Source organism: Tsuneonella sediminis (assembly GCF_051912845.1).
Taxonomy (GTDB): Bacteria; Pseudomonadota; Alphaproteobacteria; order Sphingomonadales; family Sphingomonadaceae; genus Tsuneonella; species Tsuneonella sediminis.
Map to the genome: position 1 here is coordinate 164,327 of NZ_JBNCBU010000003.1, position 52,556 is coordinate 216,882.

The 52,556-nt window shown below is 66.0% G+C and carries 48 protein-coding genes and 1 riboswitch (1 of these 49 cut by a window edge); of the genes, 30 read left to right on the plus strand and 18 right to left on the minus strand.

Features of this window, described 5'->3' with window-relative positions; translation table 11 throughout:
* From ACPV3N_RS12700 to ACPV3N_RS12720, 5 genes are all read right to left on the minus strand, one after another.
* A protein-coding gene (locus ACPV3N_RS12700; RefSeq protein ID WP_440118327.1) for a DUF2231 domain-containing protein crosses the window boundary here: on the minus strand, nt 1-188 show its beginning. 250 nt of this gene lie to the left of the window's left edge; only the first 188 of its 438 coding nucleotides appear in the window; its start codon is at nt 186-188; its stop codon lies beyond the left edge, outside the window.
* Nucleotides 189-258: 70 nt separating this feature from the next.
* Nucleotides 259-501, minus strand: coding sequence for a hypothetical protein (locus ACPV3N_RS12705; RefSeq protein WP_440118329.1), 243 nt, complete (start codon nt 499-501; stop codon nt 259-261).
* Nucleotides 502-538: 37 nt separating this feature from the next.
* The gene (locus tag ACPV3N_RS12710; protein ID WP_440118331.1) at nt 539-3,076 is read right to left on the minus strand and encodes a cbb3-type cytochrome c oxidase subunit I; all 2,538 of its coding nucleotides are present in this window, start codon (nt 3,074-3,076) and stop codon (nt 539-541) included.
* Complete coding sequence (locus ACPV3N_RS12715; protein WP_440118333.1) at nt 3,073-4,098, minus strand: cytochrome c oxidase subunit II; 1,026 nt, start codon at nt 4,096-4,098, stop codon at nt 3,073-3,075. Before ACPV3N_RS12715 ends, ACPV3N_RS12710 begins: the two co-directional genes overlap by 4 nt.
* On the minus strand, nt 4,091-4,525 hold the full coding sequence (locus ACPV3N_RS12720; protein ID WP_440118335.1) for a cytochrome c family protein: 435 nt from the start codon (nt 4,523-4,525) through the stop codon (nt 4,091-4,093). Before ACPV3N_RS12720 ends, ACPV3N_RS12715 begins: the two co-directional genes overlap by 8 nt.
* A gap of 16 nt (nt 4,526-4,541) precedes the next feature.
* Between ACPV3N_RS12720 and ACPV3N_RS12725 the strand changes: the two genes are divergently transcribed.
* The gene (locus ACPV3N_RS12725; RefSeq protein WP_440118427.1) at nt 4,542-5,243 is read left to right on the plus strand and encodes a c-type cytochrome; all 702 of its coding nucleotides are present in this window, start codon (nt 4,542-4,544) and stop codon (nt 5,241-5,243) included.
* Here ACPV3N_RS12725 and ACPV3N_RS12730 read toward each other — a convergent pair.
* The 3 genes from ACPV3N_RS12730 to ACPV3N_RS12740 all read right to left on the minus strand — a co-directional run bounded on the left by ACPV3N_RS12730 (nt 5,167) and on the right by ACPV3N_RS12740 (nt 7,795).
* A complete protein-coding gene (locus tag ACPV3N_RS12730; RefSeq protein WP_440118337.1) occupies nt 5,167-5,817 on the minus strand; it encodes a cytochrome b in 651 nt (216 codons plus the stop codon). The two genes, ACPV3N_RS12725 and ACPV3N_RS12730, sit on opposite strands and share 77 nt — an antisense overlap.
* Nucleotides 5,814-6,533, minus strand: coding sequence for a cytochrome c oxidase assembly protein (locus ACPV3N_RS12735; RefSeq protein WP_440118339.1), 720 nt, complete (start codon nt 6,531-6,533; stop codon nt 5,814-5,816). Before ACPV3N_RS12735 ends, ACPV3N_RS12730 begins: the two co-directional genes overlap by 4 nt.
* Before the next feature lie 137 nt (nt 6,534-6,670).
* The gene (locus tag ACPV3N_RS12740) at nt 6,671-7,795 is read right to left on the minus strand and encodes a YeiH family protein (RefSeq protein ID WP_440118341.1); all 1,125 of its coding nucleotides are present in this window, start codon (nt 7,793-7,795) and stop codon (nt 6,671-6,673) included.
* 80 nt (nt 7,796-7,875) lie between these two features.
* On the opposite strand from ACPV3N_RS12740, the gene ACPV3N_RS12745 reads away from it, so the two are divergent.
* Together ACPV3N_RS12745 and ACPV3N_RS12750 are read left to right on the plus strand one after the other, a co-directional pair.
* Nucleotides 7,876-9,162: an MFS transporter gene (locus tag ACPV3N_RS12745; protein WP_440118343.1), complete on the plus strand. Its 1,287-nt coding sequence runs from the start codon at nt 7,876-7,878 to the stop codon at nt 9,160-9,162.
* Between the two features lie 41 nt (nt 9,163-9,203).
* Nucleotides 9,204-9,575 carry a tRNA-binding protein gene (locus tag ACPV3N_RS12750; protein ID WP_440118345.1) on the plus strand — a complete coding sequence of 124 codons (372 nt, stop codon included), beginning with the start codon at nt 9,204-9,206 and terminating at the stop codon, nt 9,573-9,575.
* A 67-nt stretch (nt 9,576-9,642) separates the two neighbouring features.
* Here ACPV3N_RS12750 and ACPV3N_RS12755 read toward each other — a convergent pair whose 3' ends face one another.
* Nucleotides 9,643-11,979, minus strand: a complete 2,337-nt coding sequence (locus tag ACPV3N_RS12755) for a TonB-dependent receptor (RefSeq protein ID WP_440118347.1) — start codon at nt 11,977-11,979, stop codon at nt 9,643-9,645.
* A 147-nt stretch (nt 11,980-12,126) separates the two neighbouring features.
* Between ACPV3N_RS12755 and ACPV3N_RS12760 the strand changes: the two genes are divergently transcribed.
* From ACPV3N_RS12760 to metH, 12 genes are all read left to right on the plus strand, one after another.
* A complete protein-coding gene (locus ACPV3N_RS12760; RefSeq protein ID WP_503473853.1) occupies nt 12,127-14,115 on the plus strand; it encodes an alpha-glucosidase in 1,989 nt (662 codons plus the stop codon).
* Nucleotides 14,112-15,125, plus strand: coding sequence for a LacI family DNA-binding transcriptional regulator (locus tag ACPV3N_RS12765; protein WP_440118351.1), 1,014 nt, complete (start codon nt 14,112-14,114; stop codon nt 15,123-15,125). Before ACPV3N_RS12760 ends, ACPV3N_RS12765 begins: the two co-directional genes overlap by 4 nt.
* Entirely contained in the window at nt 15,122-16,036 is a 915-nt protein-coding gene (locus tag ACPV3N_RS12770) for an aldo/keto reductase (RefSeq protein WP_440118353.1), read from the plus strand. The genes ACPV3N_RS12765 and ACPV3N_RS12770 overlap by 4 nt, the downstream gene beginning before the upstream one ends.
* The gene (locus ACPV3N_RS12775; RefSeq protein WP_440118355.1) at nt 16,033-17,121 is read left to right on the plus strand and encodes an LLM class flavin-dependent oxidoreductase; all 1,089 of its coding nucleotides are present in this window, start codon (nt 16,033-16,035) and stop codon (nt 17,119-17,121) included. Before ACPV3N_RS12770 ends, ACPV3N_RS12775 begins: the two co-directional genes overlap by 4 nt.
* 3 nt (nt 17,122-17,124) lie before the next feature.
* Nucleotides 17,125-18,609, plus strand: coding sequence for a glycerol-3-phosphate dehydrogenase (locus ACPV3N_RS12780; protein ID WP_440118357.1), 1,485 nt, complete (start codon nt 17,125-17,127; stop codon nt 18,607-18,609).
* Nucleotides 18,606-19,175 carry an NADPH-dependent FMN reductase gene (locus ACPV3N_RS12785; RefSeq protein WP_440118359.1) on the plus strand — a complete coding sequence of 190 codons (570 nt, stop codon included), beginning with the start codon at nt 18,606-18,608 and terminating at the stop codon, nt 19,173-19,175. The genes ACPV3N_RS12780 and ACPV3N_RS12785 overlap by 4 nt, the downstream gene beginning before the upstream one ends.
* A gap of 1 nt (nt 19,176) precedes the next feature.
* The gene (locus ACPV3N_RS12790; RefSeq protein ID WP_440118361.1) at nt 19,177-19,767 is read left to right on the plus strand and encodes a 3,4-dihydroxy-2-butanone-4-phosphate synthase; all 591 of its coding nucleotides are present in this window, start codon (nt 19,177-19,179) and stop codon (nt 19,765-19,767) included.
* Nucleotides 19,768-19,928: 161 nt separating this feature from the next.
* A complete protein-coding gene (locus ACPV3N_RS12795) occupies nt 19,929-20,453 on the plus strand; it encodes a DUF305 domain-containing protein (RefSeq protein WP_440118429.1) in 525 nt (174 codons plus the stop codon).
* 89 nt (nt 20,454-20,542) lie between these two features.
* Nucleotides 20,543-21,553, plus strand: a complete 1,011-nt coding sequence (locus tag ACPV3N_RS12800; protein WP_440118363.1) for an ArsR/SmtB family transcription factor — start codon at nt 20,543-20,545, stop codon at nt 21,551-21,553.
* On the plus strand, nt 21,550-22,455 hold the full coding sequence (metF, locus tag ACPV3N_RS12805) for a methylenetetrahydrofolate reductase [NAD(P)H] (protein WP_440118365.1): 906 nt from the start codon (nt 21,550-21,552) through the stop codon (nt 22,453-22,455). Before ACPV3N_RS12800 ends, metF begins: the two co-directional genes overlap by 4 nt.
* A complete protein-coding gene (locus ACPV3N_RS12810; RefSeq protein ID WP_440118367.1) occupies nt 22,452-23,498 on the plus strand; it encodes a homocysteine S-methyltransferase family protein in 1,047 nt (348 codons plus the stop codon). Before metF ends, ACPV3N_RS12810 begins: the two co-directional genes overlap by 4 nt.
* 16 nt (nt 23,499-23,514) lie before the next feature.
* Nucleotides 23,515-26,130 (plus strand): methionine synthase, encoded by a 2,616-nt coding sequence (gene metH, locus ACPV3N_RS12815; protein ID WP_440118369.1) that lies wholly within the window; start codon nt 23,515-23,517, stop codon nt 26,128-26,130.
* Here the strand turns inward: metH and ACPV3N_RS12820 are convergent, their stop codons facing one another.
* Complete coding sequence (locus ACPV3N_RS12820) at nt 26,131-27,330, minus strand: cation:proton antiporter (RefSeq protein WP_440118371.1); 1,200 nt, start codon at nt 27,328-27,330, stop codon at nt 26,131-26,133.
* A 138-nt stretch (nt 27,331-27,468) separates the two neighbouring features.
* A riboswitch (glycine riboswitch) is annotated at nt 27,469-27,571 on the plus strand.
* A gap of 170 nt (nt 27,572-27,741) precedes the next feature.
* Here ACPV3N_RS12820 and gcvT point away from each other — a divergent pair.
* From gcvT to ACPV3N_RS12845, 5 genes are read left to right on the plus strand one after another with little or no spacing between them, the layout of a single operon-like run.
* Nucleotides 27,742-28,890: a glycine cleavage system aminomethyltransferase GcvT gene (gene gcvT, locus ACPV3N_RS12825; protein WP_440118373.1), complete on the plus strand. Its 1,149-nt coding sequence runs from the start codon at nt 27,742-27,744 to the stop codon at nt 28,888-28,890.
* Nucleotides 28,887-29,258 (plus strand): glycine cleavage system protein GcvH, encoded by a 372-nt coding sequence (gene gcvH / locus ACPV3N_RS12830; protein ID WP_259962530.1) that lies wholly within the window; start codon nt 28,887-28,889, stop codon nt 29,256-29,258. The genes gcvT and gcvH overlap by 4 nt, the downstream gene beginning before the upstream one ends.
* A 33-nt stretch (nt 29,259-29,291) precedes the next feature.
* The gene (gene gcvPA, locus ACPV3N_RS12835; RefSeq protein WP_440118375.1) at nt 29,292-30,653 is read left to right on the plus strand and encodes an aminomethyl-transferring glycine dehydrogenase subunit GcvPA; all 1,362 of its coding nucleotides are present in this window, start codon (nt 29,292-29,294) and stop codon (nt 30,651-30,653) included.
* Nucleotides 30,650-32,245 (plus strand): aminomethyl-transferring glycine dehydrogenase subunit GcvPB, encoded by a 1,596-nt coding sequence (gcvPB, locus tag ACPV3N_RS12840; RefSeq protein ID WP_440118377.1) that lies wholly within the window; start codon nt 30,650-30,652, stop codon nt 32,243-32,245. The genes gcvPA and gcvPB overlap by 4 nt, the downstream gene beginning before the upstream one ends.
* A 4-nt stretch (nt 32,246-32,249) precedes the next feature.
* Nucleotides 32,250-32,690 carry an ABA4-like family protein gene (locus ACPV3N_RS12845; RefSeq protein WP_440118379.1) on the plus strand — a complete coding sequence of 147 codons (441 nt, stop codon included), beginning with the start codon at nt 32,250-32,252 and terminating at the stop codon, nt 32,688-32,690.
* 63 nt (nt 32,691-32,753) lie between these two features.
* On the opposite strand, the gene ACPV3N_RS12850 is transcribed toward ACPV3N_RS12845, so the two are convergent.
* A complete protein-coding gene (locus ACPV3N_RS12850) occupies nt 32,754-32,885 on the minus strand; it encodes an entericidin A/B family lipoprotein (RefSeq protein ID WP_440118381.1) in 132 nt (43 codons plus the stop codon).
* 67 nt (nt 32,886-32,952) lie between these two features.
* Nucleotides 32,953-33,861, minus strand: a complete 909-nt coding sequence (locus tag ACPV3N_RS12855) for a DMT family transporter (RefSeq protein WP_440118383.1) — start codon at nt 33,859-33,861, stop codon at nt 32,953-32,955.
* 54 nt (nt 33,862-33,915) lie between these two features.
* On the opposite strand from ACPV3N_RS12855, the gene ACPV3N_RS12860 reads away from it, so the two are divergent.
* Nucleotides 33,916-34,149, plus strand: a complete 234-nt coding sequence (locus tag ACPV3N_RS12860) for a hypothetical protein (RefSeq protein WP_440118385.1) — start codon at nt 33,916-33,918, stop codon at nt 34,147-34,149.
* Between the two features lies 1 nt (nt 34,150).
* Here the strand turns inward: ACPV3N_RS12860 and ACPV3N_RS12865 are convergent, their stop codons facing one another.
* Nucleotides 34,151-34,297, minus strand: coding sequence for a hypothetical protein (locus ACPV3N_RS12865; protein WP_440118387.1), 147 nt, complete (start codon nt 34,295-34,297; stop codon nt 34,151-34,153).
* 77 nt (nt 34,298-34,374) lie between these two features.
* Entirely contained in the window at nt 34,375-35,895 is a 1,521-nt protein-coding gene (locus tag ACPV3N_RS12870) for a TadA family conjugal transfer-associated ATPase (RefSeq protein WP_440118389.1), read from the minus strand.
* A 197-nt stretch (nt 35,896-36,092) separates the two neighbouring features.
* Here ACPV3N_RS12870 and ACPV3N_RS12875 point away from each other — a divergent pair, with 197 nt between their 5' ends.
* The 5 genes from ACPV3N_RS12875 (at nt 36,093) to ACPV3N_RS12895 (ending at nt 42,060) form a co-directional block, all read left to right on the plus strand.
* A complete protein-coding gene (locus ACPV3N_RS12875) occupies nt 36,093-37,019 on the plus strand; it encodes a DMT family transporter (RefSeq protein WP_440118391.1) in 927 nt (308 codons plus the stop codon).
* 25 nt (nt 37,020-37,044) lie between these two features.
* Complete coding sequence (locus ACPV3N_RS12880; RefSeq protein ID WP_440118393.1) at nt 37,045-37,293, plus strand: CopG family ribbon-helix-helix protein; 249 nt, start codon at nt 37,045-37,047, stop codon at nt 37,291-37,293.
* Nucleotides 37,294-37,659: a type II toxin-antitoxin system VapC family toxin gene (locus tag ACPV3N_RS12885; RefSeq protein WP_440118395.1), complete on the plus strand. Its 366-nt coding sequence runs from the start codon at nt 37,294-37,296 to the stop codon at nt 37,657-37,659.
* 13 nt (nt 37,660-37,672) lie between these two features.
* On the plus strand, nt 37,673-39,496 hold the full coding sequence (gene glmS / locus ACPV3N_RS12890; RefSeq protein WP_440118397.1) for a glutamine--fructose-6-phosphate transaminase (isomerizing): 1,824 nt from the start codon (nt 37,673-37,675) through the stop codon (nt 39,494-39,496).
* Nucleotides 39,497-39,723: 227 nt separating this feature from the next.
* Complete coding sequence (locus ACPV3N_RS12895) at nt 39,724-42,060, plus strand: putative bifunctional diguanylate cyclase/phosphodiesterase (RefSeq protein ID WP_440118431.1); 2,337 nt, start codon at nt 39,724-39,726, stop codon at nt 42,058-42,060.
* 12 nt (nt 42,061-42,072) lie between these two features.
* Here ACPV3N_RS12895 and purQ read toward each other — a convergent pair whose 3' ends face one another.
* Entirely contained in the window at nt 42,073-42,750 is a 678-nt protein-coding gene (gene purQ / locus ACPV3N_RS12900) for a phosphoribosylformylglycinamidine synthase subunit PurQ (RefSeq protein WP_440118399.1), read from the minus strand.
* On the minus strand, nt 42,750-42,989 hold the full coding sequence (gene purS, locus ACPV3N_RS12905) for a phosphoribosylformylglycinamidine synthase subunit PurS (protein WP_440118401.1): 240 nt from the start codon (nt 42,987-42,989) through the stop codon (nt 42,750-42,752). Before purS ends, purQ begins: the two co-directional genes overlap by 1 nt.
* Nucleotides 42,990-43,266: 277 nt before the next feature.
* On the opposite strand from purS, the gene ACPV3N_RS12910 reads away from it, so the two are divergent.
* Complete coding sequence (locus tag ACPV3N_RS12910; RefSeq protein WP_440118403.1) at nt 43,267-45,480, plus strand: TonB-dependent receptor; 2,214 nt, start codon at nt 43,267-43,269, stop codon at nt 45,478-45,480.
* Nucleotides 45,481-45,572: 92 nt separating this feature from the next.
* Entirely contained in the window at nt 45,573-46,463 is an 891-nt protein-coding gene (locus ACPV3N_RS12915) for a diacylglycerol/lipid kinase family protein (RefSeq protein WP_440118405.1), read from the plus strand.
* A gap of 2 nt (nt 46,464-46,465) precedes the next feature.
* On the opposite strand, the gene purC is transcribed toward ACPV3N_RS12915, so the two are convergent.
* Entirely contained in the window at nt 46,466-47,269 is an 804-nt protein-coding gene (gene purC, locus ACPV3N_RS12920; RefSeq protein WP_259962548.1) for a phosphoribosylaminoimidazolesuccinocarboxamide synthase, read from the minus strand.
* 370 nt (nt 47,270-47,639) lie between these two features.
* On the opposite strand from purC, the gene ACPV3N_RS12925 reads away from it, so the two are divergent.
* Nucleotides 47,640-50,006, plus strand: a complete 2,367-nt coding sequence (locus ACPV3N_RS12925) for a PAS domain S-box protein (RefSeq protein ID WP_440118407.1) — start codon at nt 47,640-47,642, stop codon at nt 50,004-50,006.
* 64 nt (nt 50,007-50,070) lie between these two features.
* On the opposite strand, the gene ACPV3N_RS12930 is transcribed toward ACPV3N_RS12925, so the two are convergent.
* The gene (locus ACPV3N_RS12930; protein WP_440118409.1) at nt 50,071-50,973 is read right to left on the minus strand and encodes a LysR family transcriptional regulator; all 903 of its coding nucleotides are present in this window, start codon (nt 50,971-50,973) and stop codon (nt 50,071-50,073) included.
* 86 nt (nt 50,974-51,059) lie between these two features.
* Between ACPV3N_RS12930 and ACPV3N_RS12935 the strand changes: the two genes are divergently transcribed.
* Entirely contained in the window at nt 51,060-52,556 is a 1,497-nt protein-coding gene (locus ACPV3N_RS12935; RefSeq protein WP_440118411.1) for a CoA-acylating methylmalonate-semialdehyde dehydrogenase, read from the plus strand.

Consider the following 52,556-nt stretch of genomic DNA (forward strand, 5'->3'; position numbering starts at 1 on the left):
ACAAGGCCGGCGAAAAAATCGGCGCCGGCGATCAGCCACGACGAGAAGTTGGACCACTGGATCACGGCCGTGTTGAGATAGGTGATGTCGGCTAGCAACGCCGAAGGATAAAGGGCGACGGGGAACGCCAGCAGTATGGCATGCAAGGGGTTCGTGAATGCGCGCGCTCGATCGATTGTCGCATTCATCGGCAGTTCTCCTGGCTTTCGGACGTCGCGTCCATTTTTAATCCGCGAACGCCGGAAAAGTGCCGAGATTCTATCCGACGATTGCCGGAAAGGTACCGAACGCCATCGCGGCGGCTGCAAGGCCCGCAGCGGCAACGCCGATCGCGCCGCCCTCGACGCGGTAGCGGATGAGGGCGACGGTCAGCGCAGCGATCCCGGCGACAAGCGCGCCGCCCGTAATCCATCGCGCGATTGCGAGCCCGGGGAACACCAGCGCAGCCCCGTACGACACGGCAAAATGCAGCGCCCAGACCGTAAAGGCGAAAACGAGCATGCGGTACACCGCGGGATGCTCGATTGATGGTCCCTGCTCAGGCACCGGAGACAACTCTCGGTACGATCGTGAATACCATCCCCTGAAGCGCGCAGAACGCCACGAACCGGCCGACGATGTCCATCGTGACGTTGGTCGGGGTGGTCAGGATCCCCCGCGCTTCGCGCAGTGCGAGATATGTCGCCATCACCACTGCAAGAACGACTACCTGAGCCTGGAGGACTGCCAGCATGAAAACCATTGCACCCACGCCGCTCGTGGTCGGCTCGAGCCCCGTACCCCGCCATCCGGAAACGTCGAGCCACAGCGCTGCGACCAGGAATGCGACCGCGGCTGCCTCGATCATCCACGGCAGGTCGCCCGGCTGCCGCCCGCTTCGCTTCGCGAGGACCCTGCGTCCTCCCCATGCGCCGAGGAGGGCAAAGGCTTCCAGCGCCACGATGATCGCCGTGCCGCCAGTCGGAGGGGCGGCGAGCCGCGTCCCGGAATCGAGACCGAAGAGGTAGAAGTAGGCGAACAGCGCCATGAACCCGATCATGCCGATAACGACCATCAGCGTATTGAGTGCCCACCAGCCGTGGCTGCTGGGGCCCGTGATCGCGATGGGAACCTCGATGCCCGCACCGATCTCGGCCGTTTCCTGTTCCAGCGGCCTGTCTGTCTCCCACAGCCAGCGAAGCGTCGCAACGATCGCAATGACTCCGCAAAAGACGGCGAACGGGTAGGCCTGGACTGTCAGCGACAGAAAGAAGCCAGCGGTGAACACGGCCGCGGCCAAGGGCCAGCCCGATGGTCCCGGCATGATCTGGACGTATTGGGGCTCGGCGAGGATCGGCGAGGTGATGAGCGTTTCTCGTCGACCAGTCGCTGATCTTGGCAAGAAGTACCGCCCCTCCTCGACCTCGCGCGAAATTTCGGGCCGATCCCACAACGGCTCGCGTGACTTTACCAGCGGGATCGAGCGGGTCGAGTAGAGGCCCGTCGGCAGCCACTCGAGCGTGCCTCCGCCATAGATGTTGCCCGCATCGTCATCGACGGTGAACCGGAACCGCCGCGCGCAGTCTATCAGGAACAGCAGCACGCCCGCCGCGATGACGAAGGCGCCGACGGTCGACACGAGGTTGAGGAGGTCGAGGTCGCGGCCTGGCAAGTATGTGTAGACCCGCCGGGGCATGCCCATCAGGCCGGTCAGATGCATCGGCAGGAAGGTGATGTGAAGCCCCGAGAACATCAGCCAGAACACCCACTTGCCGACACGTTCCGACAGCGCGCGGCTGCTGGTCATCCCGTGCCAGTGGTAGAACGCGGCGAACATCGGGAAGACCATCCCGCCGATCAGGACGTAGTGCAGGTGCGCGACGACGAAATAGGTATCGTGCGCCTGCCAGTCGAACGGAACCATGCCCAGCATGACCCCGGTCAGGCCGCCCATCGTGAAAACCAGCACGCTGCCGACGACGAAAAGCGACGGCGTGTTCCAGCGGATCTTCCCGCTGGCCAGTGTGGCGATCCACGCGAAGACCTGGATACCGGCGGGCAGGCTCACCGCCATGCTCGCGGCCGAGAAATAGCCCGCCGAAACGCGCGGCATATCGGTGGTGAACATGTGGTGCGCCCACACCCCGAAGCTGATGAACCCGGTGGCAACGAGGGCCAGCACGTTGAGCCGGTATCCGACAAGCTCGGTCCGGGCGACCGCGGTGACCATCATGCTCATCAGCCCGGCGGCGGGAATGAAGATGATGTAGACTTCCGGATGGCCGAAGAACCAGAACAGGTGCTGCCACAGCATCGGGTCGCCTCCGCGCGTGGCGTCGAAGAACGGCCAGTTGAAGGCGCGCTCGATTTCCAGGAGCATCGTGCACAGGATCACGCTGGGGAAAGCGACGACGATCATGACCGCGAACACCAGCATCGCCCAGGCGAACATCGGCATCCGGTCGAGCGTCATGCCCGGCGCACGGGTGCGCATGACGCCCACGATGATCTCGATCGCGCCGGCGATGGCGGAGATCTCGATGAAACCTATGCCGAGCAGCCAGAAATCGGCGTTGATATCGGGGCTGAAGGCGATGCTGGTCAGCGGGGGGTACATGAACCACCCCCCGTCGGGCGCGAGGCCGACGAAGAGCGACAGGAAGAACATCGTGCCGCCGACGAAATAGGCCCAGAAGGCATAGGCCGAGAGGCGCGGGAAGGGCAGGTCGCGTGCGGCGAGCATCTGCGGCAGCAGCATGATCCCGATCGCCTCGACCATGGGTACCGCGAACAGGAACATCATCACCGTGCCGTGCATGGTGAAGAACTGGTTGTAGGTATCGACGCCGAGGAAGTCCTGCATCGGGGCGGCGAGCTGGACCCGCATGCCGAGCGCGAGGATGCCCGCCGCGATGAAAAATCCGAATGCCGTAACGACGTACCAGAACCCGACGTAGTTGTTGTTCACTGCCGTCAGGCGCCGCCAGCCAGCGGGCGCGGCCCATATCCGCTCGAGTTCGCGGACCTCGCTGTCGGGCCGTTTCTCGGTCGGAAAACGATCGTAGAGCGCGTGGTCGAACCCGGTTTCGGACTTCACTTCTGCGCTTCCAGAAATGCCGCGATATGGTCGAGCTCGTCCGCGGACAGCATGTCGTAACTTGGCATGCGGTTGCCCGGCTTGATCGACTGGCTGTCGCCGATCCAGCCGATCATCGTTCCGCGATGGTTGGGAAGGATGCCAGCGCCCAGTGTCCGGCGCGAACCGACATGCGTGAGGTCGGGCCCGGCGAGGCCGGTTGCCTCGGTGCCCGCGATCCGGTGGCAGGCTGCGCAGCCGCTATCCATGAACAGGGCTCTGCCGGATGCTATCGCGATCGCTTCGCCTGCGGAGCCCGGTTTCGGCACCGCCGCAGCGGAGAGCCCTGCCGGCTCGTCCTGCGAAGTGACGCCCGGTCCGACTGCCTCCGATCGACCATTCCGCGCAGCGAACCAACGCTGAAAACCGTCCTCTTCGTGTACGACGGCGACGAAGCCCATCAGCGCATGCTGGCCGCCGCAGTATTCGGCGCAGACACCGCCGAATTCGCCTGCACGATCCGCCTCGATGCGCAGCAGCGTGCGGCGGCCGGGGATCATGTCCTTCTTGCCCGACAGATGCGGGACCCAGAAGCTGTGGATCACGTCGGCGGATTCAAGTTCGAGCACGACCGGCACGCCGACCGGAACGTGGATTTCGTTTGCATCCTCCATCACGACTGCGCCCGAGGGATCGAGATACTGGACGCGGAACCACCACATTTCCCCGGTCACGCGGATCCGCATCTCGTCGCCGCGGATCGGCTCGGTCAGGCTGGCGGTAAGCGTCAGTCCCCACACCAGAAGCGCGGTGAGGACCACGCCGGGGAAGGCAACGCCTGCGATCCAGACGGCGCGTTCGCCGCCGAGCCTAGCCTTCCAGCGTGGCGGTCCCTTGATGGCGACCAACAGCGCGGCTGCCACCACTGCCGTGACGACGAGGCCGAGGCCGAACAGCGACCACGCCAGTGTCGTGACCTTCTCCGCGTAGGGTCCTGCCGGATCGAGAACCGGCGGCGGCCACCCCCAGAGCGCCTCAATCATCGTCCAGCCCGTAAAGATAGGACGCGATGTCCGCCGCCTCGCGCCGGGTGACGGGAATGGGGGGCATCGTCGACCCGGGTATGACCGATGGCGCATCGCGGATGAAGGCGGCGAGCACGGCGGGGCGGTTCGGCAATCGACCGGCAATAAGACCGGTATCGTCGAAGCCCTTCAACGAAGGTCCCAACTTGCCGGCAGGCCAGTCGATCCCGGGTATTTCGTGGCATGCGCCGCAGCCCGCCTCGTGTATCGCGGCAAGGCCCCGCTCCTTCGCCGCGGCGGCTGGTTCGTAACGGGTTCCGGACGGGTCCTTGCAACCGGCGAGGGCGAGGCACGACGAAAGGGCTAACACGGTCGCCGCGCGTGCGGCGATCTGATCGCGAAATGCCGTTTGCCCCATCCTGACGGGAACCGGAGAAAGCACCATACCGTTCCCAGTGGCGATGTCTTTTCGGCCATTCGCAAGCTTCGGGGCGATCGCGTTCGTCGTGCTTATCCCGGCCTGCGGCCCGGCAGCGGTGGCCGATCCCTTCGACGACACAGGCGAACTGCTCGCGTTGTCCGGCGGCGATGCGGGCGCTGCCGCTGCCTGCCATACCTGCCACGGCCTCGACGGCGGAGGCGACCGCAGGCTTGTGCCGCGTATCGCAGGCCTCGACCAGGGATACCTTGTTCGCCAGCTCGGTTTCTTCGCCGATGGTCAGCGCAGGCACCCGCAAATGAGCTGGCTGGCCGGCAGACTCGATCCGCAGGAACGCCTTGCGGTGGCCGCCCACTATTCCGCGATGCCCACGCCCGCCGATCCGGATGCCGATGGCTCGCCCCGGCCGTGCATATCGCCCTTGGTGAGCGATCTGTATCATCGGGGCGTGCCCGAACGCGGACTCAGGGCTTGTGCGTCGTGTCATGGCGAAGACGGGGCTGGCGACGGGCCTGGCAATCCCCCGCTCGCGGGACAACCGGCGCCCTATCTCGCCCGCCAGTTGCGCGATTGGCGGGAAGGGAAGCGGTATGGAGATGCGCTCGGCGTGATGCACGCCGCGGCGAGCAAGCTGCGGGAAGACGAGATCAGCCCGCTTGCGGATTATATCGCGCATGGTCCGGAGCCGTCTCGTCGTCCCGGATCTCGGGGAGAATGCCGGTAACCACGTCGTCGCGATCCCAGAAATGGTGCTTGAGCGCAGCGCCGACGTGAAGGGGCACCAGCAGGGTAAGCCCCACGATGCCCCAGAGGTGGACGCTTTCGGCCCAGTCCAGCACGTGGAACTGCCATGCGGGTGACATGGTGTGGAAAGGAACCGGAGGCAGCGGGACAACACCGGCGATGCGAAGCGGCTGAACCGGCTGGATCGCGGACCACATCGCCCAGCCGCTCAACGGGAGCAGGGCGAAAAGGCCGTAGAAGAGGACATGGGTGGCATGGGCTGCGGACGATTGCCATCCGGGAGCATCCGCATCGTTGATCGGATCCGGGACGAACAGTCGCCAGGCGAACCGCAGGATCGCCAGGAGAAGGATGGTCAGGCCGATTTCGCTGTGGAGCGCATAGGCGGCAAGCTTGTCTCCGCCGACGGGGGCGCGCGACATGCTCCACCCCGAAACCAGCTGGAACAGCACCAGTGCGGCCATGACCCAGTGAAACCACACGCCGACAGGCGAGTACTTGCCTTCACGCGTGTAGCTGATCGCCCATGCGCGTACATGATCGTGCAGTTTCATGCCGGGGCCCGCCGCCCTGTCGCCCGATAGACGACGACGAGGGCGATCAGCAAATAGACGAGGCTCGCCGGCGCCCACATCACGATGCCCGCAACCTGCTGATCCTCAAGCGGGGTGAACCCCCACCGCTGCACGGTCAGCCAGTGCGGCGCGTAGAACGCGCGCGGCGCGAACGTCAGCAAGGCGCCAAGCGTACCCATGGCGACCATCGTGGCGAGCAGGGCGAGCACCGCCGCGGGCGCGGACGCGCGCACGACTTTCGCCCACCAGATCGCGGCCGTGCCCGCGAGGCTTGCCTGCATTGCCCAGAACGCGGCATCGCTGCTCATCGCCGTCTCGTAAAGCGGTGGCGCGTGCCACAGCCAGAACACCAGCGCATGGACCGCCGTCCACAGCGGGAGGCTGCCGGCAATCCTCCGCCGTTCGAGCCGGACAGCCGCCACCAGCAGCGGGGCGAGCACCGACACGAGAACGACATCGTGGATCACCCGGACCGTGAACAGGGCAGATCCCAGCGCGCAGAACGGACTGACGAAAACGAATGCGAAGATGGCCACGGCGGCGAATGCTGGTCGCCGGCGAAGCCCGCCCCGCAAGAGGAAGACCGCACAGAGCGAACCGGCGATGACAAACAGCAATTCGGGTGCGAGGTTCCAGTGGCCCAGCCATCCCTGCGGGTGGGGTGCCTCTCCGCAGTACGGCAACCATTCTCGCATAGCGGCAGGACTCCCCCGGGCCATTCTTCTCTAGAATGTGCCGTACCGGGATAGGGTTCCGGCAAGTCGCCCCGAACCGAGGGCCTGGTCAGGCGCCTACAGGCCCCAAGACAGGGGCGCTTCAAGATGTTCTGCCGCTAGGACGTCACCCCGAAATACAGCGCGCCGCAAGCGGCAAGAAAGCTCGCCAGCGTCGCGCACGCGACCGGAGTCGCCGCACGCCAGCCAAGCTGCATGATCCGGGCCATGTCCGATCGCATGGCGGTGGCGATCACCGCCAGGAGCAGCAGGGTCTTCGAGGCGATCATCATCGCTCCCTGGACGGACGCGGGAACCACCCCGGTGCTGTTGACCGCCACGAGCAGCACGAAGCCGGCGATGAACCAGGGCACCGCGATGCGCCGCCACACGGGCCGATGGGCCTCGCTCGACGAATTGCCGATCCACAGCGCAACGAGGATCATTACGGGTCCCAGCATTGCGACTCGCGAGAGCTTGATGATCGTGGCTTCGGCTCCGGCCGCGTCCGAATAGGTGAACCCTCCGCCGATGGCCTGGGCTACATCGTGGATCGATGCGCCGATCAGGAAGCCCGCCTGGCTGTCGGTAAGACCGATCTCGCCCGCGATCGCGGGGTAGAGCGACATCGCGAGCGCACTGGCGAGGCTGACCCCTACGAGGGTGAGCGCGAATTGCGCCTGGCTCAATCGGTCGCGACCGATGATCCCGTAAAGCGCCAGCGCCGCGCTTGCCCCGCAGATCGCGGTCGCTCCGCCGGCGAGGATCCCGGCGTAGCGCGACTGGCCCGATATCGCCGCGCCTCCCACCCCGGCGGCGAAGGCAAGCCCCATGATCGCGACGAGTGCCGCAAACGGCCAGGGTCCGATGTCCATCACCTGTGCGAAGGTGACCTGGAGGCCGAGTGCGACGATCCCCCACCGCAGGCAGGTCCTGCTTGCGAAGTCGAGACCGGCGTGCGTCGACTGCTCGCGCGCGACGAAGTTGAGCGCCAATCCGATCAGAAGGCCAAGCAGAATGATCGGAAATCCGTAGTGCTCGGCAAGCCAGGCCGATGTCCCGGCCGCGACCCCGACGATGGCGAAACCCGGCAGAAAGCGCGTGATCGCGGCCCATCGCGGCGCTTCGACTGCGACGACCGGTGCCGTTTCGGCGAGATAGATCTCGCCGAAGAGGTCGCCCGCATAGGGCAGTTCGTCCTTCCCGGTCGAACCCCGATAGCCAGAATTGTCCGACGGTGTCATATAGTGCTTTCCTTAGGCGGAGAGACGGCTATCGTGCAAGAGCGACGCGCCGGCAATGGCGGGGTCAGGGAGAAGGGCGGATGACTGACAGCACGGGCGCGATTGTCGATCCGGTCCGGAACGCCGATCGCGAGGCGTCCGACCGCGCGCTTGCTCGAACCCGTAACTGGCTCATCGCGCTGCTCTTCTTCGGCACCATCATCAATTACGTCGACCGCCAGGTGCTGGCATTGCTCAAGCCGACAATCTCCGCCGAGTATGGGTGGGGCGATGCCGAGTTCGCGCACTTTGCGTCGGCAAGCCAGCTGGCCGCGGCGGCCGCTTTGCTGTTCGTCGGCTGGATCATCGACCGGTTCGGGGTCAAGCTGGCCTACGGGGCCGCGGTCGTCTGCTGGTCGGTGGCCGGAATGGCCCACGCGGTCGCGTCGACCGTTTCGCAATTCGTTACCGCGCGGGTGACGCTCGTCGCTTTCGAAGCGGTCAACACGCCTGCCGCGGTCAAGGCCGCGGCCGAATATCTGCCGATCCGTCAGCGGGCGATGGCCCTGGGTATCGTCAACACGGCGCCCAACATCGGCAATATCCTCGCCCCGCTGACAGTGGTGCCGTTCGCGGTGGCGTTTGGCTGGAAGGCGGCCTTCATCGTCACGGGCGCTCTCGGCTTCGTCTGGCTGGCGGGCTGGATCTACGGCACGCGCCGCCTGCGCCCATTGCCGCGCGCGGCTGTGGCGGAAGGAACACCCGTTCGTTCGTCTTATGGCGAGGCGCTGTCCGACCGCAAGACCTGGGCGATCGCGGGCGCCAAGGCGATCACCGACATGTTCTGGTGGTTCTTCACGTTCTGGCTGCCCGATCTGTTCAACAAGGTGTTCAACCTGTCGCAGTCCGAACTTGTCGGGCCAACGGCGCTGGCCTTCACCATGGCCGCGGCGGGTGCGCTGACGGCGGGACGGCTGTTCGGCGTGCTGCTCGGCAAGGGGCGATCGGTGAACGCCGCGCGCAAGAGCGGGATGCTGCTGTTCGGGCTGGCCGTGCTGCCGATCCCGCTGGCGCTGTCGGTCGACAGCGCGTGGACGGCAGCGGCGATCATCGGGCTGGGCCTGTTCGCGCACCAGGGCTTTGCGACCAACATCTTCGGCTTTGCGGCGGATGCGATTCCGGCGCGCCGAGTGGCGACGGTGATGGCGATCGGCGCGATCGCCGGCAACGTCGCGGGCTTCGGCATCCAGGAAGTGACCGGCGTGCTGCTGACCTCGGGCGTCGGGTACGCACCGCTGTTCTGGGCGGCGGCGGTCGCCTACCTCGCCGCGCTGGCATGGATCCATGTCCTCGTGCCCCGGATCGTCGCCGAGGACGAAGAGGCATAGATCGTCCTTCGTTCGAACTGCGGCGTGCGTTACAAGCGCGAATGCACCTCTTTCACGACGCCAGCGCGCCTCCGGCCGACGAGATAGGCTTCGACGATTTTCTACGCGTCGATATCCGCGTCGGCCGGATCGTATCGGCCGATCCGTTTCCGCAGGCGCGCAAGCCTGCCTACATCCTGTCGATCGACTTCGGGCCGGGGGTGGGGCTGCGCAAGTCTTCGGCCCAGATCTGCGCCCGCTACTCCCTCGACGATTTGCCCGGCCGGCTCGTGGCGGCGGTCGTCAACTTCCCCCCGCGGCAGATCGGCCACGTCATGTCCGAGGTGCTCACCGTGGGCTTTGCCGACGCCGAGGGTGAGGTGATCCTGTTCGCGCCCGACCGCGACGTGCCCCTCGGCTCGCGCCTGTTCTAGACACGGGAACGGCCGCAGAGGTCCTCCTCCGCGGCCGTTCGCTTACCCGACCCGTCGGGCTTTCTCCTTACCTGAGGCGCGCGCGCAGGCTCACCCCGAAATAGCGGTCCGCATCGCGCGGGATCTGCAGCCGCTGGCCGTTGCTGACGTTGAGCAGCGCGTAGCTCTGGTCGGTTATGTTGCGCGCGTGGAACGTCAACCGGAACCGGTCATCCGCATCGGAAAACCCGATCGAGGCATTCCAGATGCCGTAGGGATCGATCGGACCCTGTTCGCCGAGATCGGAGAACTGCTTGCTCACGTGGCGGAAATCGGTGTCGAGGTAAAGCCGCGCCACGCCCAGATCGGCCTCGTAGCTGCCGCCCAGCGTGTAGACGAACTTGGGCGCCAGCGGCAGCTGTGTGCCGTTGCGCGCATCCGGCGCGTTCGTGGCCGGGTTCGGGTTGAACCGCTTGACGAAGGCGTCGGCGTAGGCCGCGCTCGCCCGCAGCGTCAGCCCGTCGACCGGGACCGCCAGCAGATCGGCCTCGAACCCCTGCGACTTGACGGTGCCCGCGTTGGTCAGGTTGGTCACAACCGCACCGTTCAGGGTGATGAAGTTGTTCGCCTGGAACCCGTCGTATTCCACCGTGAAGGCCGCGACGTTGAACTGGACCCGGTTGTCGAGGAACTGGGTCTTGGCACCCACCTCGAACGCGTTGGAGGTTTCCTCGTCGATCGGAACGGCGTTGATCGGACGGGTGTGATTGAAGAAGACGTTGAACGCGGGTCCCTTGTAGCCGCGAGTATAGCTGCCATAGAGCATGACATCGTCGCTCGGGGTAACCTGCACGACGGCCTTGCCCGACAGGTTGCCGTTGTCGCTGTTACCGGTCGAGGTATTGGTGCCGTTGCCTCCCGCCGCGATCGTCCCTCCGGCCGGATTGCCGGACACGCCGGGGCCGGTTGCAGGCAGCCCCGTGGCCGCATTGACGCCTGGCGCGCGGGTGTGAACGTAGGTCAGTTCATCCCAGGTGTAGCGCAGGCCGCCCGTGAACGCGATCAGGTCGCTGAGGCGCCAGGTCGCCTGTCCGAACACGGCGAAGTTGGACGACCCGACGTCGCTGTTCGACGTTGCCGTGGGGAACAACGTGTTGACGGTGTCGGCCACGTTGCAGGGACGCGCACCGCTCGGAGCGGTGGGTAGCGTCGTGTTCGAACAGGTGATGTCGCGCCGGGTGAAGGTCTGCGTGTTGTCCGAATGCCAGGCGAACGCGCCGACCTGGTAGAAGAACGGCAGCGCCGGGTCCGAGGCTACCCGCGCCTCGACCGAGAGCTGCTGGGTGGTGACCAGCCCCGTGTCGTGAAGTTCGGCCGTGCCGACGATTGCGCGGGGGAGGAAGTCGCCTTCGCGGATCTCGGTGTTCTTCCAGTTGCGATAGCCGCCCACCACGCTGAGCGTGTGGGTGTCGGTCAGATCGAGGTCGCCCGACAGCGTCAGGCTCCACTGGGTGTCCTTGGTCTGCGTGACCAGGTTGTGGTTGACGAAGCGCTGGTCGAGACCCTGGGCGACGCCGCCCGGGAGGCCGAGCTCGGCATCGAGCACCGCGCCGCGGCTGACGGTCGTGATATCCGCGCAGCAGTCGTCATCGGCGCGGAAGTAGTCGGCGATGAACCGCAGGTTCGCAATTGCACCGTCGTAGTCGATGATGCCGCGCGCGCCGTAGTGCTCGTAGCCGTTGACCTTGTTTTCCCGGCCGCCGAAGACATTTGTGATGTTGCCGTCGTAGTTGCCGTAGAAGCCGGTCACGCGGGCGGACAGGTCTGTGCCGAGCGGGCCGGAGAGCGAACCGCGCAAACGGTACTCGTCGCCCTCGTAATACTCGGCGCGCGCCTCGGCCTCGAGGCTGTCTGTGCCGCCCTTCGAGACGATGTTGACGAGGCCGGCGCTTGCGTTCTTGCCGAACAGGGTCCCTTGGGGGCCGCGCAGGACTTCGATCCGCTCTGCGTCGACGAGGTCCATGAAAGCCTGGCCCGAACGGCTGAGCACGACGCCATCGACCACGGTCGAAACGCTCGGCTCGGCGGCGATGGAAAACGTTATGGTGCCGACGCCGCGCATGACGATTGCGCTGTTGGCGCTGGTCGTGCCCTTGCGGAAAGTGACCGAGGGAACGAGCTGGGTCAGACCCTCGAGGCTGGTCGTGCCGGTCTGCTCGAGCCGGTCGCCGGTCAGCGCGGTGATCGCAATCGGCACGTCCTGGACGTTTTCCGCGACCTTGTTGGCGGTAACGATGATCTCCTGGATGCCGCCGTCGTCGGCGGGTGCGGCGGCATCCTGCGCGAGCGCGGGCGAAGCAACTGCGAACGCAACAACGCTGCCCGACAGCGCGAGCGCGCGGACACGGTTCCCGGCACGGATCATGAAACTCTCCCTTCCAAAGCGTCTTTTCGTTGCGCTTGAATTGCGCGCATTGTCCCGATATGTCAAGCGGTGTCACACATTGGCCGGACGACGAGCCGGCGCGATGCGGCGGACCGGCTGAACCCGGGGGAGAGATTGGCGGATTTTGTGGAATTTAGGCGCGAGGGCGAAGGATTCGAGCTGCGATTCGGCGGTCGAACCATCTTGCGCCATAGCGACGCCTGTCCTGCGGTGGCCATGGCCAGGGGCGCACCCGACATCGCAATGGTCCGTGGGAACTTCCGCATAGAGGATCAACCGTCCGCTCAGCGGACCCTTGCCGGGTGGCGCAAGGTCGATGACGGCATCGACTTCGACGGCGCTTCGCTGCGCTGGGACGGCGCCGTTCTGACGCTGACCGCCGACGATCCCGCCTTCGATCGCTTGTACGTGCGCTTTCACGCCGAGTCCGGAGAGGCGGTCTGGGGCGGCGGTGAGCAGATGAGCTATCTCGCGCTGGGCGGTCGGCGCTTTCCGATGTGGACGAGCGAGCCCGGAGTGGGGCGCGACAAGTCGACCGAGCTGACCCGCGCGATGGACGCCGATGGGATGGCGGGCGGAGACTACTGGACCACCAACTATCCCCAGCCGACCTTTCTCACGAGCCGGTGGATCGCGATCCATCTCGACGCGAGCTGTTTCAGCGTCCTCGACTTCACTGACCCGGCCGCGCACCTGGTCGAGGTGTGGTCGAGTTCGGCGCGCTTCGAAGTGTTTGCCGCCGACGGCCCCAGGTCGCTCGTGACGCGCCTCTCGGACCGGTTTGGCCGCCAGCCGCAGTTGCCCGACTGGGCGATCGGCGGCGCGATCGTGGGCCTGAAGTCGGGGGTCACCAGTTTCGAACGGCTCGAACGGTTCGAGAAGGCGGGTGCTGCGATCTCGGGACTGTGGTGCGAGGACTGGGCGGGAATCCGCGAGACGAGCTTCGGGCGCCGCCTGTTCTGGGACTGGCAAGTGGGTGCGCGCAGCGAGGCGCGCTTTCCGCAGCTGGAGAAGCGGATCGCCGAGCTGGATGCCCGGGGCATCCGTTTCCTTGCCTATGTCAATCCTTACCTGGCGGTCGATGCCGAGCTGTTCGCCGAGGGCGCCGAAGGACGGCACTTCTGCCTGAAACCGGATAGCGACGAGGTGTACCTCGTAGATTTCGGCGAGTTCGATTGCGGCGTGGTCGACTTTACCCGCGCGGAGACCCGCGACTGGTTTGCCGAGCGTATTCTCGGGCGCGAAATGCTCGATCGGGGGGTCATGGGCTGGATGGCCGACTTCGGCGAATACCTGCCCACCGATGTCCGGCTTGCCGACGGCAGCGATCCCATGGAGGCGCACAACCGTTGGCCCGTCCTCTGGGCCGAGGTGAACGCCGCGGCGCTCGCCAGTCGCGGCAAGACCGGCGAGGCGGTGTTCTTCATGCGGGCAGGCTTTTCGGGCGTGCAGTCCTGGTGTCCGCTGCTGTGGGCGGGCGACCAGTCGGTCGACTTCACCCGTCACGATGGTATCGGCACCGTCGTCACGGCCGCGCTATCGGCGGGGCTGGTCGGCAATGCCTACAGCCATTCCGATTGCGGCGGGTACACATCGCTGCTGGGCAACGTGCGCACCGTCGAACTGATGCAGCGGTGGTGCGAGCTCGCCGCGTTCGCTCCTGTCATGCGCAGCCACGAGGGCAATCGTCCCGACGACAACCTGCAATACGACAGCTCGGACGAACTGCTTGCCTGTTTCGCCTACTGGAGCCGGGTGCACGCTGCGCTTGCCCCCTACGTGCGCTCGCTGTGTGCCGAGGCGGCGGCCTTTGGACTTCCCCTTCAGCGGCCGCTGTTTCTCGAGTATCCCGGGGACCCATCGCTGTTTGCCGTGCAGGACCAGTATCTCTACGGAGCCGAGCTCATGGTGGCACCGGTGATCGAGGACGGCGCGAGGGAGCGCCAGGTTGTTCTTCCCGGCAGATCGGCCTGGCGGGACCTGTGGACGGGGCGGGATTTCGCCCCCGGCATCCACACCGTTGCCGCGCCGATCGGCCAGCCGCCGGTGTTCTATCGTCCAGACGGCAGCCACGCCGCCTTGTTCGCGGCGATCGGCCAGGAGGCGCCGCGATGAGCGAGCGCGCCAACATCCGCGATGTCGCCGCGCGCGCCGGGGTCGCGGTGAAGACTGTCAGCCGCGTCCTCAACGGCCACCCCTACGTCAGCGAGGCCATGCGCGAGCGGGTCGAGGAGGCAATGCGAGCACTCGATTTCCGGCCCAGCGTGGCGGCCCGCATCCTGTCGGGCGCGAAATCGAACCAGGTCGCGCTGATCTACGACAATCACAGCCCCTACTACATGTTCCAGATCCAGAAGGGGTGCTGGGAAGTGTGTCACGAGAAGGGTATCCGCCTTCTCGCGCAGCCGGTCGATGTCGACGATCCGGACGTGGGCGAGCAGGTCCGCGGGCTCGTTTCCGAAACCCACGTCGACGGCATCATCCTGTCGTCCCCGGTAACCGATTGCGAGCCCGTCCTGCGCATGCTCGATGCGCTCGACATTCCGTTCGTCCGGATTTCTCCGGGGACCAATCATGCGCTGACAAGCTCGGTCTTCATGGACGACGCCCAGGCCGGCGACGACATGACCACCCATCTCGTCAACCGGGGCCACCGCCGGATCGGCTTCGTGAAGGGGCACCCGAGCCACATGGCGAGCGAGGAGCGGCTCTATGGCTATCGCAAGGCGCTCGACCGCGCCGGTATTCCGTTCGAACCGGCGTTGGTGATGGACGGAGAATTCGATTTTGAAAGCGGCGTGCGGGCGGCTGCCGCGCTGCTCGGCGGCGCAGAGCCGCCGACCGCGATATTCGCCGCGAACGACGACATGGCGGCGGGCGTTCTTGCGGAGGCCCATTCGCGAGGGATCGATGTGCCCGGGCAGCTTTCCGTTGCGGGGTTCGACGACACCACGCTGGCGCGCACCGTCTGGCCGCCGCTGACGACGATCCACCAGCCGATGGCCGAACTGGCACGGACCGCCGCCGAAATTCTCATCGCGGGGGGCGAGACAGTCCATCGCCGCCTGCCCCACCGATTGGTCGAGCGCGCCTCGGTCGCACCGCCTGCCAGGAGAACCGAATGAGCCTTTTGCCCGCCCCGCCTGCGACCCGCCCGCTCGGCGCCAGCGCGATCCCCGTATCGCCCGTTGCATGGGGGATGTGGCGATTCGCCGATGGCGGGCGCTCGGTCGCGGACGCCGCCGCGCTCGTCCACGCGGCGCTCGACGCGGGCATAACCCTGCTCGATACCGCGGACATCTACGGCTTCGACGGGGCGGGCGGCTTCGGTGATGCCGAGGCATTGCTGGGTGAGGTTCTGGCGTCGGAGCCCGCGCTTCGCGACCGGATGGTGCTCGCGACGAAGGGCGGCATTCGTCCCCCTCTGCCGTACGATCAGTCGGCCGGGTATCTGTGCGAAGCGATCGAAGCTTCGTTGCGGCGATTGAGGATCGACACGATCGACCTGTGGCAGGTCCACCGGCCGGACATCCTGACCCATCCCCAGGAGGTCGCGCGCGCGCTCGACGATGCGGTTGCAGCGGGCAAGATCCGCGAGCTCGGCGTATCCAACTTCACGATGCCGCAGGTCGAGGCCTTGGCGGCGTTTCTGGGTCGGCCGCTCGCGACCACACAGCCCGAGATCAGTCCCTTGCGGATCGACTGCTTCGAGAACGGCGAACTCGACCAGGCGATGCGGATGAACCTGCTGCCGCTGGCGTGGTCGCCGTTGGGCGGCGGGCGCCTGCTCGCGCCGGAAGGCGAGCGAGACAGGTCCGTCGCCGCCGAACTCGATCGGGTCGCAGCAGAACAGGGGGTAAGCCGCAGCGTCGCGGCCTATGGCTGGCTGATGGCGCACCCTGCCGGAATCATTCCCATCGTCGGCTCGCAAAGCGCCGGGCGGATCGCCGAGGCGATGCAGGCGCTCTCGATGCGCTGGACCCGGCAGGACTGGTACGCGGTGCTCGTCGCCGCACGAGGAGAGAGGCTGCCATGACACGACAATGCGAGATCGCGTGGTTTTCCGCGCTCTGCGACGACGACTACGAGTTTCTAGGCGTGCCCGATCCGCAGCTCCAGTCGAGCTGGGAGCATTGCCGCAACATCGTGCTGCGTGCGGAGGAAGGCGGATTCGACAACATCCTGCTGCCGTCTGGATACCAGCTGGGCCTCGACACGACCGTTTTCGCCGCAGCGATGGCGCCGTTGCTGCGGCGGATGAAGCTGCTGTGGGCGACACGCATTGGCGAGGACTGGCCCCCGCAGCTCGCACGCCGGATCGCGACCCTCGACCGCATCCTTGGCCCCAACGCCGATGGGACCGCCGGCCGGCTCAACGTCAACATCATCTCGTCCGATATGCCGGGACAGGCAATGCCGGGCGGCCCGCGCTATCGCCGGGCGACCGAGGTGATGAAGATCGTACGCGCGCTGCTCAACGGTGAAAGCATCGATCATCAGGGGGAGCACTACCAGCTCAAGCTCGATCCGCCGCGGATCACGACGATCAGCGGGAAGTGCCCGCCGTTCTATTTTGGTGGTCTGAGCCACGAGGCGCGCGAATGCGCGGCCGAGGCATGCGACGTCTACCTCATGTGGCCCGACACGATGGACAAGGTCCGCGAGAACATCGCCGACCTTAGCGAGCGGGCGGCCAAGCACGGCCGCACCCTCAAGTTCGGCTACCGGGTCCACGTGATCGTGCGCGAGACCGAGGAAGAGGCGCGCCAGTATGCCGACCGGCTGCTGTCGAAGCTCGACGAGGAAGCCGGCAAGGCAATCCGGGAGAAATCGCTCGACGCCAAGAACTACGGCGTCCAGCGGCAGGCCGAGCTGCGCAGCGCAGCCGGCGGCGACGGCTTCGTCGAGGACAACCTGTGGACCGGCATCGGCCGCGCGCGTTCGGGATGCGGTGCCGCCATCGTCGGCACGCCCGACCAGGTGCTGGCGAAGCTGCGCGCCTATCAGGCGGAGGGCATCGAGGCGTTCATCCTCTCGGGTTATCCCCACGTGAACGAATGCGACATGTTCGCCCGCTACGTCCTGCCGCAAATCGAGCACGGCCCCCTGAAGTTCGACTGAAAAATGACCGGCGCGGCCCTTCTTTACGACATCGCGGTGATCGGCGGCGGTGTGAACGGGTGCGGGATCGCGCGCGATGCCGCTGGGCGGGGGGCGAAAGTCCTGCTGCTCGAGGCCGACGACCTTGCCAGCGGCACCTCGTCGAAATCGACCAAGTTGATCCACGGGGGGCTGCGCTATCTCGAGCATTACGAGTTCTCGCTCGTGCGCGAGAGCCTCTCGGAGCGCGAGCGGCTGCTCGCCATCGCGCCCCACATCGCCTGGCCGATGCGCTTTGTGCTGCCCCACGTTCCGGGCCTGCGTCCGCGCTGGCTCGTCCGGGCGGGGCTGTTCCTCTACGACCATATCGGCGGGCGCAAGCGGCTGGCAGGCACCGACAGCATCGACCTGACGTCGCATCCGGCTGGCGCGCCGCTGAAGCAGGAGTTTCGCAAGGCGTTCGTCTATTCCGACTGCTGGGTCGACGATGCCCGTCTCGTCGTTCTCAACGCCCGCGATGCTGCCAACCGCGGGACCGATGTTCGCACCCGCTGCCCGGCCACCCGGCTGGCGCGCGAGGGCGATCAATGGCGTATCGAGGCGGGCGGCGAGACCTTTTCGGCGCGCGCCGTCGTCAACGCGGCGGGGCCCGCGGTGCTCGACGTGCTCGAGGCAGGCGACCTGCGGCCCGACCGGGCGATGCGGCTCGTACGCGGTTCGCACATCGTGGTCGGCAAGCTGTTTGACCACCCGTTCGCCTATTTTTTCCAGTTGCCGGATGGCCGGATCTTCTTCGCCATACCATACGAGGACGATTTCACGCTGATCGGGACCACCGACGTCGACCACGACGGCGGACCGGTGAAAGCGAGCGCAGAGGAAATCGCCTACCTGTGTGACGGGGCGAGCCGGTTCTTCCGCCGGGAAGTGACCCCGCAGGACGTGGTCTGGACTTATTCGGGAGTGCGGCCGCTGATCGACGACGGATCCGGGCGGCCCGAAGCGGCGACGCGCGGCTACCAGCTCGACCTGTCCGAACCGGAGGAAGGCGCACCGCTGCTGACGGTCTACGGTGGCAAAATCACGACGTACCGACATCTCGCCGAGGATGCTCTCGAGCTGCTCGGCGCGCGTCTTGTGGAGGTTCAGGGCGAGGGCTGGACGGCGGATGTCCCGCTGCCGGGAGGTGATTTTGCGGTCGGCGCCACGGATGAGCTTGCAGCCGACTTCTCGCGGCGTTTCCCGTTCCTCTCCGAGGCGTCGCTCCGGCTCGTGCGGGCCTATGGCACAGACGCCTTTGCGATCTTCGACGGGACTGCAAGCCTCGACGACTGCGGGCGGACCTTCGGCCACGGCCTGACCGAGCGCGAGGTCCGCCATCTCGTTACCCGGGAATGGGCCCGCGACGCCGAAGATGTGCTTTGGCGGCGGAGCAAGCTCGGGCTACGGTTTACGCCCGCGCAGGTGCGAGCGCTCGACGAATTCGTGCAACAGGAGTTTTCCGGGTGACCATCAAGATCGTTGCCGTCGGGGGCACGGTGAATCCCGGCAACTCGACCGAGCAGGCGCTTCGCCTGGCGGCCTCGACCGCTGCCGATGCGGGAGCCGACGTCACGGTATTCGGCAGCGAATACCTGCGCGCGTTGCCACACTATCGGGGGGAAGGATACGGGATCGAGGACGGGGCCGAGTTCGTCGAGGCGGTACGCCAGGCGGACGGGGTCATCGTCTCCGCCCCCGGTTATCACGGGTCGATATCCGGTTTGGTCAAGAACGCCCTCGACTACCTCGAGGATCTGGCAAAGGACGAGCGGCCTTATCTGGACGGCCGCGCGATCGGGCTGATAGCGACCGCCTATGGCGACCAGGCGAGCATGAGCACGCTCCAGACGCTCCGCTCGGTGGTCCACGCGCTGCGAGGATGGCCAACCCCCATGGGCGCGACCGTGCGCGTCTATCAGGGCCTGTTCTCGCCCGACGGGGAATGCCTCGAGGATCGCGCCCGGATGCAGCTGCAGATGGTCGGCAGCCAGACCGTTCGCGGCGCGCGCGCGCTTTCGCGGCTGGGGCAGTAGGATGGCGTCGAACCTGGAAAAGGCGCTCGGGGCGCTGGCGGCCGGACGGATGATCGTCATCACCGGTGACGAGCATCGCGGGGGAGACATCGATTTCTGCTGTCCCGCGCGGGGTGCGACCGCCGAGGCGATCAACTTCATGGCTCTCCACGGGCGCGGACTCGTCTGTCTCGCGATAACCCCGGCTCGCGCCATCCGCCTCGGCATCGAACTGATCAACCCGGGTCGCGAGAACCAGTCGGGGCGTCCGCACGGCCGCTCGATCGAGGCGGCGAGCGGCGTCAGCACCGGCATTTCCGCTGCCGACCGGGCGCACACCATCCGGGTTGCGGCGGCGGACGACGCCACCGCCAGCGACCTGATCTCGCCCGGGCACGTGTTCCCCCTCATCGCGCGCGAAGGCGGCGTGCGCGAGCGTCGCGCGGCGACCGAGGCCTCGATCGAGGCCTGCCGCCGGGCGGGGGCGGGCGATGCCGCGGTGATCTGCTCGATTATGCGCGACGACGGGGAAATGGCGCGGATAGACGACATTGCAGGTCTGATCGCGGAGCACGGCCTGCCCGTTCTCGACATCGCAGATCTCCTGGGCTGAGGCGGCCGTCCACCCGGATGCGGATTTGCCGCATCGGAAACCACGTGCGCATGAGCCGTTATCTTCTCTGAACAAGGGGAGAAAATGCAGTGGCAAGGAGCCATCGGAACGGCCAAAGGACCACTCCCGCAGGCGACGGGCCTTACGTGAAATTCATGGCGATGATCGGCACCTCGACGGTGGTGATGTTCGTCCTCATGTACCTGAACACCTATTCGATCGACCACGTATTCTGGAGCGAGACGCGCTTCTGGATGGCGTTCGTGATGGGCGCGGCAATGATGGTCGTCATGCTCCTTTTCATGTGGGGCATGTACAAGAGTACGACCAAGAACGCCGTTATTCTCGGCACCGCGGCGGTCGTCTTCGCGTTGGCGCTGTGGCTGGTGCGCAGCCAGTCGACCGTGACCGATACCGAGTACATGCGGGCGATGATCCCCCACCACTCGATCGCGATCATGACCAGCGAACGGGCCCACATCCGCGACCCCCGCGTCCGCGAACTGGCCAAGGACATCATCATCGCGCAGCGCCGCGAGATCGCCGAGATGAAGTACCTCATCACCGACATCGAAAATAACGGGGTGCGGACAGGCGAGCCTATGGCGCCGGCCTCCTCCGAACCGACCTCAGGGCGCTTACAGGATAGCGCGGAGCGAAACAGCCGCGCAGGAGAAAGGCAATAAGGCATCTCGCCCAGGCAATCCCTGAGGAATTGTGTCGGCGATAGACATCCCTGCTTGACTTTCACATATAAAGATACCTTTATATCCGCATGGCGATCGAAACGGTCATGCGCGCTTTAGGCGACCCGACCCGGCTGCGGATCATGCGGCTGATCGGGACCATGGAGCTCGCCGTGGGGGAACTCGCGCACGTGCTGGGGCAGAGCCAGCCGCGCGTCTCGCGTCATGTCGCAATCCTTGCCGACGCGGGCCTCGCCGAGCGGCGGCGCGAGGGGAGCTGGGTGTTCCTGCGCCAGTCGCAGGCTGCAGGCCAAGCAACGGCGACGGCGGTGGCCCGCCTGCTCTCCGCCGCCGAAGACGAAGACGACGCGTTCGCCCGCACGTGCGAGGAGGACCGCCGTCATCTTGCCGCTATCCGCGGTGCGCGCGAGCAGAACGCCGCCGAGTTCTTTGCCCGCCATGCCAGCGAGTGGGATCGCCTGCGCGCACTGCTCGCGCCCGCCGAAGCGGTCGAGGCGGCGCTCGTCGCGGCGCTCGATGGCGAGGAGTTGGGCGAAGTCCTCGACATCGGCACTGGCACCGGACGGATCGCGGAGTTGCTCGAACCGGACGCCGCCGCAGTGACCGGCGTTGACAAGAGTCCCGAGATGCTGCGGCTTGCCCGCGCGCGGCTCCAGAACCTTCCGACCGGGCGCATCGAGCTGGTGCAGGGCGATTTCGCCGCGCTGCCGTTCGAATCGAACCGCTTCGACACCGTCATTTTCCACCAGGTGCTCCACTACGCGCAGCAGCCGGATTATGCGCTGGCCGAGGCGGCCCGCGTCTGCCGCGAGGGCGGTCGGATCGCGATCGCAGATCTGGCTGCGCACGACCGCGAGGAATTGCGCCGCACCCATGCGCATGCCCGGTTGGGGTTTGCCGACAAGCAGATGCAGGCGATGCTGGCCCGGCACGGCTTCGCATGCGGATCGATCGCCACTGTGGAAGGGGGAGAACTGGCCGTGAAGGTCTGGACCGCAAAGCGAACCACCCCCGCAGTTCCGCGCATTGGCGGCGGGCGTGAAGCCGCCGAATCCGGGCGGCGGGTGGCCACGCGATGAACGCCGAGATCGCGCGCGGCGCGCCGCTCTATGCCTCGCTGCCCGGCGACATCGGCGTGAGCTTTGAATTCTTTCCGCCGAAAACCGAGAAAATGGCCGAAACGCTGTGGTCGAGCGTGGAGACGCTTGCTCCCTTGCGCCCCGATTTCGTGTCGGTGACTTACGGTGCCGGCGGATCGACCCGCGAGCGGACTCATGCCGCGGTCGAACGGATCATCCGCGAGACCGGCATTCCCGCCGCCGCGCACCTCACTTGCGTCGACGCCACGCGCGACGAGATCGATGCGATCGCCCGGGAATACTGGGACATCGGCGTGCGCCATATCGTCGCGTTGCGCGGCGATACGGCGGATCCGGGCGCCGCATATGCCCCGCACCCTGAAGGGTACGAAAACGCAGCCGACCTGGTTGCCGGCCTCAAGCGGATCGCTCCGTTCGAGATTTCGGTCGGCGCCTATCCCGAGAAACACCCCGACAGTGCGGACGAAGTCGCGGACCTCGATAACCTGAAGCGCAAGATCGATGCCGGGGCGACCCGCGCAATCACCCAGTTCTTCTTCGAGCCCGAGTGCTTCTTCCGCTTCCGGGACAAGGCAGCCGCCGCCGGAATCGATGCCGAGATCGTTCCGGGCATCATGCCGGTGATGAGCTTCGCGTCGGTTCAGCGGATGAGCGGGCTGTGCGGCACCGCCATCCCGCACTGGATGGAGACGCTGTTCGACGGCCTCGACGACCGTCCGGCCGCGCGCCAGCTCGTTTCGGCGACGGTCGCGGCCGAGCTGTGCCGCCGCCTCTACGCCGGCGACGTGCGCAAATTCCATTTCTACACCCTCAACCGGGCCGAACTGAGCTACGCGATCTGCCACCTGCTCGGCCGCCGGCCTGCCGGAGACACGCCATGACCAAGCGCGAGCAGTTCCTTGCCGAGTGCGCCAGGCGCATCCTCGTAACCGATGGCGCGTTCGGGACCGAGATCCAGAGCTGGAAGCTCGCCGAGGCGGATTACGCCGGGTCGCTCGGGCTTGGGCACGACCAGAAGGGCAACAACGACATCCTCGCGCTGACCAGGCCCGAAGTGCCCGAAGCGATCCATCGCGCCTACTTCGAGGCCGGGGCCGACATCGCCGAGACGAACACCTTTTCGGCCAACCGTATCAGCCAGGCCGATTACGGTGCGGAAAACCTGGTGCGCGAGATCAACGTCGAGAGCGCGAAGCTCGCGCGGCGCCTCGCCGACGAGTTCGAAGAGCGGGATGGCCGGCCGCGGTTCGTCGCGGGGGCGGTAGGACCCACCAACAAGACGCTGTCGCTTTCGCCCGACGTCGAGGACCCGGGTTACCGCGAAATCGACTGGGACACTCTTGTCGACGTGTACCGCGAACAGGCAGACGCGCTGGTCGAGGGCGGGGCGGATTTCATCCTCATCGAGACGATCTTCGACACGCTCAATGCCAAGGCCGGCATCATGGCGGTGAAGGAGGTCGAAAGGGCACTGGACCGCGAGGTTCCGGTCATGCTTTCGATGACGCTCACCGACCTCTCCGGCCGCAACCTGTCGGGCCACACGGTCGAGGCGTTCTGGCACGCGGTCCGGCATGCGAAGCCGCTGACGATCGGGCTTAACTGCTCGTTCGGCGCGACCCAGCTCCGCCCGCACGTGAAGACGCTGGCGGAGATCGCCGACTGCCCGATCATGGTCTATCCCAATGCGGGCCTGCCCAACGAGCTCGGCGCCTACGACGAGCGGCCCGACCAGACCGCCGGGTTCGTCCACGAATGGGCGGCGGCGGGGCAGGTCAACGTACTCGGCGGCTGCTGCGGCTCGACGCCCGCGCACATCGCGGCGATCGCCGACAGCGTGAAGGGCGTCGCTCCGCGCGCATTGCCGACGCCGCCGGTCGTGACCCGCCTCGCCGGCCTCGAACCCTTTACGCTTGCCGCCTGACCTACTGGAAATCCCTGTGACTACCGCTGCTGCATCCTCGCGCTTCGTCAATGTCGGCGAGCGGACCAACGTCACCGGGTCGGCGGCGTTCAAGAAGCTCATCATGGCGGGCGATTATGGCCGCGCGGTCGAGGTCGCGCGCCAGCAGGTCGAAAACGGCGCGCAGGTGATCGACGTCAACATGGACGAGGGGCTGCTCGATGCGGTCCACGCCATGACCACCTTCCTCAAGCTCATCGCCGCCGAACCCGACATCGCCCGCGTGCCGGTGATGATCGACAGCTCGAAGTGGGACGTGATCGAGGCGGGTTTGAAGTGCGTTTCGGGCAAGCCGATCGTCAATTCGATCAGCATGAAGGAAGGCGAGGACGCGTTTCTCGATCATGCACGCAAGTGCATGGACTATGGCGCCGCCGCGGTAGTCATGGCGTTCGACGAGACCGGGCAGGCCGACACGAAGGCGCGTAAGGTCGAGATCTGCAAGCGGGCATACGACCTGCTCACCGGCATCGGCTTTCCGCCCGAAGATATCATCTTCGACCCCAACGTTTTCGCGGTGGCAACGGGAATCGAGGAACACGACCGCTACGCGCTCGATTTCATCGAAGCGGTGGCAGAGCTGAAGCAGCTGTGCCCCCACGCACACTTTTCAGGCGGGCTGTCGAACCTCAGCTTCAGCTTCCGCGGCAACGAGACCGTGCGCCGCGCGATGCACTCAGTTTTCCTCTATCACGCGATTCCCGCCGGGCTCGACATGGCGATCGTCAATGCGGGGCAGCTCGACATCTACGACGCGATCGATCCCGTCCTGCGCGACGCGGTCGAGGACGTGATCCTCATGCGCCGTCCGGATGCCACCGAACGGCTCATCGCGCTCGCCGAAAGCTTCAAGGGTCGATCAGCTGCCGACGAAAAGGCAGCGGAGGAATGGCGTGGTTGGCCCGTCGGGCGGCGTCTCGAACACGCGCTGGTCAAGGGCATCGATGCCTACGTGGTCGAAGACACCGAAGAGGCCCGGCTTAGGAAAGACCGCCCCATCGAGGTGATCGAAGGCCCGCTCATGGACGGTATGAACGTGGTCGGCGACCTGTTCGGATCGGGCAAGATGTTCCTGCCCCAGGTGGTGAAATCAGCACGCGTGATGAAGAAGGCGGTTGCGCACCTTATTCCGTTCATCGAAGCGGAAAAGGAAGCTTCCGGCCTTGCCGACCAGTCGAAGGGCCGGATCGTGATGGCGACCGTCAAGGGCGACGTCCACGACATCGGCAAGAACATCGTCGGCGTCGTGCTCCAGTGCAACGGATACGAGGTGATCGACCTCGGCGTTATGGTGCCCTGGGCGAAGATCCTCGAAACCGCGATCGACAACGAGGCCGACATGATCGGTCTGTCCGGCCTCATCACCCCCTCGCTCGACGAGATGGTCACCGTCGCCGAGGAAATGGCGCGCGCAGGGATGACGATGCCGCTGCTGATCGGCGGGGCAACCACGAGCAAGGTGCACACGGCTCTCAAGATCGATCCGGTCTATGACGGACCGGTGGTCCACGTGCTCGATGCGAGCCGCGCCGTCGGCGTTGCCAGCCGCCTGCTGTCGGACACCCAGCGCGATGCCTTCGTCGACGACACCGCGCGCGAATACGTCAAGGTGCGCGAAGCGCGCGAAGGCAAGGCGCAGTCGGTCCTGCTCACGCTGGAGGAAGCGCGGGCGAACTACTACGATCCGCGCTACGCCGACAAGCCGGGCGTGCCGCGCCAGCCTGGCGTCCATGCGTTCCCCGACTGGGACCTTGCTGACCTGCGCGGTTATATCGACTGGACGCCGTTCTTCCGCGCGTGGGAACTGCACGGGAATTACCCCGCGATCCTCGACGACGAGGTAGTCGGCGAAACGGCGCGGAGCCTTAAGGCCGATGCCGACGCGATGCTCGACAGGATCGTCTCCGATAAGTGGCTGACGGCCAAGGGCGTTGCGGGCCTGTGGCCCTGCGCACGCGATGGCGACGACGTGACCGTCCACCTCGTCGAGGAAGAGCGACACGTCCTGCTTCCCTTCCTGCGCCAGCAGGTGAAGAAAAGCCGCGACCGCGCGAACATGTGCCTCGCCGACTTCATCGATCCCGCCGGCGACTGGATCGGCGGCTTCGCGGTTGGCATCCACGGCATCGAACCTCATTCGAAGGCCTTCCTCGCGGCGAAGGACGACTATTCGGACATTCTCCTGAAGGCGCTTGCGGACCGGCTGGCCGAAGCGTTCGCGGAAGCGCTGCATAAGCATGTCCGGACCGAGCTGTGGGGTTATGCGCCGGGTGAGCAGTTGACCAATCAGGCGCTCATTCGGGAAGAATACCGCGGCATCCGGCCCGCACCCGGCTATCCGGCATGCCCCGACCACAGCCTGAAGCCTGTGCTGTTCAACCTGCTCGATGCAGAGGCCCATACAGGGATCACGCTGACCGAAAGCTACGCCATGCTGCCCACGGCGGCGGTCAGCGGGTTCTATTTCGGGCATCCGGAGGCCGAATACTTTGGGGTCGCGCGCATCGGGCGCGACCAAGTCGAGGACTATGCCAGGCGCCGCGGCGTGCCGGTAGAGCAGGCCGAGCGCTGGTTGAGGCCGAACCTCGACTGATCAGGCGGAACGGCCCGCGATCCCTTCGAGCCGCTTCAGGATCGGGGTCACCATCGGGATCGTCAGCATCGTGCTCGCGACGGCCATCAGCAACAGCGCGGTGAAGGCCGTGCTGGTGATGATTCCCTTGTCGAGCAGGACGTTGGCGAAGATGATCATGATCAGCGCCATGGTCTGGAGAAGCCAGCCGATCAGGCGGGATTCCCCGGGCTGCCACCCGAGCAGGCGGCCGGCGATCGCGGTGGCGAGCAGCTTGCCGCCGACGGCCGCCGCCAGCAGCAGGGCAGCCGCGCCGAAGACCGCCACGCCTCCGCCGCCCCATTGGGTGCGCAGGCCGGTGGAAAGGAAGAACACGGGCATGACGGTCAGCAGGACGACGCCGCGAAAGCGGTCCATTGCCTCGTGCCCGTACCATTCCGCGTCGAGGATGACCCCGGCAAGGAAGGCGCCGACCATGAAGTGCAGGCCCGACCAGTCACCGGCGAGGCCGCACGCTGCGAGCCAGATCAGGCCCACAGGCCACCTGTCCGCTTCCGGCAGGCGGACCATGAGGCGGCGCATCCCCCAGGCCGCAATCGCGAACCCGACGAGGAACGCGCCCTGGCGGCCGATCCGTTCCCAGTCGAGCAGGATCAGCGCAAGCACGCCCCAGATGGCGATGTCGTCGAGGCTTGCGTAGCGCAGGATGCGTTGTCCCAATTCCTCGCGCAGGACCGCCAGTTTTTCCATGAACAGCACCAGGATCGGCAGCGCGGTCACGGCACAGGCCATGCCTATTCCAAGGACGACCTGCCATGCGTGACCCTCGTCGCCCGCCCACCCGCGCCAGCGAAGAAGGAAAAGTGCAGCGAGTGCGCCGAGAACGAGGGGCACCGCCAGCGCCAGGCCCGCGGTGATCGCGGTCTCCCGCTTGTGTTTCCAGGCCTGGGAAAGATCGAGTTCGACGCCTGCGATCCACACGAACATCATGACCGCCCACCAGGCAACACCATTCAGCGCGCCGATCACTTCGGGGCGGAAAACGAACGCGTAGTAATCCGGGAGCGCGGCCCCCAGCACTCCCGGGCCAAGGAGAATTCCGCCGACGATCTGGACCACGACCAGCGGAGCCCAGTAGTCCGTGCGGAATATCCGCCAGACCAGCCATGGCACGGCGAAGATAATGACCAGCGCGATCAGGTAGATTTCGGTCGTGTTCATCACTTTCGCCCCTAGCTACGGGCGTCCGAAAAGGAAATCGCGGCCAGAGGCCGAAAAATGTCGCCCGGTCGATGCTGGGAGATTGACCGGCGCGCCGGCCTCGCGCAGGGCGGTGCGGTCGCCGGGATGCGAATCCCGACGTCCGCCATGGGAGAGCGTCTGGACCTTGGATGCAAGGCACCAGGCCGCCGAAGGAGCAACCGCCCCGGAAACTCTCAGGCCAAAGGACCGTGGCGGGCCGTGCGATACTCTGGAAAGCGCGCCGTCTGCCGGATGGCGCCACCGACGGTGTAAGCCTCGTCCTCTCGCGAAAAGGGGCGGCGCGGCCAAACTCTCAGGTTTCCCGACAGAGGGGGTAGCGGTTCTGGAGATGTCCTCGCCGGGCATCGGCCGCGCTGTCGGGGATTGCGCGTGAACGATATCGATGAAGGTCCTGAAATCGAACTTGAGGCGCTGCCGCTGGACGGCTGGCACCGCGAACGCGGCGCCCGCATGGTTCCGTTTGCCGGGTACCAGATGCCGATCCAGTACGAGGGCATCCTCGCCGAGCACGATTGGACCCGTAACCATGCCGGGCTGTTCGACGTGTCGCACATGGGCCAGCTCGTCGTCGAGGGCGAGGGCGCGGCCGATGCGCTCGAGGCCCTCCTGCCCGGCGATATCTCGGCGCTGAAACCGGGCAAGGTGCGCTATTCGCTGCTGCTCGACGAAAACGGCGGCATCCTCGACGACCTGATGGTCACCAACGTGACCGAGCAGGGTGGAACGTCGCGGTATTACATTGTCGTCAACGGCGCGACCAAGTGGGACGACATTGCCCACCTGCGCGAGCACCTGCCCGACGAGATCACGCTCACCCATCTCGACGAGCGTGCGCTGCTCGCGCTGCAGGGGCCCGAAGCTGCCGGCGCGCTCGAACGCACGATGCGAGGGATTACCGAGGATTTCGGGTTCATGGAGGCGAAGAGCTGGCAGTTCGGCGAACTCGACCTCATGGTATCGCGCTCGGGCTATACCGGCGAGGACGGGTTCGAGATCTCGGTCGCCGCCGACCAGGTCGAGCAACTCGCCAGGCGCCTGTGTGCCGAGCTGGAGGTCAAGCCGATCGGTCTTGGCGCGCGCGATTCGTTGCGGCTGGAGGCGGGATTGCCGCTTTACGGCCACGACCTTTCGCCCGAAACCGATCCGGTCAGCGCAGGGCTTTCCTTCGTTATCAGCAAGAAGCGGCGCGAGCAGGGCGGCTTCCCGGGTGCCGAGCGCATCCTGAAGCTGCTCGCGGACGGTGCGCCGACGAGGCGCGTCGGCCTTGCGCTGGAAGGCCGCGCTGCCGCGCGCGAAGGGGCAAAGGTATTCTCCGGCGACAGCGAAGTCGGCACCGTCACCAGCGGCGGCTTTTCGCCGACGCTCGGCCATCCGGTCGCGATGGCCTATGTCGATGCCGCGCAGGCCGCCGAGGGTACCGAACTGGCGCTCGAAGTCCGCGGCAAGCGCCTGCCCGCGCGGGTCGTCCCCATGCCGTTCGTTCCGCACCGCTATTTCCGCAAGGGAGCATCCAAATGACGCGTTATTTCACCGAGGATCACGAATGGATCGAGGTTGACGGGCAGACCGCTACCGTCGGCATCACCGACTATGCCCAGAGCCAGCTCGGCGACATCGTCTTCGTCGAGGTGCCCGCCGAAGGCACCAGCGTCGCCAAGGGCAACGAGGCGGCGGTGGTCGAGAGCGTCAAGGCCGCGAGCGATGTCTATTCGCCGGTCACAGGCGTCGTCATCGAAGGCAATCCCGCGCTCGAGGACGATCCCGCGCTGGTCAATTCCGCGCCCGAGGGCGACGGCTGGTTCTTCAAGCTCACGATCACGCAACCCAATGAACTCGACGCGCTCATGGACGCGGAAAAGTACAAGGCGTTCTGCGACAGTCTGTAATCCGAAGGCCGCCGGCCGCACACAAGGTTCGATATGCGATATCTGCCCCTGACCGACGCCGATCGCGGCGAGATGCTCTCCGTTATCGGCGCGCCCGATGTCGACGCGCTGTTCACCGACGTGCCGGCCGCGCACTACCTGAAAGAGCCGATCGAAGGGCTGCCGCTCCACGCCAGCGAGATGGCGGTCGAGAAGCATATGCGGCGGCTGTCGAAGAAGAATCTCGCGGCGGCCGACGCGGCGTTCTTCTGCGGGGCCGGGGCCTATCGCCACCACGTGCCGGCGACCGTCGATCACCTGATCCAGCGGGGCGAGTTCCTGACCGCCTATACCCCCTACCAGCCCGAGATCGCGCAGGGCACGCTGCAAATGCTGTTCGAGTTCCAGAGCCAGGTCGCCCGGCTCTATGGCTGCGCGGTGGCGAACGCATCGATGTACGACGGCTCGACGGCGTGCTGGGAAGCGGTCGCGATGGCCGCGCGGGTGACCAGGAAGAAGCGCGTGGTTCTCTCCGGCGCGCTGCACCCCCACTACGCCGAAACGGTCAGGACGATGGCCAAGTTCACCGAGGACGAGATTGCGGGGGCGCTGCCGACGATGCAGGGCGCACCCGACATCGACGGGCTGATCGCCCGCATCGACGAGGCGACCAGCTGCGTCGTCGTCCAGTATCCCGACATCCTCGGCCGGGTCTACGACATGACGCCGATCGCCGAGGCCGCGCACGCCAAGGGCGCGCTGCTGATCGCGGTCAATACCGAGCCGGTCGCGCTGGGCGCCTGCCGGTCGCCCGGCGAAATGGGCGCGGACATCGTCGTGGGCGAAGGCCAGTCGCTTGGCGTCGGCCTCCAGTTCGGCGGACCGTACCTTGGCCTGTTCGCGGTGCGCGATCCCAAGCACGTGCGCCAGATGCCCGGCCGCCTGTGCGGCGAAACGGTCGATGCCGAGGGCAAGCGCGGCTTCGTCCTCACGCTCTCGACCCGCGAACAGCACATCCGCCGCGAGAAGGCGACGAGCAATATCTGCACCAATTCAGGGCTTTGCGCGCTGGCCTTCACGATCCACCTCACCCTGCTGGGCGAGAAGGGGCTGCGGGCGCTGGCGGCGGAGAACCACCGCCTCACCTGCGTTGCCGCCGACCGGCTGGCCGAGGTGCCGGGAGTCAAGGTCCTCAACGACAGTTTCTTCAACGAGTTCACGATCGTTCTTCCCACCGATGCGCGCGCGGTCGTGCGCACGCTGGCCGAACGAAAGGTGCTCGCCGGGGTATCGCTCGGGCGGCTCTACCCGGGCAACGACGACCTGTCGGGCGGACTGATCGTGGCGGTGACTGAGACCTCCACCGAGGAGGACATCGCGACCCTCTGCTCCGCGCTCAAGGAGGTGCTGGCATGAACGCCCCGAACAAGAGCGGCTGGAAGCCCGAGATGACCCCCGATACCGCCGCCGCGGCGCCGACCGCGACCGGCAACCGCGCGCTGATGCTGGAAGAACCGCTGATCTTCGAGATCGGCGGGAGCGAAACCACCGGCGTCGACCTGCCCGAACCGTCGGGAGGCGCGAACCGCCTTGGCGGAATGGCGCGGACCGAGGCGTTCGGCCTGCCCGGCCTGTCCGAGCCGGAAACGGTTCGCCACTACACGCGGCTGAGCCGGCAGAACTACGCGATCGACCTCGGGCTTTTCCCGCTGGGCAGCTGCACGATGAAGCACAATCCGCGCCTCAACGAAAAGGTCGCGCGGATGCCGGGCTTTGCCGACGTGCACCCGCTACAGCCGGTCGATACCGTGCGCGGCGCGCTCGAGGTGATCAACGAGCTGGCGCACTGGCTGATCGAGCTGACCGGGATGCACGGCGTCGCGATGACGCCCAAGGCCGGCGCGCACGGCGAGCTCTGCGGCATCCTGTGCATTCGCGCCGCGCTCGAGGCGAAGGGCGATGCGCGCAAGGTCATCCTGGTGCCCGAAAGCGCGCACGGAACCAACCCGGCCACCGCCGCCTTTGCCGGCTACGCGGTCGAGGACATTCCGGCGACGCCGGAGGGCCGCGTCGACCTGAAAGCGCTCAAGGCGCGGCTGGGGTCCGATGTCGCGGGCGTCATGATCACCAATCCGAACACCTGCGGGCTGTTCGAGCGCGACATGAAGGCGATCTCCGACGCGGTCCATGCCGCCGGCGGCTATGTCTACTGCGACGGGGCGAACTTCAACGCGATCGTCGGCCGGGTGCGCCCCGGCGACCTTGGCGTCGATGCGATGCACATCAACCTGCACAAGACCTTTTCGACCCCGCACGGGGGCGGCGGGCCGGGTTCGGGGCCGGTGGTATTGTCCGAGGCACTCAGCCCCTATGGCCCGCTGCCGTTCACGGCGCGGCGGCCCGACGGCACGGTCGACCTGATCGAGGAGGAGAACGCCGGCGAGGAGCACCCCCTCAGCTTCGGGCGGATGAGCGCGTTCCACGGCCAGATGGGAATGTTCACCCGCGCGCTTGCCTATATCCTCAGCCACGGAGCGGACGGGCTGCGCCAGGTTTCGGGCGATGCGGTACTCAACGCGAACTACCTGCTGCGCAGCCTGGAGGACGTGCTCGACGCGCCGTTCGCGTTCAGCGGGCCGTGCATGCACGAGGCGCTGTTCAGCGACCGGGGATTCGCCGACGGGCTGACCACGCTCGACCTTGCCAAGGGGATGATCGACGAGGGCTTCCACCCGATGACGATGTATTTCCCGCTCGTGGTCCACGGTTCCATGCTCGTCGAGCCTACCGAGACCGAGAGCAAGGCGGGACTGGACCAGCTCGTAGCCGCACTACGGTCGCTGGCACAGCGCGCGCGGGACGGCGACATGAGCCTCAAGAACGCGCCTGTGCACGCGCCCCGGCGGCGCCTCGACGAGACACTCGCGGCGCGCAAGCCGGTGCTGGCATGGAGTGAGCCCGACGTGCCCGCCGGCCACCCCACCCGCAGCGAACAGGGGGGGCGCTGATCCCATGTGGCAGGCGATGTTCGGCGCGGCCAACTTGGTCGCGCTGATCGCCTGGGCGGCGCTGATCGCTTTGCCGCGCAGGCCGGTTCCGCTGGCGCTCATCCTGTACGGCGGGGTGGGCCTGCTATGTCTCGCGTACTCCGCAGGGCTGATTCACGCGCTTTCGACAACCGGCGCGGGCGCTGCCGATTTCACCTCGCTGGAGGGAGTGCGGGCGATCTTCGCCACGGACGCGGGCGTGGCGGTCGGCTGGACCCACTATCTTGCGCTCGACCTGTTTGCCGGCTTGTGGATTGCCCGCGATGCCGACGCGAAGGGGTTCTCGCGAATCGTCCAGGTGCCCTTCCTGCTACTGACGTTCTTCGCCGGGCCTCTCGGGCTGCTCGTCTGGCTGGCCGTCCGCGAACGACGCGCCCGCGCAAGCGGTTGGCGACGGAAAGGCTAACCGTTCGCCAGCGACCTGCGCTCGCTCGAAACCAGATGCGTCAGGCGCGCGGGTCGCCCGTCGTCAGTCGATCGCTTCCTCGCCCGCCCGGCCAACCGATTCGATATCTCGGCCCAGGCCCTTGACGGTGTTGCACGCGGTCGCGGTAAGGGCGATGGCGGCAACGCCTACGGCGATCGTGATCTTCTTCAGCATGATGTCTTCCTCTTGGCCGCGATCGATACGGGCAGGATCCTGAACTGACCGCAAACTCGCCCGCTGTCTATTCTCCAACTAGTGCGCGTGCCCGCTGAAGCGACAGCCGGTGCTCACGCCAGGCGATCAGCAGCCCGGCCCCTACGATGAGCGGTGCACCAGCCCAGGTCGAGCCGGGCGGCAACCGGTCGAACACCAACCATCCGAACAGTGTCGCCCAGACGAGCGAGGAATAGTCCATCACGATCACGCTCGCGACCGCGCCGTAGCGAAGCGCCGCGGTCAGGAGGAATTGCCCGAGCAGACCGAACACGCCGAGGCCAAGGAGCAGGCTCCACTGGTACGCCGAGTGGCCCGTCATCACGAACGGCATCGCAAGGCCGAGGAGGGGGAGGGTGAACGCCGAGAACCAGAAGACGATCGTCAGCGGATGCTCGGTCCGCGACAGGTCGCGTATCTGGATCGAGATCAGCGCTATCGTGAACGCTGCGCCCAGCGCGACCGCGGCGCCGAGTGGAGGAATGTGGCCGTGTCCCGGCTGCGTGATCACCAGAACGCCTGCAAAGCCGAGGAGCACAGCCGACCAGCGCCACAGGCCTACGCGTTCCCGCAGGATCAGCGCAGACAGGATGACCGCCCAGATCGCGGTGGTGAAGTTGAGCGTCGTTGCCTCGGCGAGCGGCAGAAGCGTCACGGCGCCGAAGTTGAGGAACATGCCTGTCAGTCCGAGGATCGCCCGGCGTCCATGCGCGCCGAAACGGTCGGTCGACAGCAGCCCGAGCTGCCCGCGCCACGCGAACCAGGCCAGCAGTACGGGAACGGTCGGCAGCTGACGCCAGAAGAGCGTTTCGGCAAGCGTCACGCCGCTTTCGGTGACGAGCTTGACGAAGACCAGCATCACCGAGAGGACCAATGCCGCCCCCAGCCGGATCACCAGCGCCATCAGCGGACGTTGATCGGCGGGCGGATGGCTCACCGGTTCGCCATAGCCCCACTGGCAGCGTGCGCAATCCGCCCCATATTGCGGCCGATGAAGCTGATCGATGGCCTGCGCTTTGCAAGCGACGCGGAAGTCCTGGCGTTATGGGGAGCTGGATTTGCCGCGCTGGCAGTCGTGTGCCTGCTGATGGAAAGGCGCCGGATGAAGCGGATCGCATTCAACCAAGTCGGCTGGGTGCCGTGGACCGGCCTGTTCCTGGCGTGCGCGGTGATCGCCGGCGGTCTCCTGGCACTCGGCGTGCCGCCGTGGCTACGCGGAGCCTGACCTAGGCGTCTATCCGCCGGTCGCGCTCGCGCATGTGCGCGAACGACTGCATGAAGCGGGCCTCGAATTGACGTTGCCGCTCGAGGGCGCGTCGCCGCAATGCCCGGACCGGTTTCGTATCGGCAAGCTGAATCACGTGTCGCAGCATGGGATCGTCCTTCGATCCCGTTATAGCGAACCCTGTCGTTCGTTAATTGTATGAAGCCGACGCCCCGGCAGGAAAATTCAGAGGCACGCTTCGAGGTAGGCCTGGTCGAAACCGAACTGGCGCGCCTTCTCGAGCGTGTAGGGACGCAGCCCGCTCGAACGGAACTCGCCCAGGATCTTGCCGTCCTCGCTCTCGTCCAGGTACTCGAACTTGAACAGTTCCTGCGTCACGATCACGTCGCCTTCCATGCCGATCACCTCGGTCACGTTGGTCGTGCGGCGCGAACCGTCCCGCAGGCGCTTCACCTGCACGATCAGGTCGACGCTTTCCGCGATCTGGCGGCTGATGGCTTCCTTCGGGATCTTGATGTCGCCCATCAGGATCATGTTCTCCATGCGGCCGAGGCACTCGCGCGGGCTGTTGGCGTGAAGCGTGCACATCGAGCCGTCGTGGCCGGTGTTCATCGCGGCCAGCAGGTCAAAGCATTCCGCGCCGCGGATTTCGCCCAGGATGATGCGGTCGGGCCGCATGCGCAGGGCGTTCTTGACGAGGTCGCCGATGGTGATCGCGCCCTGGCCCTCGAGGTTCGGCGGGCGCGTTTCCAGCGGCAGCCAGTGCGGCTGCTGGAGACGGAGTTCGGCCGCGTCCTCGATCGTGAGCACGCGCTCGCCGGGGTCGATCATCTTCGACAGCGCGTTGAGCATCGTCGTCTTGCCCGACCCGGTGCCGCCGGAAATGACGATGTTCATCCGGCACGCGCCCGCGATCTTGAGCGCGGTCGCCATCTTGTCGCTCATGCTCCCGAAGTCGCGCAGCATGTCGATGGTGATGGGCTTTTCGGAGAATTTGCGGATGGATATCGCAGTGCCGCGCAATGACAGCGGCGGTACGATCACGTTGACGCGGCTGCCGTCCTTGAGGCGGGCGTCGGCCAGCGGGGTGGTCTGGTCGACGCGGCGGCCGACCTGGTTGACAATGCGCTGGGCGATCTGGAACAGGTGCTGTTCGTCGCGGAACCGGATCGGCGCGATGACCAGCTTGCCCTTCTTCTCGATGTAGGTCTGGTCAGGCCCGTTGACCATGATGTCGCTGACGTCGGGGTCGTTGAGAAGCTCTTCCAGCGGACCGAAGCCGAGCAGTTCGTCGATCAGCACCTTCTCGAGCGCGAACTGCTCGCGCCGGTTGAGCGTGACCTTGAGCTCGGCGAGCACCTCGAGGATGATCGGACGGAATTCCTCCGACAGCTCGTCCTTGGTCAACGTCGCCGCGGCTTCGGGATCAACCCGTTCGAGCAGGCGGGGGAGCACCTGCTCCTTGATCTTGTGAACGCTCGCCTCGAAGCCGCCGACCTGCTGCTGCTCGTGCACCGCGTTGGCGCGATCAGCGAGCCGGCTCATTGCATCGGACTGCTTGGCGCCGCCGGCATCCTGGCCGGCGAAGGCATCGTTCCCGGGGATGGGGGGGAACTGCTCGCCGCCGCCGGGCGCGGGTGGAGGCGGCGCTCCGGCACCGCCCTTCATGGGGCGGGCCACACCGAAGGAGGGACGGGCACCGGCGTTCATACCCCCGGGTCCGTTCTTCCGTCCGAATGCGCTCATCGAATAATCCCCCAGGCCGTCGGCTTTGCGATCACGCGCGGACCTGCCGCGAGCGAGGCGAACAGCGCCTTCCGAGACAAGGTGAATAGAAAGGAAAGGTTGTTTTTTTCCTAAAACCGGCTCCGCATCGGCCTGGTGCATTGCCAGGGGACGGGGCGCTGGTGCTTGCCGCGAAACTCCCATAGAGGCCCGCCGCGGTGGCGCCTTTCTTCCCACACGACGACCGGACGGGTCTCCTCTACGCGCTGGCTGGCTTCGCGCTGCTTTCGGTGGGCGACGCCGTGGTCAAGACGATGACCGCGGAGTGGCCCCCCACCGCGATCGCTGCGCTGCGCTATGGACTGGGCGCGGCGGGCCTGTCGGCCATTCTGCTGGCGCGCGAGGGCACGGCGGGTTTCCGGATGGTCCGGCCGGGACTGCAGCTGGTCCGCGGTGCGGCGGTCGCGATCGCCACGGTCTCCTTCTTCGGTTCGCTGTTCCTGATGTCGCTGGCCGAGGCGACCACGATCATCTTCGTGAGCCCGATGATCACCGGGCTTCTTGCGCCGTTGTTTCTCGACGAGCGTTCGCGCGCCGCGACATGGAAAGCCTCCGGTGCCGCTTTCGCGGGCGTTCTCCTCGTCCTGCGTCCCAATTTCGCCGAGATCGGCTTCCCTGCCTTTCTGCCGCTGCTGGTTGCCTGCGCGATGAGCGTGCTTTTCATGGCCAATCGCGCCGCTGCAGGGAAGGCGAGCGCGCTGGCAATGCAGGCATGGCTGGCACTGGTAGCCGCTCCGATACTGCTCGCCACGGCCGTGGCTGGACACTATTCGGGTTTCGCCCCGCTGGCGGTACCCTTTCCGTCGATCGAAGTGATCGCGAAATGCGCCTTTGTCGCGGTGAGCGCGAGCACTGCGCATTGGCTGATCTACCTCGGGACGACCCGAGCGGGAGCGGCCACCATTGCGCCGATGACATACGTCCAGCTGGTGGTCGCCGCTGCGCTTGGCTGGTGGTGGTTCGGAGATCGGCCGGACGGGCCTACGATGCTTGGCGCAGCGGTGATCGTCGGAGCCGGCCTCTATCTGTGGCGAGCGGGTCAAGACCGGGGCAGCCGCCCCGGCGCGAAAGATCCGTTGCATTGATATCATGATATGATATCGCGATATCATGCCGCGTATCCTGACCGACCTTCCCGACGATGACCTCGCCAAGCTCGATGCGCTGGCGACAAGGAGGGGCACATCCCGGGCCGCGACCATCCGCGAGGCGGTCAAGCTCTATCTGGCCGAACGCGGCGACGACCGCGGCTGGATCGAGCGCGGGTATGGGCTGTGGGCAGGACGTGACGATGCTCCCGACGGAGTCCAGTTCCAGCGTGCGATCCGGGAAGACCGTGCCGGCGACAGGGACGTCTGAGTGTCGGCTCCCTTCTTCGATACCAATATCGTGGTGGACTGGCTCTGCCGCCGCCCGCAGGCGCGGGCAGAAATCGCGCGTTATCCGCGGCACAGCATCAGCCGCATCGTCTGGACCGAGGTTGTCGCGGGCGAAAGGCTCGAGGATCGCGCTCCCGTGACCGAGCTTCTCTCGCATTTCGAGGTCGTGGAAATCGATCAGAGGATCGCCTCGGCTGCGGCCGACATCCGTTACCGGACGCGGATGAAGCTGCTCGACGCCCTGATTCTTGCCACCGCGCAAGTCAACGGCTCGATCCTGATCACTCGCAACACCCAGGATTTTCCGGCAAACATGCCGGGCATCCGCATCCCATATATCATCTGAGGAATCATCAATAATGTGCGGAATTATCGGCATTGTCGGGAAGGACCAGGTCGCGGATCGCCTCGTCGACGGGCTGCGGCGCATGGAATACCGCGGGTACGACAGTGCCGGGGTCTGCACCATCGATGACGGGTTGCTGGTCCGCCGCCGTGCGCAGGGCAAGCTCGCCAACCTGGTTGCCGAACTGGCGGAGCATCCGGCCCCGGGCACCGTCGGCATCGCGCATACACGCTGGGCGACCCATGGTGCGCCGACGACCAGCAATGCGCATCCGCATGCGACCGAGCAGGTCGCGCTGGTTCACAATGGCATCATCGAGAACTTCAAGCCGCTGCGAGACGAGCTTGTCGCGCGGGGGCGCACCCTTGAAAGCGAGACCGACAGCGAGGTTGTCGCGCACCTGATCTCGCTCGAAGTCGAGAACGGCGCGTCGCCCGAAGCGGCGATCGGCGCCGTGCTGCCGCGCCTGCGGGGCGCATTCGCGCTTGCGATCGCCTTCCGCGATCATCCTGGCATGCTCATCGGAGCGCGGCTCGGATCGCCGCTCGTGGTCGGTTACGGCGAGGGTGAGATGTATCTCGGGTCCGATGCCCTTGCGCTCGCCCCGCTGACGCAGAAGATCTGCTATCTCGAGGAAGGGGACTGGGTGGTGATCACCCGCGACGGCGCGCGCATCCACGACCTCGAGAACAACGAAGTCACGCGCGAGGTGACGACCTCCGGCGCATCGGCCGCGGCAGTCGAAAAGGGCAACTACCGGCATTTCATGCAGAAGGAGATCTTCGAGCAGCCGACCGTGGTGGCTCAGACCCTGCGAAGCTATGTCCACCAGGCGGAAAACCGGGTTGCGCTTCCGCAGATCGACTTCGATCTGTCGGCCATCAGGCGCATCACAATCGTCGCTTGCGGCACTTCGTATTACGCCGGCATGGTGGCGAAGTACTGGTTCGAGACGTTCGCCCGGGTTCCCGTCGACATCGATGTCGCCAGCGAGTTTCGCTACCGCGAACCGCCACTCGAGGAGGGCGGGCTCGCGCTGTTCATCAGCCAGAGCGGAGAGACCGCCGATACCCTTGCCGCGCTCCGGCACTGCAAGGCGAACGGACAGACCATCGCGGTCGTCGTCAACGTGCCGACAAGCTCGATGGCGCGAGAGGCGGACCTGCTGTTGCCGACACATGCAGGCCCCGAGATCGGCGTCGCCAGCACCAAGGCATTCACCTGCCAGCTCGCCGTCCTCGCCGCGCTTGCCGCCCATCTGGCGGTCAGGAAGGGGCGGATCGACCGGGCCGAGGAACAGGAGATCGTCCGACACCTGCTTGAGGCACCCGCCTGCCTCAATGCCGCGCTCGACCACGACGACGACATTGCGGGTATGGCGCACCTGATCGCTCCGGCGCGCGACGTGCTCTACCTCGGTCGCGGGCCCGACTATCCGCTGGCGCTCGAAGGCGCGCTGAAGCTCAAGGAAATCAGCTACATCCACGCCGAAGGGTATGCGGCGGGAGAGATGAAGCACGGCCCCATCGCGCTGATCGACGAAGCCGTTCCCGTAGTCGTTCTGGCTCCTTCGGGTCCGCTGTTCGAGAAGACCGTTTCGAACATGCAGGAAGTTCGCGCCCGGGGCGGGAAGATCGTGCTGATTTCTGACGAAGAAGGGCTGGCCGAAGCCGGCGAGGGATGCCTGGCGACGATCCAGATGCCGCGGGTCCATCCCCTGATCGCTCCGCTGGTCTATGCGGTGCCGGTGCAGCTGCTCGCCTATCACGTCGCGTGCGCCAAAGGCACCGACGTCGACCAGCCGCGCAACCTCGCCAAGTCCGTGACGGTCGAGTGAAGTGTCCCCGGCTGTGGTCGGCTCCGCCCATCGTTTTCAGCGCTTTATCGTCCCAGCCGCCGAACCTTTCGACAAGCCTCCCGAGGGGCAGGGCACGGTTAATTTCGGGTTGCCGCGAGCGTGGCAATTGTCGTTTATAATAGGGGATTTACGGTCGCATAACCTTTGTCGGTTAACGCGGGTGTGTGACCGATCGCAACGACACTCTATCCGAGCTGCCGGCGGAAATGCCGATGCTTGCGCTGCTGGGTCTGCGCGACCCTGACGGCGGAGACTGGAATCGTCTTCGGGCACTGCAATTTTCGCAGATCAATCAGACCTTTCGGCTGCGCATAGCGCTGCATGCGGTCTGTGCGACGATCGCGATCTGGGTCTACGCCGGAAAGGCACCGGCCGTCCTGATCCTGGCGTTCGTCGCGGCGCTTGGGGGCGGGTTGTTCTACGCCCTACGGACAGACCGGGTCTTCACGCTGGGGGAGCGGGTCCGGATCACGCGCAGCGAGATGAACCGCAAGGCGCTTTCCACCGCGGCAGTCGCGCTTGCCTGGTCGATTCCCTCGCTGGCGCTCGGCTTCTACGGCGGGGATGCTGAGCGGACCGCCATCGCGCTTCTCGTCGCGATCCTCCTCCTCGGATCGACCCTCGCGCTCGGAGTCGCGCCGCTCGTGACTGTGGTCTTCGGCTCCATCACGGCTCTGTCCTGCTTCGTAGCCTTCCTCTTCTTCGGCCAGTACGGCATGGCGCTCGCGACTGTGACGCTTTGCGCGGTCGTCACGGTGGGCGTGACCCAAGTCGCGCGCGTACACCTGACGGCGTGCCTCGCCGAAGCCGGCAATGCCGAGAAGAGCGAAGTCGTCTCGCTGCTCCTGCGGGAATTCGAGGAGAACCAGGCCGACTGGCTCTGGCAGATCGATACCAACCGCCTCGTGCGTTCGGCCTCGCCCCGGTTCGCCTTCGCGCTGGGACGGGCGGTCGACGAGGTCGAAGGCCGGCCGTTCCTCGAACTGATCAGCGGCGAGGCGTGGGAGACCGGCCAGTTTCCCTCGAGCCTGCACGATCTCGCAGAGCGCCTGAAGCGGCGGGAAAGCTTCTCCAACCTGCTGGTCAAGGTGGCGATCGGACGCGAGCAGCGCTGGTGGGAGCTGTCCGGCACCCCGATGCTCGACGACAACGGGGCCTATCTCGGCATCCGCGGAGTGGGATCGGATGTCACCGAACAGCGTGAATCGAGCGAAAAGATCGCCTACCTTGCGCGGTACGACACCCTCACCGGCCTGCCAAACCGCCTCATGCTGACCGAGGCGCTTGGCGATGCGCTGCGCTATGCCGAGCAATGGCGGACCCGCTGTGCTTTCCTGATGATCGACCTCGACCGCTTCAAGGCGGTAAACGATTCGCTGGGACATCAGGTCGGAGACAAGCTGCTCGCGGAAGTTTCGTCGCGATTGAAGGCGGTGCTTTCCGATGACGAACTGTGCGGGCGGCTGGGCGGCGACGAATTTGCCGTTGTCATCCGCGATGCGAGCGACCGCCAGTGCATCGAGCGGGTGGCAAAGACGGTGATTGCGCGGCTGTCGCAGCCCTACGAGGTCGAACAGCACACCCTTTACGTCGGCGCGAGCGTGGGGTCGGCCATCGGTCCCCGCGATGGCCAGACGGTCGAGGAACTCATGCGCAATGCCGATCTTGCGCTGTACCGGGCGAAGGATGAAGGCGGCGGCGAGCACCGGCACTACGAGCCTGCGCTCCATGCCAACGCCGAGGAACGCCGCCAGCTCGAGTTCGCCTTGCGCCGCGCATTGGAGAACCGGGAACTCGAACTCAACTTTCAGCCGGTCGTCAACGCCAACAGCGAAGAGGTCGTCAGCTTCGAGGCGCTCGTCCGGTGGAACAGCGCGCTGCACGGCCCCGTCAGTCCGGGCAAGTTCGTGCCGATTGCCGAAGACACTCGCCTTATCGTTCCGATCGGAACGTGGGTCATGGAGCAGGCCTGCCGCGAGGCGACCCGCTGGCCCGAGCACGTCCGGGTGGCGGTCAACGTTTCGCCGGAGCAGTTGTTCGAGCCAGATTTTGCCTCGACCGTCGTCAATGCGCTGTCGGCAAGCGGGCTGGAGGCGCGCCGCCTCGAGCTAGAAGTGACCGAGTCGATCTTCCTGCGCGATGCCAGCGTGGCGCGCTCCTCGCTCGAACAGTGCATGGCGCTCGGCTGCACCGTTGCGCTCGACGACTTCGGGACCGGGTATTCGTCGCTCGGTTACCTTCGCAAACTGAGGTTCTCGACGATCAAGGTCGACCGAAGCTTCGTCCAGGGAGCCGCGCAGAACAGCAAGGAAAGCCTGGCGATCATCCGTGCCGTCGTCGCGATGGCCGACAGCCTCGAGATGGCCACCACCGCGGAAGGGGTCGAGAGCGTGGAGGAGGCGGAACTCGTCAGGCGGCTGGGCTGCACCAAGATCCAGGGCTACTATTTCGGCCGTCCGATGCGCGCAGAGGAGGCCTTGCAGCTCTTCCGCCGTCGGCGTTCCGACATTCCCGACCGGATCAGCGCCCGCCCGGCAGCCTGATCACCGGCCGGTTCAGGCTCCGACGAGCGCCCCGATCGCGCTTTCGAACAAGACCCTGCCATCCGACCCGCCAAGCTCGGGCTCGATGGCGCGTTCCGGATGCGGCATCATCCCGAGAACGTTGCCCGCGGCGTTCAGCACGCCCGCGATCCCACGCTGCGAACCGTTGATGGCCTCGACGTAGCGGAACGCGACTCGCCCTTCCCCCTCGATCCGGTCGAGGGTCTGGTCGTCCGCGAAATAATTCCCGTCGTGGTGGGCAACGGGGAAGGTGACCACCGATCCAGCCGCGTAGCTCGAGGTGAACAGCGACTGGCTGTTCTCCACTCTAAGCGGCACGGGGCGGCAGGTAAAGGTGAGCTGGGCATTGCGCATCAGTGCGCCGGGCAGCAGTCCGCTTTCGGTCAGGACCTGGAAACCGTTGCAGACGCCAAGTACCGGCACCCCGCGGTCCGCCGCGGCTACGACCGCGCGCATGACCGGGCTGCGGCTCGCGATGGCGCCGCACCGCAGGTAATCGCCATAGGAGAAGCCGCCCGGAAGGGCGATGAAATCGAGGTCGGGGGGAAGATCGGCGTCACCATGCCAGACCCGCAATGCAGCTTCGCCCGACACCTTCTCGAGCGCAACCGCCATGTCACGATCACAATTGGATCCGGGGAACGTGATGACTGCACCGCGGAATGCCATCAGGCGGTCTCCAGCTTTTCGATCCGGTAGTTCTCGATCACCATGTTGGCGAGAAGCTTGCGGCACATCTCGTCGAGCGTCTCGTCGCTGGTTCCGTCGGCCACGTCGAGTTCGATCAGCCGGCCGACCCGGACGTCGTCCACGCCGGTGAAGCCGAGGCCCTCGAGCGCGTGGTGAACGGCACGGCCCTGCGGATCGAGCACCCCGGGCTTGAGGCTGACATAAACACGGACTTTCATGGTGCGGGCCTCTTCATCGGTCGCTGGGCGCAGTCGCGGGCGCCTATGCCGCCGCCGCGCGAGAAGGGCAAGCAGCGGCGGTACGCGGCGTTGGACCGAGGTGCCCGATGAGAGCATTCGGTTGTAGCATTTCGGTCACACATTGCCGACTTACAGTGCTCACGGGCGAAGAGTTGCGCAGAACCTTCTTTGCCGCTCTCGCGCGCTCCTCCAAAACCGGTGCAGGGCCGCACGAACCTGCGCATATCGGCGCAGCATCGATTCAAAGGACGATGCCATGACCACTCGACCCATCCGCTCGACCGGACGCCTCCTCGCCATGACGGCCCTGTCGCTGGGCACCATTGCCGGGGCTTCTCCCGCCTTCGCGCAGGCGGCCGCCGACGGTGCGGAGGCTCCTGACGGTGGACTCGCCGAGATCATCGTGACCGCGAACCGCCGCGAGGAAAACCTGCAGGACGTCCCGGTGTCCGCGGCGACCCTGTCGGCCGACGCCGTCCAGTCGATCCTCTCGGCGGGGGGCGAGGTCACCGCGCTTTCGGGTCATGTGCCGGGATTGTTCATCGAGAGCTCGAACGGGCGCGCCGCGCCGCGCTTCTACATACGTGGGCTCGGCAACACCGATTTCGACCTTGCCGCATCGCAGCCGGTGTCGGTCGTCATGGACGACGTCGTCCTGGAGAACGTCACGCTGAAGGCGTTTCCCATCTTCGACATCGACCGTGTCGAGGTGCTGCGCGGCCCCCAGGGCACCCTGTTCGGTCGCAACACCCCCGCCGGCATCGTGAAGATCGACACGGTCAAGCCGGGCGACGTCTATGCCGCCCAGGGTTCGATCAGCTACGGCACCTTCAACACGGTCTCCCTCGAATCCGCGATCACGATTCCCATTGCGCCGGGTGTCGCATCGTTGCGGGTATCAGGCATGCTGCAGCACCGGGACGACTGGATCGACAACGGCTTCACGGGCGAACGCGATGCGCTGGGCGGCTACGACGACCGCGCGGGCCGGGTCCAGTTGCTCCTCACCCCGACGCCGCGGCTCGAGGTTCTGGGCTCGATCCAGCATCGCTGGTTCGACGGTACGTCGACGCCCTTCAGGGCCAACATTCTCGGTCCCGGCAACAACGACCTTAACGCGAATTACGACCGCGACACCGTGTTCTACGATGCGGGGGGGAACAACCCGGCGCGGTACAAGGCGTGGATCGGCTCGCTCAACACCAAGTACGATTTCGGCGGCGCGACGCTCACCTCGATCACGGCCTGGGCCAAGAGCAAGGGGCGCAGCCGCGGCGACATCGACGGTGGCAACCTGGTGACCGGCCCCGGGTCCATCCCGTTCCCCTCGGACACGCAGGATTCGATCGATCTCGACCAGTTCACGCAGGAAATCCGGCTGGCCTCCGATGCCGCCGGCCCGTTCACCTGGCAGGTCGGCGGATTCTATTTCGACAGCGATTTCGACGTCACCACTGTGGGCTACAACTTCCCGCCGCCGGTCACCGTCAATCACACGAACGAAAGCTGGGCGCTGTTCGGGCAAGGCACCTTCAACCTGTCCGACCGTGCGAAAATAACCGCCGGCCTTCGCTACACCGATGACGAGAAGAATTTCGTGGTCGTGTCCGGAGCCGCGCCGCAGCCGCGCCAGGTCGAGGACGACCGGCTGAGCTGGGACCTGTCGGCTTTCTTCGACGTGTCGGAGGATGCCAGCGTTTTCGCCAGGATCGCCAGCGGTTTCCGGGCCCCGACCATCCAGGGGCGCGACGTCGCATTTTTCGCTCCGCCGTCGATTGCGACGAGCGAGAAGATCATGAGCTACGAGGCTGGCTTCAAATCCGAATTTGCCGGGCGAACGGCGCGGATCAACGGCGCGGTCTTTTACTACACCATCACCGATCCGCAGTTTTCCGCCGTGGGCGGGGCGGGCAACCTCGTCCAGCTTGTCAACGCCGACAAGGGTCGCGGCTACGGCTTCGAGCTCGACAGCGCCTTCCAGCCCACCAATGCGCTTACGTTGACCGCTGGCCTCAGCTACAACGACACGCGGATCAAGGATCCGACACTGCTTGTCGGGATTTGCGCGCAATGCACGGTGACCGATCCGCTGGTTACCGTCGCCGGCTCTCCGCGTGCGCGGGTCGACGGCAACCCGTTTCCCAACGCACCGAAGTGGATTGCCGATTTCACCGCACGCTATGGCGCGCCGGTGGGTGCCGATGGCGAAGTGTTCGCGTACACCGACTGGACCTACCAGGGGGCCACGAATTTCTTCCTCTACGAGAGTCGTGAATTCAACGCCGACAATCAGTGGGAAGGTGGCCTCAGGCTGGGTTACGCGCGGCTCGACGGCGCATGGGAGATCGCCGCCTTCGTGCGCAACATCACCGATGCCGACAACGTGAAGGGCGGGATCGACTTCAACAACAACACCGCGTTCGTCAACGATCCGCGGGTGTTCGGAGTGTCGGGCCGCATCCGCTACTGAGTGCAGGGGACCTAAGGGGTGCGGCGGGCGGAGCGAGCGCGCCCGCCAGCCGCACCCTCCTCGCGAAGGCGGACAGGCACCGGTATCCGGCCATGAAGCTAGACCTCGTCTACAATCCCGCTGCGGGGAGCTTCCGGCAGGCCCGGCTCGACACGCTGTCCCGGGCATTCGAGGAGCGGGGCTGGAGCGTTCGCCAAGTCCCTTCGGCACGCCGCTGGACGCCTCGCGCCGATCCGCCCGATCTCGCCTGCGTGCACGGCGGCGACGGCACCTTGCGCGATGCGGTGCAGGCGCTGGGCGACCTGGCGGGCACCATCCCGCTGTGCATCGCCCCGTCGGGCACGATCAACCTGGTCGCGCGCGAACTTGGATATCCCTCCGACCCTGAGACGCTGGCGGCGCGCGTCACCCGGTCGTGGGGAGGTGGAGAGGGATCGTGGGTCGCGGCGCCGCTCTACAGGCTGGGCGACCTGCCGGTGGTCTCGTGCCTGTCGATCGGACCGGACAGCCATGCGGTCGCGCACGTATCGAGCGCGCTCAAGAAGCGCATCGGGCGTCTCGCCTATGTCGTCGCGATGCTGCGCCTCATGCGGCGCTGGCCAAGGCAGGACATCCGCATTTCGGGCGAATTGGCCGACGGAACGCCGTTTTCCTGTTCCGCGGGCGCGGTCATCGTGAGTCACGGAGCGCTCTTCGCGGGGTCGTACCGCCTGTCGCCCAATGCCGCGCTGGTAGCCGATTCGGTGGAACTGATCGTGCTGGACCGACCCTCGCTTGTCGGGGTCCTCGCGTTCACAGCCGCCGCTTTCGCGGGCCTGCCGCTCGACCGGCTGGGGCTCGCAACCTTCCGCAGCGCGCGGCGCATCGAATTTGATCGCTGCGCAAGCCCCGTCCAGGTTGACGGAGACCACATGCCCGGCATCGGAACCGGCTGCGCATTCGCGGTCGAGCCGACCGGGATGACGCTGCGCTACGTGGTCTAGGGCTATTTCTTCGGTTTGGGCGACGACCGCAGCCGGCCGCGGTGTGCACTCATGTCGAGCACCTCGCCGGGCGACTGGCCGTCGTCCTGCAACAGGCCGAGCCGCCGGGCCACTTCCTGGTAAGCCTGCTCCTCACCTCCGAGATCGCGGCGGAAGCGATCCTTGTCGAGCTTTTCGCCGGTCGCGATGTCCCACAGGCGACAGCCGTCGGGGCTGATCTCGTCCGCGAGGATCGTCCGGCTGAAATCGTTGTCCCAGATGCGCCCGAATTCCAGCTTGAAGTCGATCAGGCGGATGCCGATCGCGGCGAACATTCCGCAGAGAAAATCGTTGATGCGGATCGCCATCGACGAGATGTCCTGCATCTCCTCGTGACTTGCCCAGTTGAAGCAGGCGATCTCTTCCTCGCTCACGAACGGGTCGCCGAGCGCGTCGTCCTTGTAGCAGTACTCGATAAGCGTGTGCGGAAGCGGCTCGCCTTCCTCGATCCCGAGCCGCTTGGTCAGCGACCCGGCGGCGACGTTGCGCACGATGACCTCGATCGGGATGATCTCGACCTGCCGCACCAACTGCTCGCGCATGTTGAGGCGGCGGATGAAATGAGTGGGGATTCCGATATGAGCGAGGCGGGTGAAAACGTATTCGCTGATACGGTTGTTGATCACGCCCTTGCCGTTGATCGTACCCTTCTTCTGGGCATTGAAGGCAGTGGCATCGTCCTTGAAATACTGGATCAGCGTGCCGGGCTCCGGGCCCTCATAAAGGATCTTGGCCTTGCCTTCGTAAACCTGGCGGCGGCGGGACATGGGCGGTGTGTCCTTCTGGGGAACGGGAAAACGAGGCGCCCCGGCGGAGCGGGTCGGCGGTGACTCGCGCGGCCGGGGCGTGTGTTCGCGCGCCTTAGGCAAAACCGCCCGCGAACGCAATTGGCGGTCGAATCGCTATAGCGGCGGACGATCGCGGCTAGCGGGGTGGGTTGGCGACAGGTTATCGGTTTTCGGGTGCCTTCCCGTTTGCCGCATCGCTCTTGACCCGGTAACCGACGACTTGTTGGGCTACGCGGTAATTGGCTGGCCACGGGAAACCAACGGGATGGGCGGGCGTTTGGACGCTCGCGGCTGACCGGACAGGCGCGGGCACTCAGGGGGTCGGATTTCAATGCCAGAAGCGGACAGGATGACGACCCAGCGGCTGGGCGAGATCGTCGAAAAGGCCGCTGCCGAGGTCTTCATCTTCGGCAAGGACGATTTCCGTTTCCTGCTCGTCAATCAGGGAGCGCGCGAGAACCTCGGCTACACGCGCGAGGAGCTCGGCCAGCTTCATCCCTGGGACCTCAAGCCCGAATTCACCGAGGAACAGTTCAAGTCCTTCGTGGAGCCGCTGATACGTGGCGACCGCAAGCAACTGCACTTCGAGACGATCCATCGAAGGAAGGACGGTTCGTCGTATGACGTGAGTGTCCGCCTCCAGCTCATTTCCACGGGCGAGGCTCCCGTGTTCTATGCCGCGATCCAGGACGTCACCGACCAGCGCCGGATCCGCCGCGAGCTCGAGGAGGTCTCGGGCCGCCTCGACGCCATTCTCAACAACACCAGGATGGCCGTGTTCATGATGGACGAGCGGCAACATTGTTCGTTCATGAACAAGGCGGCCGAGGAACTGACGGGGTTCACCTTCGCCGAAACCCAGGGCCGGCCGCTCCATGACGTTGTCCACCATACCTACCCGGATGGCCGGCCCTTTCCGATCGAGGAGTGTGCGATCGACCGCGCCTTCCCTGAAAACAGCCAGACGCAAGGGGAAGAGGTGTTCGTTCACAAGGACGGCAGCTTCTACAACGTCGGTTTCACCGCATCGCCGATGAAGAACGCCGAAGGCGTCACCATCGGCACGGTGATCGAGGCGCAAAATATAGACGAGGAACTGAAGGCGCGCGAGGCACTCAACTCGTTCAATGCCGCGCTGCGGCGGCGGGTCGAGGAAGCCATCGCCGAGCGGAAGGACCTCGAGGCGCAGCTCGTCCAGGCGCAGAAGATGGAAGCCATCGGCCAGCTCACCGGCGGTGTCGCGCACGACTTCAACAACTTGCTCCAGGTGATCGCCGGGAACCTGCAACTCATCAAGCAGGACCCCCTGCTCGACGGCCGCAGTCTCGGCCGGATCAACAACGCCCTGTCGGGGGTCGAGCGGGGGGCGAAGCTCGCCGCGCAGTTGCTCGCCTTCGGACGCCAGCAGCCGCTGAAGCCCAAGCCGATCAATGCGGGGCGGATCCTGCGCGATATGGATGACATGTTCCGCCGCACGCTCGGAGAGGCGGTCGAGATCGAAACGATCGTGTCGGCGGGGCTCTGGAACTGCCTCGTTGATCCGCGCCAGCTCGAGAACGTGCTCCTCAACCTCGCCATAAACGCCCGCGATGCGATGCAGGGGCAGGGCAAACTCACGCTGGAGGTCGGCAACGCATCGCTGGACGAGGATTACGTCGCCGTGCATCCGGACGCAGCGACCGGGCAATACGTGGTGATCGCGGTGACCGACACCGGCTGCGGCATTCCCGCTGAAAACCTGTCGAAGGTATTCGAACCCTTCTTCACCACGAAGGGCCCGGGGGACGGCACCGGGCTGGGCCTGTCGATGGTCTTCGGCTTCGTCAAGCAGTCGGGCGGACACATCACCGTCTACAGCGAGGAGGGCGAGGGCACGACCGTTCGCATCTACCTGCCCCGGACACGGCAGGCCGAGCTGTCACGCCGCGCCGAAGGGGCGTGGACGACCGAGTCGGGCAACGATGAGGTCATCCTCGTGGTCGAGGACGACGGGGACGTGCGTACGACCGTGGTCGAACTGCTGACCAACCTCGGGTACAAGGTCATCGAAGCCGCCGATGCGGACAGCGCACTCGCGGTGCTCCAGTGCGGAATGCCGATCGACCTTCTGTTCACCGATGTGGTCATGCCGGGGAAGCTGCGTTCGCCCGAACTCGCACGGCTCGCCAAGGAGCGCATCCCGGATATCGGGGTGCTGTTCACTTCGGGTTATACCCAGAACGCCATCGTCCACGCCGGCAAGCTCGATGACGACATCGAGCTGATCAGCAAGCCCTATTCGGTGGAGAAACTCAGCCGGAAGATAAGGCAGGTTCTGAATGCGCGACCCCGGAAGGAGGCGGCGCGCGGCGGCAGTTCCAGTGAAGATCGAGCCCCCGAGGTTCAGCGCGTACTGCTGATCGAGGACGAACCATTGATCCGCATGTCGATGGTCGCGGCGATCGAAGCTGTCGGGTGGGAGGTGCTCGAGGCCGGAACCCTCCAGCAGGCGAAGGAACTGTTGGAGAGCAATGAAATCGATGCCGTCGTGTCCGACATGCGGCTTCCGGACGGGATGGCAACGGATTTCCTGCTGACCATGCGGGCGCAGTATCCGGACATGAAGCTCGTGGTGACGTCGGGTGGTTCGGTGCCGCAGGAACTGGAATCGCAGACCGTGTCCATACTCGCCAAGCCGTTCACCGATCGCGACCTCGAGGACGCCCTGATCCGCTGACGAAGCACGGCGTCACGACGCGGCTGGAACAGCGGCAAGGGCCTCTTGCCGATGTTCGGACGCGTCAGGTCTTCGGCAGGAGAAGGTCGCGGCATCGCTCGATCATCGCGGCGATCCATTCCTTGCCCGCCTGAACCCGTGCGAGCTGGTGAGTATCCTTGTGTGTCACCAGCCAGAAGGCGCGGAAGATCCGCTTTGTGGGCAGGACTGGCGCAAGCGCGGGATCCGCGTTGCCGATGAAGCACGGGAGAACCCCGATGCCCGCGCCCCCGGCGATCAACTGGTGCTGGGCATTGATGCTCGACGAACGCAGCCGCGGGGTCAGGCCCGGATGGATCTCGTCGAGGTAGCGTAGCTCGGGCGCGTAGAGCAGGTCCGGGATGTAACCGATGAGGCTGTGGCCAGACAGCAGGTCGGCGCTGCGCTGCGGCGACCCCGCGCCAGCGAGGTAGCTCCGCGACGCGTAGAGACCCAGCGCATAATCGGACAGCTTGCCTGCGATAATCGGGCCGGCCTTGGGCCGCGATAGCATGACCGCAATGTCGGCCTCGCGCTTCGACATGCTGAGAAAACCACTGTTGGCGACGAGATCGACGGTGAGGCCCGGGTGCATGCCCGCGAAATCGGGCAGGTGCCGGGCGAGGACCCAGCTGCCGAACCCCTCCGCCACGCTGATGCGCAGGATACCGGAAACCGAGGCGGACCGGCCCTCCGACCCCTCGTCGATCTCGGCGGCAGCGCGTGCCATGCGCTCGACGCGCAGCAGCAGGGCTTCGCCGGCTTCGGTGAGCACCTGTCCTTCGCGGGTCTGCTCGAACAGGTTGGCCCCCACGGCCGCCTCGAGTCGCCGCAGCCGGCGACCCACCGTGGTGGCATCGACCCGCAGTGCGGCACCTGCACGGCCGAGTTGCCCTGTCTGGGCCACGGCGAGGAAGACCTGCAGGTCGCTCCAGTCCATCCCCTGCATATATGCAGGGCTTATCTGCAAGATTGCCTGTTGTCTGCAAAAATATCCGCGCCCAAGAGGGTCGAAACACTTTGGGAGAATGTCTCATGCGCCAGGTCGATCATTTCATCGTCGGAGGTGCCGGCGGCTCGGCGGGTCGCAGTCACCAGATCTGGAACCCTTCCACCGGTGAGGTCCAGGCCGAAGTCGTGCTCGGCGACGCGGCGCTGCTCGACCGCGCGGTCGAGGCCGCGAAGAAGGTCCAGCCCGAATGGGCGGCGACCAACCCGCAACGGCGCGCCCGGATCATGTTTGCCTTCAAGCAGCTTGTCGAGGCGAACAAGGAAGACCTGGCCCGCCTGCTCGCAAGCGAGCACGGCAAGGTGATCGACGATGCGCACGGAGACGTTCAGCGCGGGCTGGAAGTCATCGAATATGCCTGCGGCATCCCGCAGGTTCTGAAAGGCGAATATACCTTGGGCGCGGGGCCGGGGATCGACGTCTATTCGGCACGCCAGCCGCTCGGCATCGGCGCCGGCATCACCCCGTTCAATTTCCCGGCGATGATCCCGATGTGGATGTTCGGCATGGCGATCGCGGCGGGAAATGCCTTCATCCTCAAGCCGAGCGAGCGCGATCCCAGCGTGCCGGTGCGCCTGGCCGAACTTTTCCTCGATGCCGGTGCGCCTGAAGGCCTGTTGCAGGTCGTCCACGGCGACAAGGAAATGGTCGACGCGATCCTCGACCATCCGGACATCGCTGCCGTCAGCTTCGTCGGCTCGAGCGACATCGCGCATTATGTCTACAAGCGCGGCGTCGCGGCGGGCAAGCGCGTGCAGGCGATGGGCGGGGCCAAGAATCACGGCATCGTCATGCCCGATGCCGATCTCGACCAAGTCGTCGGTGACCTCGCTGGTGCGGCATTCGGCTCGGCGGGCGAGCGCTGCATGGCGCTGCCGGTGGTGGTGCCGGTGGGCGAGGACACGGCCGACCGCCTGCGCGAGAAGCTGATCCCGGCGATCAACGCGCTGTGTGTGGGCGTGTCGACCGACAAGGACGCGCACTACGGTCCCGTCGTCACGCCCGAGCACAAGGCGCGGGTCGAGGCGTGGATCGACACCGCCGAGAAGGAAGGTGCCGAGGTCGTGATCGACGGCCGCGGATTCTCGCTGCAGGGCCACGAAAAAGGCTTCTTCGTCGGCCCAACGCTGCTCGACCGCGTGACGCCGGACATGGAGAGCTACAAGGAGGAGATTTTCGGTCCCGTCCTTCAGATCGTCCGTGCGAAGGACTTCGAGGAGGCGGTACGCCTGCCGAGCGAGCACCAGTACGGCAATGGCGTGGCGATCTTCACCCGCAACGGCCACGCCGCCCGCGAATTCGCGTCCCGCGTCAACGTCGGCATGGTGGGCATCAACGTGCCGATCCCGGTCCCGGTCGCCTACCATTCGTTCGGGGGCTGGAAGCGGAGCGCGTTCGGCGACACCAACCAGTACGGCACCGAGGGCCTCAAGTTCTGGACCAAGGTCAAGACCGTCACCCAGCGCTGGCCCGACGGCGGCGGAGACGGCAGCAACGCCTTCGTCATCCCGACCATGGGCTGA

What these genes read in the sequence shown, in the direction of transcription:
- ACPV3N_RS12800 (WP_440118363.1), top strand. Translation starts at nt 20,543, where the DNA reads ATGGCGATCGAAACGGTCATGCGCGCTTTAGGCGACCCGACCCGGCTG.
- ACPV3N_RS12720 (WP_440118335.1), bottom strand. Translation starts at nt 4,525, where the DNA reads ATGGTGCTTTCTCCGGTTCCCGTCAGGATGGGGCAAACGGCATTTCGC.
- ACPV3N_RS12930 (WP_440118409.1), bottom strand. Translation starts at nt 50,973, where the DNA reads ATGCAGGGGATGGACTGGAGCGACCTGCAGGTCTTCCTCGCCGTGGCC.
- ACPV3N_RS12845 (WP_440118379.1), top strand. Translation starts at nt 32,250, where the DNA reads ATGTGGCAGGCGATGTTCGGCGCGGCCAACTTGGTCGCGCTGATCGCC.
- purQ (WP_440118399.1), bottom strand. Translation starts at nt 42,750, where the DNA reads ATGGCATTCCGCGGTGCAGTCATCACGTTCCCCGGATCCAATTGTGAT.
- ACPV3N_RS12935 (WP_440118411.1), top strand. Translation starts at nt 51,060, where the DNA reads ATGCGCCAGGTCGATCATTTCATCGTCGGAGGTGCCGGCGGCTCGGCG.
- ACPV3N_RS12725 (WP_440118427.1), top strand. Translation starts at nt 4,542, where the DNA reads ATGTCTTTTCGGCCATTCGCAAGCTTCGGGGCGATCGCGTTCGTCGTG.
- ACPV3N_RS12870 (WP_440118389.1), bottom strand. Translation starts at nt 35,895, where the DNA reads ATGAGCGCATTCGGACGGAAGAACGGACCCGGGGGTATGAACGCCGGT.
- ACPV3N_RS12740 (WP_440118341.1), bottom strand. Translation starts at nt 7,795, where the DNA reads ATGACACCGTCGGACAATTCTGGCTATCGGGGTTCGACCGGGAAGGAC.
- ACPV3N_RS12895 (WP_440118431.1), top strand. Translation starts at nt 39,724, where the DNA reads ATGCCGATGCTTGCGCTGCTGGGTCTGCGCGACCCTGACGGCGGAGAC.
- ACPV3N_RS12810 (WP_440118367.1), top strand. Translation starts at nt 22,452, where the DNA reads ATGACCAAGCGCGAGCAGTTCCTTGCCGAGTGCGCCAGGCGCATCCTC.
- ACPV3N_RS12715 (WP_440118333.1), bottom strand. Translation starts at nt 4,098, where the DNA reads ATGATTGAGGCGCTCTGGGGGTGGCCGCCGCCGGTTCTCGATCCGGCA.
- ACPV3N_RS12780 (WP_440118357.1), top strand. Translation starts at nt 17,125, where the DNA reads ATGACCGGCGCGGCCCTTCTTTACGACATCGCGGTGATCGGCGGCGGT.
- ACPV3N_RS12750 (WP_440118345.1), top strand. Translation starts at nt 9,204, where the DNA reads ATGCACCTCTTTCACGACGCCAGCGCGCCTCCGGCCGACGAGATAGGC.
- ACPV3N_RS12880 (WP_440118393.1), top strand. Translation starts at nt 37,045, where the DNA reads ATGCCGCGTATCCTGACCGACCTTCCCGACGATGACCTCGCCAAGCTC.
- ACPV3N_RS12850 (WP_440118381.1), bottom strand. Translation starts at nt 32,885, where the DNA reads ATGCTGAAGAAGATCACGATCGCCGTAGGCGTTGCCGCCATCGCCCTT.
- purS (WP_440118401.1), bottom strand. Translation starts at nt 42,989, where the DNA reads ATGAAAGTCCGTGTTTATGTCAGCCTCAAGCCCGGGGTGCTCGATCCG.
- ACPV3N_RS12745 (WP_440118343.1), top strand. Translation starts at nt 7,876, where the DNA reads ATGACTGACAGCACGGGCGCGATTGTCGATCCGGTCCGGAACGCCGAT.
- purC (WP_259962548.1), bottom strand. Translation starts at nt 47,269, where the DNA reads ATGTCCCGCCGCCGCCAGGTTTACGAAGGCAAGGCCAAGATCCTTTAT.
- ACPV3N_RS12795 (WP_440118429.1), top strand. Translation starts at nt 19,929, where the DNA reads ATGATCGGCACCTCGACGGTGGTGATGTTCGTCCTCATGTACCTGAAC.
- ACPV3N_RS12775 (WP_440118355.1), top strand. Translation starts at nt 16,033, where the DNA reads ATGACACGACAATGCGAGATCGCGTGGTTTTCCGCGCTCTGCGACGAC.
- ACPV3N_RS12730 (WP_440118337.1), bottom strand. Translation starts at nt 5,817, where the DNA reads ATGAAACTGCACGATCATGTACGCGCATGGGCGATCAGCTACACGCGT.
- ACPV3N_RS12755 (WP_440118347.1), bottom strand. Translation starts at nt 11,979, where the DNA reads ATGATCCGTGCCGGGAACCGTGTCCGCGCGCTCGCGCTGTCGGGCAGC.
- gcvPB (WP_440118377.1), top strand. Translation starts at nt 30,650, where the DNA reads ATGAACGCCCCGAACAAGAGCGGCTGGAAGCCCGAGATGACCCCCGAT.
- ACPV3N_RS12790 (WP_440118361.1), top strand. Translation starts at nt 19,177, where the DNA reads ATGGCGTCGAACCTGGAAAAGGCGCTCGGGGCGCTGGCGGCCGGACGG.
- ACPV3N_RS12765 (WP_440118351.1), top strand. Translation starts at nt 14,112, where the DNA reads ATGAGCGAGCGCGCCAACATCCGCGATGTCGCCGCGCGCGCCGGGGTC.
- metF (WP_440118365.1), top strand. Translation starts at nt 21,550, where the DNA reads ATGAACGCCGAGATCGCGCGCGGCGCGCCGCTCTATGCCTCGCTGCCC.
- gcvPA (WP_440118375.1), top strand. Translation starts at nt 29,292, where the DNA reads ATGCGATATCTGCCCCTGACCGACGCCGATCGCGGCGAGATGCTCTCC.
- gcvH (WP_259962530.1), top strand. Translation starts at nt 28,887, where the DNA reads ATGACGCGTTATTTCACCGAGGATCACGAATGGATCGAGGTTGACGGG.
- ACPV3N_RS12860 (WP_440118385.1), top strand. Translation starts at nt 33,916, where the DNA reads ATGAAGCTGATCGATGGCCTGCGCTTTGCAAGCGACGCGGAAGTCCTG.
- ACPV3N_RS12915 (WP_440118405.1), top strand. Translation starts at nt 45,573, where the DNA reads ATGAAGCTAGACCTCGTCTACAATCCCGCTGCGGGGAGCTTCCGGCAG.
- glmS (WP_440118397.1), top strand. Translation starts at nt 37,673, where the DNA reads ATGTGCGGAATTATCGGCATTGTCGGGAAGGACCAGGTCGCGGATCGC.
- ACPV3N_RS12770 (WP_440118353.1), top strand. Translation starts at nt 15,122, where the DNA reads ATGAGCCTTTTGCCCGCCCCGCCTGCGACCCGCCCGCTCGGCGCCAGC.
- ACPV3N_RS12925 (WP_440118407.1), top strand. Translation starts at nt 47,640, where the DNA reads ATGACGACCCAGCGGCTGGGCGAGATCGTCGAAAAGGCCGCTGCCGAG.
- ACPV3N_RS12705 (WP_440118329.1), bottom strand. Translation starts at nt 501, where the DNA reads ATGCTCGTTTTCGCCTTTACGGTCTGGGCGCTGCATTTTGCCGTGTCG.
- ACPV3N_RS12820 (WP_440118371.1), bottom strand. Translation starts at nt 27,330, where the DNA reads ATGAACACGACCGAAATCTACCTGATCGCGCTGGTCATTATCTTCGCC.
- ACPV3N_RS12865 (WP_440118387.1), bottom strand. Translation starts at nt 34,297, where the DNA reads ATGCTGCGACACGTGATTCAGCTTGCCGATACGAAACCGGTCCGGGCA.
- ACPV3N_RS12910 (WP_440118403.1), top strand. Translation starts at nt 43,267, where the DNA reads ATGACCACTCGACCCATCCGCTCGACCGGACGCCTCCTCGCCATGACG.
- ACPV3N_RS12735 (WP_440118339.1), bottom strand. Translation starts at nt 6,533, where the DNA reads ATGCGAGAATGGTTGCCGTACTGCGGAGAGGCACCCCACCCGCAGGGA.